47 protein-coding genes, 2 tRNA genes and 1 riboswitch (2 of these 50 cut by a window edge) are annotated in these 57,671 nt (G+C 37.9%); of the genes, 36 read left to right on the forward strand and 13 right to left on the reverse strand.

Features of this window, described 5'->3' with window-relative positions; translation table 11 throughout:
* A protein-coding gene (locus BUC12_RS06495) for an outer membrane beta-barrel protein (protein WP_062177542.1) crosses the window boundary here: on the forward strand, positions 1-1,578 show its 3' portion. It extends 756 nt beyond the left edge of the window; the window shows 1,578 of its 2,334 coding nt (coding positions 757-2,334); its start codon lies off the left edge, out of view; it ends in the stop codon at positions 1,576-1,578.
* Between the two features lie 270 nt (positions 1,579-1,848).
* On the opposite strand, the gene BUC12_RS06500 is transcribed toward BUC12_RS06495, so the two are convergent.
* A tRNA-Pro gene (locus BUC12_RS06500) sits at positions 1,849-1,923 on the reverse strand.
* Between the two features lie 154 nt (positions 1,924-2,077).
* Between BUC12_RS06500 and aspS the strand changes: the two genes are divergently transcribed.
* The 5 genes from aspS (at position 2,078) to BUC12_RS06525 (ending at position 10,213) form a co-directional block, all read left to right on the forward strand.
* Positions 2,078-3,832 (forward strand): aspartate--tRNA ligase, encoded by a 1,755-nt coding sequence (gene aspS / locus BUC12_RS06505; RefSeq protein WP_062177546.1) that lies wholly within the window; start codon positions 2,078-2,080, stop codon positions 3,830-3,832.
* Positions 3,833-3,997: 165 nt separating this feature from the next.
* Complete coding sequence (locus BUC12_RS06510) at positions 3,998-4,465, forward strand: MarR family winged helix-turn-helix transcriptional regulator (protein WP_062177548.1); 468 nt, start codon at positions 3,998-4,000, stop codon at positions 4,463-4,465.
* A gap of 12 nt (positions 4,466-4,477) precedes the next feature.
* Entirely contained in the window at positions 4,478-5,590 is a 1,113-nt protein-coding gene (locus tag BUC12_RS06515; RefSeq protein ID WP_062177551.1) for an efflux RND transporter periplasmic adaptor subunit, read from the forward strand.
* A gap of 22 nt (positions 5,591-5,612) precedes the next feature.
* Positions 5,613-8,783 (forward strand): efflux RND transporter permease subunit, encoded by a 3,171-nt coding sequence (locus BUC12_RS06520; RefSeq protein ID WP_062177554.1) that lies wholly within the window; start codon positions 5,613-5,615, stop codon positions 8,781-8,783.
* A 5-nt stretch (positions 8,784-8,788) separates the two neighbouring features.
* Positions 8,789-10,213, forward strand: a complete 1,425-nt coding sequence (locus BUC12_RS06525; protein ID WP_062177848.1) for an efflux transporter outer membrane subunit — start codon at positions 8,789-8,791, stop codon at positions 10,211-10,213.
* Positions 10,214-10,288: 75 nt separating this feature from the next.
* Here the strand turns inward: BUC12_RS06525 and BUC12_RS06530 are convergent, their stop codons facing one another.
* The gene (locus BUC12_RS06530; protein ID WP_062177557.1) at positions 10,289-10,897 is read right to left on the reverse strand and encodes a hypothetical protein; all 609 of its coding nucleotides are present in this window, start codon (positions 10,895-10,897) and stop codon (positions 10,289-10,291) included.
* 93 nt (positions 10,898-10,990) lie between these two features.
* On the opposite strand from BUC12_RS06530, the gene recN reads away from it, so the two are divergent.
* From recN to BUC12_RS06575, 9 genes are all read left to right on the forward strand, one after another.
* Entirely contained in the window at positions 10,991-12,652 is a 1,662-nt protein-coding gene (recN, locus tag BUC12_RS06535) for a DNA repair protein RecN (protein WP_062177560.1), read from the forward strand.
* A complete protein-coding gene (locus BUC12_RS06540; RefSeq protein ID WP_062177563.1) occupies positions 12,649-13,359 on the forward strand; it encodes an SMI1/KNR4 family protein in 711 nt (236 codons plus the stop codon). Before recN ends, BUC12_RS06540 begins: the two co-directional genes overlap by 4 nt.
* Before the next feature lie 16 nt (positions 13,360-13,375).
* Complete coding sequence (rlmB, locus tag BUC12_RS06545; RefSeq protein ID WP_062177566.1) at positions 13,376-14,113, forward strand: 23S rRNA (guanosine(2251)-2'-O)-methyltransferase RlmB; 738 nt, start codon at positions 13,376-13,378, stop codon at positions 14,111-14,113.
* A 25-nt stretch (positions 14,114-14,138) separates the two neighbouring features.
* Positions 14,139-14,516, forward strand: coding sequence for a RidA family protein (locus BUC12_RS06550; protein ID WP_062177569.1), 378 nt, complete (start codon positions 14,139-14,141; stop codon positions 14,514-14,516).
* 14 nt (positions 14,517-14,530) lie between these two features.
* Complete coding sequence (locus BUC12_RS06555) at positions 14,531-14,905, forward strand: YccF domain-containing protein (protein ID WP_062177572.1); 375 nt, start codon at positions 14,531-14,533, stop codon at positions 14,903-14,905.
* 76 nt (positions 14,906-14,981) lie between these two features.
* On the forward strand, positions 14,982-15,494 hold the full coding sequence (locus BUC12_RS06560) for a hypothetical protein (RefSeq protein ID WP_062177575.1): 513 nt from the start codon (positions 14,982-14,984) through the stop codon (positions 15,492-15,494).
* Between the two features lie 65 nt (positions 15,495-15,559).
* Positions 15,560-16,639, forward strand: a complete 1,080-nt coding sequence (gene mnmA, locus BUC12_RS06565; RefSeq protein WP_062177579.1) for a tRNA 2-thiouridine(34) synthase MnmA — start codon at positions 15,560-15,562, stop codon at positions 16,637-16,639.
* 32 nt (positions 16,640-16,671) lie between these two features.
* Complete coding sequence (locus BUC12_RS06570) at positions 16,672-17,310, forward strand: trimeric intracellular cation channel family protein (protein WP_062177582.1); 639 nt, start codon at positions 16,672-16,674, stop codon at positions 17,308-17,310.
* A 144-nt stretch (positions 17,311-17,454) separates the two neighbouring features.
* Positions 17,455-18,090 (forward strand): peroxiredoxin, encoded by a 636-nt coding sequence (locus BUC12_RS06575; protein ID WP_062177585.1) that lies wholly within the window; start codon positions 17,455-17,457, stop codon positions 18,088-18,090.
* Positions 18,091-18,184: 94 nt separating this feature from the next.
* On the opposite strand, the gene gap is transcribed toward BUC12_RS06575, so the two are convergent.
* On the reverse strand, positions 18,185-19,195 hold the full coding sequence (gene gap / locus BUC12_RS06580; protein ID WP_062177589.1) for a type I glyceraldehyde-3-phosphate dehydrogenase: 1,011 nt from the start codon (positions 19,193-19,195) through the stop codon (positions 18,185-18,187).
* A gap of 160 nt (positions 19,196-19,355) precedes the next feature.
* Here gap and BUC12_RS06585 point away from each other — a divergent pair, with 160 nt between their 5' ends.
* The 14 genes from BUC12_RS06585 to BUC12_RS06650 all read left to right on the forward strand — a co-directional run bounded on the left by BUC12_RS06585 (position 19,356) and on the right by BUC12_RS06650 (position 37,506).
* Positions 19,356-20,354 (forward strand): GlxA family transcriptional regulator, encoded by a 999-nt coding sequence (locus BUC12_RS06585; RefSeq protein ID WP_062177592.1) that lies wholly within the window; start codon positions 19,356-19,358, stop codon positions 20,352-20,354.
* 115 nt (positions 20,355-20,469) lie between these two features.
* Complete coding sequence (locus tag BUC12_RS06590; protein ID WP_062177595.1) at positions 20,470-22,413, forward strand: NAD(+) synthase; 1,944 nt, start codon at positions 20,470-20,472, stop codon at positions 22,411-22,413.
* A 112-nt stretch (positions 22,414-22,525) separates the two neighbouring features.
* The gene (locus tag BUC12_RS06595) at positions 22,526-23,923 is read left to right on the forward strand and encodes an OmpP1/FadL family transporter (protein WP_062177598.1); all 1,398 of its coding nucleotides are present in this window, start codon (positions 22,526-22,528) and stop codon (positions 23,921-23,923) included.
* A 164-nt stretch (positions 23,924-24,087) separates the two neighbouring features.
* On the forward strand, positions 24,088-25,455 hold the full coding sequence (locus BUC12_RS06600; RefSeq protein WP_062177600.1) for a GDSL-type esterase/lipase family protein: 1,368 nt from the start codon (positions 24,088-24,090) through the stop codon (positions 25,453-25,455).
* 26 nt (positions 25,456-25,481) lie between these two features.
* Positions 25,482-26,945 (forward strand): GDSL-type esterase/lipase family protein, encoded by a 1,464-nt coding sequence (locus tag BUC12_RS06605; RefSeq protein ID WP_062177603.1) that lies wholly within the window; start codon positions 25,482-25,484, stop codon positions 26,943-26,945.
* A 3-nt stretch (positions 26,946-26,948) separates the two neighbouring features.
* On the forward strand, positions 26,949-28,454 hold the full coding sequence (locus BUC12_RS06610) for an MBOAT family O-acyltransferase (protein ID WP_062177606.1): 1,506 nt from the start codon (positions 26,949-26,951) through the stop codon (positions 28,452-28,454).
* Between the two features lie 34 nt (positions 28,455-28,488).
* Positions 28,489-28,652: riboswitch (cobalamin riboswitch) on the forward strand.
* 143 nt (positions 28,653-28,795) lie between these two features.
* Entirely contained in the window at positions 28,796-30,787 is a 1,992-nt protein-coding gene (locus BUC12_RS06615; RefSeq protein WP_062177609.1) for a TonB-dependent receptor plug domain-containing protein, read from the forward strand.
* A 58-nt stretch (positions 30,788-30,845) separates the two neighbouring features.
* The gene (locus BUC12_RS06620) at positions 30,846-31,946 is read left to right on the forward strand and encodes a YncE family protein (protein ID WP_139262014.1); all 1,101 of its coding nucleotides are present in this window, start codon (positions 30,846-30,848) and stop codon (positions 31,944-31,946) included.
* Between the two features lie 242 nt (positions 31,947-32,188).
* The gene (locus BUC12_RS06625) at positions 32,189-33,283 is read left to right on the forward strand and encodes a YncE family protein (protein ID WP_062177614.1); all 1,095 of its coding nucleotides are present in this window, start codon (positions 32,189-32,191) and stop codon (positions 33,281-33,283) included.
* 67 nt (positions 33,284-33,350) lie between these two features.
* Complete coding sequence (locus tag BUC12_RS06630; protein WP_062177617.1) at positions 33,351-34,508, forward strand: ABC transporter substrate-binding protein; 1,158 nt, start codon at positions 33,351-33,353, stop codon at positions 34,506-34,508.
* Between the two features lie 65 nt (positions 34,509-34,573).
* Complete coding sequence (locus BUC12_RS06635; RefSeq protein ID WP_236689372.1) at positions 34,574-35,617, forward strand: iron ABC transporter permease; 1,044 nt, start codon at positions 34,574-34,576, stop codon at positions 35,615-35,617.
* Positions 35,617-36,624: an ABC transporter ATP-binding protein gene (locus BUC12_RS06640; RefSeq protein WP_062177619.1), complete on the forward strand. Its 1,008-nt coding sequence runs from the start codon at positions 35,617-35,619 to the stop codon at positions 36,622-36,624. Before BUC12_RS06635 ends, BUC12_RS06640 begins: the two co-directional genes overlap by 1 nt.
* A 16-nt stretch (positions 36,625-36,640) precedes the next feature.
* Positions 36,641-37,093, forward strand: a complete 453-nt coding sequence (locus BUC12_RS06645; protein WP_062177622.1) for an energy transducer TonB family protein — start codon at positions 36,641-36,643, stop codon at positions 37,091-37,093.
* Between the two features lie 26 nt (positions 37,094-37,119).
* Complete coding sequence (locus BUC12_RS06650; protein ID WP_157257505.1) at positions 37,120-37,506, forward strand: energy transducer TonB; 387 nt, start codon at positions 37,120-37,122, stop codon at positions 37,504-37,506.
* A 66-nt stretch (positions 37,507-37,572) separates the two neighbouring features.
* Here BUC12_RS06650 and BUC12_RS06655 read toward each other — a convergent pair whose 3' ends face one another.
* On the reverse strand, positions 37,573-37,824 hold the full coding sequence (locus tag BUC12_RS06655; RefSeq protein ID WP_062177628.1) for a type B 50S ribosomal protein L31: 252 nt from the start codon (positions 37,822-37,824) through the stop codon (positions 37,573-37,575).
* A 183-nt stretch (positions 37,825-38,007) separates the two neighbouring features.
* Between BUC12_RS06655 and BUC12_RS06660 the strand changes: the two genes are divergently transcribed.
* From BUC12_RS06660 to BUC12_RS06680, 5 genes are all read left to right on the forward strand, one after another.
* Entirely contained in the window at positions 38,008-39,165 is a 1,158-nt protein-coding gene (locus BUC12_RS06660) for a lactonase family protein (RefSeq protein ID WP_062177632.1), read from the forward strand.
* A 285-nt stretch (positions 39,166-39,450) separates the two neighbouring features.
* Entirely contained in the window at positions 39,451-40,752 is a 1,302-nt protein-coding gene (locus BUC12_RS06665) for a DUF3078 domain-containing protein (RefSeq protein ID WP_062177635.1), read from the forward strand.
* Between the two features lie 115 nt (positions 40,753-40,867).
* Positions 40,868-40,940 (forward strand) — tRNA-Met (locus BUC12_RS06670).
* A gap of 1,073 nt (positions 40,941-42,013) precedes the next feature.
* A complete protein-coding gene (locus BUC12_RS06675; protein WP_062177638.1) occupies positions 42,014-43,798 on the forward strand; it encodes a zinc metalloprotease in 1,785 nt (594 codons plus the stop codon).
* Between the two features lie 45 nt (positions 43,799-43,843).
* A complete protein-coding gene (locus BUC12_RS06680) occupies positions 43,844-45,673 on the forward strand; it encodes a zinc metalloprotease (RefSeq protein ID WP_139262015.1) in 1,830 nt (609 codons plus the stop codon).
* A 491-nt stretch (positions 45,674-46,164) separates the two neighbouring features.
* On the opposite strand, the gene BUC12_RS06685 is transcribed toward BUC12_RS06680, so the two are convergent.
* The gene (locus BUC12_RS06685) at positions 46,165-46,551 is read right to left on the reverse strand and encodes a hypothetical protein (RefSeq protein ID WP_062177643.1); all 387 of its coding nucleotides are present in this window, start codon (positions 46,549-46,551) and stop codon (positions 46,165-46,167) included.
* 242 nt (positions 46,552-46,793) lie between these two features.
* Here BUC12_RS06685 and BUC12_RS06695 point away from each other — a divergent pair, with 242 nt between their 5' ends.
* Complete coding sequence (locus tag BUC12_RS06695; RefSeq protein WP_062177649.1) at positions 46,794-47,375, forward strand: DUF4923 family protein; 582 nt, start codon at positions 46,794-46,796, stop codon at positions 47,373-47,375.
* 93 nt (positions 47,376-47,468) lie between these two features.
* On the opposite strand, the gene BUC12_RS06700 is transcribed toward BUC12_RS06695, so the two are convergent.
* The 8 genes from BUC12_RS06700 to BUC12_RS06735 form a co-directional block, all read right to left on the reverse strand.
* Positions 47,469-48,569 (reverse strand): acyltransferase family protein, encoded by a 1,101-nt coding sequence (locus BUC12_RS06700; RefSeq protein WP_062177652.1) that lies wholly within the window; start codon positions 48,567-48,569, stop codon positions 47,469-47,471.
* Between the two features lie 59 nt (positions 48,570-48,628).
* Positions 48,629-49,456, reverse strand: a complete 828-nt coding sequence (locus tag BUC12_RS06705) for a formamidopyrimidine-DNA glycosylase (protein ID WP_062177655.1) — start codon at positions 49,454-49,456, stop codon at positions 48,629-48,631.
* A gap of 157 nt (positions 49,457-49,613) precedes the next feature.
* A complete protein-coding gene (locus tag BUC12_RS06710; RefSeq protein WP_062177658.1) occupies positions 49,614-50,267 on the reverse strand; it encodes an alpha/beta fold hydrolase in 654 nt (217 codons plus the stop codon).
* 12 nt (positions 50,268-50,279) lie between these two features.
* Positions 50,280-50,975 carry a YjjG family noncanonical pyrimidine nucleotidase gene (locus BUC12_RS06715; protein WP_062177662.1) on the reverse strand — a complete coding sequence of 232 codons (696 nt, stop codon included), beginning with the start codon at positions 50,973-50,975 and terminating at the stop codon, positions 50,280-50,282.
* Between the two features lie 121 nt (positions 50,976-51,096).
* Entirely contained in the window at positions 51,097-51,969 is an 873-nt protein-coding gene (locus BUC12_RS06720; RefSeq protein WP_062177665.1) for a Cbp1 family collagen-binding glycoprotein adhesin, read from the reverse strand.
* Between the two features lie 112 nt (positions 51,970-52,081).
* A complete protein-coding gene (gene rsmI / locus BUC12_RS06725) occupies positions 52,082-52,762 on the reverse strand; it encodes a 16S rRNA (cytidine(1402)-2'-O)-methyltransferase (RefSeq protein WP_062177668.1) in 681 nt (226 codons plus the stop codon).
* Between the two features lie 12 nt (positions 52,763-52,774).
* On the reverse strand, positions 52,775-54,049 hold the full coding sequence (locus BUC12_RS06730; RefSeq protein ID WP_062177671.1) for a nucleoside permease: 1,275 nt from the start codon (positions 54,047-54,049) through the stop codon (positions 52,775-52,777).
* A 54-nt stretch (positions 54,050-54,103) separates the two neighbouring features.
* Positions 54,104-55,132, reverse strand: coding sequence for an endonuclease/exonuclease/phosphatase family protein (locus BUC12_RS06735; RefSeq protein ID WP_062177674.1), 1,029 nt, complete (start codon positions 55,130-55,132; stop codon positions 54,104-54,106).
* A gap of 729 nt (positions 55,133-55,861) precedes the next feature.
* On the opposite strand from BUC12_RS06735, the gene BUC12_RS06740 reads away from it, so the two are divergent.
* Positions 55,862-57,671, forward strand: the 5' portion of a protein-coding gene (locus tag BUC12_RS06740; protein WP_062177853.1) for a SusC/RagA family TonB-linked outer membrane protein. 1,280 nt of this gene lie beyond the right edge of the window; only the first 1,810 of its 3,090 coding nucleotides appear in the window; it begins with the start codon at positions 55,862-55,864; the stop codon falls past the right edge of the window.

Here is a 57,671-nt window from a genome sequence, read left to right on the forward strand (position 1 = left end):
GAAAATTTAGATATTTTCGGTAGTTTTGGATATGCAGATATGTCTTTTCCTAAAGACAGAATAATTACTAATAGCATATTAACAAATAGCTCTGTTACTAATATTGGAACACAATCCAAAGAAAAGGATTCTTTCAGACATATTATTCCACAAATAGGATTTAACTATATGATAGATAAGAATCATTCATTTGGTGGTAAGTATGAATACTATAACCAACTGAATCTTTCCGGAAAACATAATCAATATATTGAGGTCTTAAAGAATAATCTAAAGGAAAATGAACTTCATTCAGACAAGTGTTATGATGGTAGTAGTAAAAGCCATTATGTAAATGTTTATTATACTGGCATATTGAGTAAATGGCTGAGTATGAAAGTGGATATTGATTATAAAACAGCAAGTAATGAGAATGGTACTGATATTAACAACTTGTTAGAAAATGGAACTATTGAAAAGGTTGCAACATCAAATACTGCATCATCGGACCTTTATGCAGCAAAAATCGTTTTGACTACCCCTATATGGGATGGAAATCTGGTATATGGTGCGGAAATTTCACATACTAAGAACAGGCAAGACTCATATGTTATCGAAAATGAAGGTGCTCCGGGAATTATTCCAAGCAGTAATGATGTTAATCAAAACTTAATTGCAGGTTTTTTATCTTTTGAAAAATCTTTTGGACAGCTTTCGGGAGACATAGGCTTGCGCTTTGAAAACATTTCTTCTGAGTATATACAAAATGGTAATAAGATACAAGAACAAAGTAAAGATTATCAAAACTTATTTCCCAGCATACGTTTATCATATAAGCATGACAAATTTCAAACTGAACTTTCATATAGATACACTATTCGAAGACCTAGTTATTCCGATTTGCGAAGTGGTATTGTTTATTTAGCTCCATATTCTTATTTTAGTGGCAATCCTTTGCTTCAGCCAACCTATCAGCAGAGCCTGACATTTACATTGATGTGGCAAAAATTCACATTTATGACTGTTTATAGTCATTATAAAGATCGTTTTTTTGAAATGATTCCACAACTATATCTGGAAAACTCAATCTTATTAAAACCTGTAAATTTTGACAAAAGTCAGCAATTGTCAATAAGTTTGAATTACTCCTCAACTGTTGGTATTTGGAACCCAAATATAGAAATTGGGATGGAAAAAGGGTTCATTAAGTTTGGAACTCCGAGTTTGACATATAATGAACCAATCTTTAAGGCATCTTTACGTAATAATTTGAAAATAAAAGAATGGCAAGTAGGCTGTGATATTCATGGAAGAACAAGGGGCAATAGAGGTCTTGAATATCTTGAAAAAAGTTCATGGAATACTAATATATATATAAGCAAGTCTTTTTTGAAAGGGAACTTATCTGTCAATGTTACTGCCAATGATATTTTTAACACTATTGACGACAAGATGAGTATTGCAAATAATAATGTAAATGTTTATTATGACAATTCAATGTATAGAAGAAATGTACAACTGACAGTAACCTATCGCTTCAATACTTCAAAAAATCGATATAAAGGAAATAGAGCAAGTAATGAGTTAGATAGGTTGTAACTGTTTAGTGAATAGGAAGTCTGTTCAGTAGTTTTTATCATGTGAATATGATGAGATAAATTAGATTAAAATTCAAGATAAATAATATTTTCTTGTCAGGAAAGACTATAGCAGGGATTATTGGCTCTATCGGAAAAATATACATTCCTATTGAATAGGACATCGAACCCTATTATAATAATTTGTTGATTAAATTTTGCATGCAAATTGCATGTACGGATAAAAAGAAAAAGAGTTAGACAATAACTCTAACTCTTTAATTCTTAATTGTCGGGATACCAGGATTCGAACCTGGGACCCCCTGCTCCCAAAGCAGGTGCGCTAACCGGACTGCGCTACATCCCGTATTTGATTTCTCAAATGCGATGCAAAGGTACAATATATTTTTAAAAAGCAAAATTTAGAGCGTATTTTTTTGAAAATATTCTCTGATCAGTAATAAAAACAGTATTTTTGCATCATTAGAAAATCAGATTTAATTTATAGAAATATTCTTGCTATGTACAGAAGTCATACATGTGGTGAACTGAGGCTTGCCGACCAAAACAAAGAAGTTATCCTAGCCGGATGGGTACAAAAAGTTCGTAAATTAGGAGGTGGTATTACTTTTGTCGATCTACGAGACCGCTATGGAATTACTCAGTTGGCATTTTATAAAGATGCAAATGCAGATCTTTATGAAGAAGCAAATAAATTTGGCCGCGAATGGGTTCTGCAAGTTACAGGTAAAGTTCAGGAAAGATCCAGTAAGAATAAGAATATACCTACAGGAGAGGTAGAATTGGTTCCGACCAAGGTGACAATACTTAATACATCGGAAGTCCCTCCTTTTACAATCGAAGATGAAACAGATGGAGGAGACGATATTCGTATGAAATACCGTTATCTGGATTTGAGAAGAAATCCGGTCAGGAATAATCTCGAATTGCGTCATAGAATAGCTTTCGAAACAAGAAATTATTTAGATAAGCAAAACTTTTTAGAAGTAGAAACTCCTGTATTAATAGGTTCCACACCTGAAGGTGCCCGAGACTTTGTGGTTCCATCGAGAATGAACCCGGGCGAATTTTATGCATTACCGCAATCGCCACAATTATTTAAGCAATTGTTGATGGTATCGGGATTCGACCGCTATTTCCAGATTGTGAAATGTTTCAGGGATGAGGATCTGCGCGCAGACCGCCAGCCCGAATTTACCCAGATAGATTGCGAAATGTCTTATGTCGGTCAGGAAGATGTCCTTCAGACATTCGAAGGATTAGCAAAATATTTATTCAAGACTGTTAAAGGAATTGATATAGCCAATTTCCCTCGTATGCCATATGCCGAAGCTATGAAGTATTATGGCTCTGATAAGCCTGATACCCGTTTCGAAATGAAGTTTGTGGAAATCAAAGATTTAACTAAAAATAAAGATTTCGTCGTTTTTGACAGCAGTGAGTATGTCGGTGCAATATGTGCAAAAGGTTGTGCGGAGTATACCCGTAAGCAACTGGATGAACTGACTAACTTCGTGAAAAAACCTCAGATAGGAGCAAAGGGACTTGTTTATGTTAAATGTGAAGCCGATGGTAGTTTTAAGTCATCAGTAGACAAATTTTATAATCAGGATGATTTGTCAAAATGGGCAGAACGTTGTGGTGCAGAAAAGGGAGACCTTATACTTATTATATGCGGAGAAACCGAAAAAGCACAGAAGCAATTATGCGAACTTCGTCTCGAAGTAGGAGAACGCTTAGGTTTACGTGATAAGAATGTATTCAGTTGCCTTTGGGTTGTCGATTTCCCTCTTTTGGAAAAAGATGAAGAACTGAACCGTTACTTTGCAAAACACCATCCGTTTACAAGTCCTAAAGAAGAAGACTTACATTTATTGGATTCTGATCCCGGAGCCGTAAGGGCAAGTGCCTATGATATGGTGATAAACGGAGTCGAAGTAGGAGGTGGATCGGTACGTATCCATGATAGTGCTTTACAAAAGAGAATGTTTTCGGTTCTGGGTTTCACTGAAGAAAAAGCGCAAGAGCAATTCGGATTCCTGATGAATGCTTTTAAATATGGAGCACCTCCACATGCCGGATTGGCATTTGGTCTGGATCGTTTGGTATCTCTGTTTGCCGGACTCGATTCTATAAGGGATTGTATTGCATTTCCTAAGAATAATTCGGGTCGGGACGTTATGATCAACGCTCCGGCAAAACTGGAACCGGAACAATTAGACGAGCTGAATATAAAAGTGGAGATCAAAGAATAAATACATCTTCGAATAAGAAAAAATAAGGCCGGTTAATCAATCGGTCTTGTTTTTTATAGTGAAAAATATGTTAAAAAACATAAAACATTACAATATTATTGATACATAAGCATACATATAGTAAGTGTGCTTATTATATTTGCAGCCAATTACAAATATGTAGAAATGAATGATTGTTCTAAATTTGATAATCCTGAAGAAGATCTGGGATATTTAATCTGGAGGATTACTAAATATTGGCAGCGAGGGAAGCATCGAATGCTGGATGAATTTGGACTTACCGGTTCGCAAATGGAGGTTTTAGGGGCTATATTCCATTTGTCGAAAGATGAGAAAGAAGTAACCCAAATATTTTTATCTCAGGAAACAGGGATTGATCCGATGACGGTTTCGACAATATTACGGAATCTTCAGAAAAAGGGATTGATTACCCGTAAAGAAAGTAAAATCGACACAAGAGCGAGGGTTGTCGAACTTACTGAAGAAGGGAGAAGTTTGTTTGCAATGGCACTAACGAAGGTAAAAGAATTGCAAGAGGTCCTTTTCGAAAGCATTGATGTGGATGCTTTGCGAAAACAATTAAAAATATTATTAAACGAGTTAAATAGATTAAGTATTCATTCAATAAATTAATAAGTGTAAGGTATGGATTTGAAAAAAATGAGTGTCGGTCTTTTCTCGGTACTACTGTTGGTGTCTTGTGGAGGTAAACAAGATGCAAAACAAGAAGCACCGGCCAGTGTATATCCTACACTGGTGTTGAGCGCACAGAACGCTCAATTAGAAACTGTATATCCGGTTACCATTAAGGGACAGGAAGATATAGAAATAAGACCAAGGATTGATGGGTTTATCGAAGCGATTTACGTAGACGAGGGGTCTGTCGTAAGAAAGGGGCAAACTTTATTTAAAATTAATTCGCCATCGTCGGAGCAGGCATTATCTTCAGCTAAAGCAGCTGTAAATAGTGCACAGGCTTCTGTAAATACAGCGAAACTGAATGTGGATAGAATACGTCCGCTGGCAGAAAAAGGGATTGTGAGTAAGGTTCAATTAGAAACAAACGAGAATGTGTATCAGTCGTCTTTAGCAACATTGGCTCAATCGCAGGCAACGTTAGCACAGGCACAGGCTACAATGAGTTGGACGAATGTAACCAGCCCAGTAGACGGAATTGTGGGGGAAATACCTTACCGTCAAGGAAGTTTGGTTGATAAAGCTAACGCACTTACTACTGTAGCTAATACAAGTAATGTATATGCATACTTCTCTTTGAATGAAAAAGATTTACTAGGTTTCTTAAGCAATGCAGAAGGAAAAACACAGGCTGAGAAAATTAAAAATATGCCTGAAGTTACTCTGATTCTGGCTGATGGTAGTGTATATCCTGAGAAGGGTAAAATCGAAACAATATCCGGAGTAGTAAATGTATCTACAGGATCTGCCGGATTCAGGGCTGAATTCCCTAATCCTCATGGTTTGTTGAGAAGTGGTGCAAGCGGTAAAGTAAGCATCCCGAGACATCTTGACAATGTATACGTTATACCACAGAAGGCGACATTCAGCCAGCAAGATAAAGTCTTGGTTTATAAAGTCGAAGGAGACTCGGTTATGCAGTCATTAATAACAGTTTCTGTTATGCCTGACGGAAAGAGCTATGCAGTAACAAGTGGTCTGAAAGATGGTGACCGTATCGTTACCGATGGTGTAGCAACTTTATCAAATGGTAAAAAAATCAAGATAGAGAACCAGCAATAAAAAATTAAAACAGTAAAATACAATGTTAAAGACATTTATAGAAAGACCGGTGCTATCGACCGTGATCTCTATTATCATCGTGGTATTAGGGATTATCGGACTAGTAACCCTTCCTATTGAACAATATCCGAACATTGCTCCTCCTACAGTTGTAGTTAGTACTACATATAGTGGGGCCAATGCAGATGTGGTGATGAATAGTGTGATTGTACCTATCGAAGAACAAGTGAACGGGGTAGAAGGTATGACATACATGACATCATCTGCCACAAATAACGGACAGGCTACAGTTACAGTATACTTTAAGCAGGGAGTAGACCCTGATATTGCTGCTGTAAACGTGCAAAACATGGTTGCGCGCGCTACACCCTTATTGCCATCGGAAGTTGTTTCTGTGGGGGTAACCGTAAGAAAACAACAAAGTAGTACGATTCTTTTCTTGGCATTGTCAAGTGATAATCCCGATTACGATGGGGAGTTTATACAGAACTATGCCAATATCAATATCTTACCACAGATCAAGCGTGTATATGGGGTAGGGGATGCCAATGTATACGGAGCGAAAGACTATTCGATGCGTGTATGGTTGAAACCCGACCTTATGACTACCTATAAGATTGCGCCGGAAGAAATAATTGCAGCATTGAATGATCAGAATATAGAAGCCGCTCCGGGTGAGTTGGGTCAAAATAGCGATCAGTCGTTTCAGTATACCCTTAAGTATACAGGGCGGTTAAAGACAGCAGAACAATTCGGTAACGTTATAGTTAGAGCAAATGATGGCCATATACTAAGGGTTAAGGATGTAGCCGATGTAGAATTAGGCTCACTTAACTATACAGTGCATTCGGCTACAAACGGTTCTGAATCAGTCGTTATTGCAATCAGTCAAACTGCGGGTTCTAATGCACAGGAAGTAATTGAAAACATTCAGAAGGTTCTCGAAACAGAGTCTAAGACATTCCCTAAAGGGATGAAAGTGACTTACTTGATGAATGCCAATGATTTCTTGGATGCATCAATCGAAAAGGTTATTCACACATTGATAGAAGCATTCTTACTGGTGTTCCTTGTTGTGTTTGTATTCCTTCAGGACTTCAGATCGACATTGATACCTGCAATAGCCGTACCGGTGGCGATTATCGGAACATTCTTCTTCTTGCAGATGTTCGGGTTCTCTATCAACCTTCTTACATTGTTTGCACTTGTACTGGCAATCGGTATTGTGGTGGATGATGCTATTGTCGTCGTCGAGGCAGTCCACGCTCAGCTTGATGCAGGAGAAAAAGATCCGAAAGTAGCGACAATGGCAGCGATGAAAGAAATTGCTCCGGCGATCGTTTCTATCACATTGGTTATGTCGGCAGTATTTATTCCTGTCAGCTTTATCGGAGGTACCAGTGGTATTTTCTACAAGCAGTTCGGTTTAACTCTGGCTATCTCCATTGTAATTTCTGCGATCAATGCATTGACATTAAGTCCGGCTCTTTGTGCCTTATTCTTAAAAGGACACGATGAAGAGCACGGGCAGAAGAAGAGTTTACTGAAACGTTTCTACTATAGCTTTAATATCGCATTTAATTCGGCTACTCAGAAATATAAGTCAAGCTTACAATTCTTAGGAAGACGTGGTCATAGATGGATTACTGTTGCTATTATAGCTGTAAGTTCTTTCCTTTTAGTTTTCTTGATGAAACAAATACCAACAGGATTTGTGCCACAGGAAGACGGTGGAGGTGTAATGGGGATGATAACTTTACCTCCGGGAGCATCTCTGGAACGGACAGATTCATTAGTGGCAGAAGTTACTGCTATTGCAAAAAGTATCGAAGGTGTAAATGATGTTACCAGTATTGCCGGTGTTAGTTTTATGAGTGGTCTGGGTAGCTCGTATGCTTCTGTCATCATAAAAATGGTGCCTTGGAATGATCGTAAAATTAATACAAATGAGGTGGCAGCGATGCTAACGGAAAAAACCTCGCATATACAGAATGCAACATTTATGTTCTTTGGTATGCCTACTCTGCAAGGGTTCGGTTTGAGTACAGGGGTCGAAATGCAGCTTCAGGACAAAACTGGTGGAGATATAAATAAATTTTATGATATAACCACAAACTTCTTGAACGAAGTGAGGAAGAGTGAGTCTGTGATGATGGCTATGACAACCTTTAATCCTAACTTCCCTCAAAAGGAGATCGAAGCTGATATTCCTAAAATTAAGCAATCGGGCTTGACATTGACTCAGGTTATGACAGCCATGCAGGCTTATATCGGTAGTATGTATATCTCGAATTTCAACCTATACGGAAAGCAATTCAGGGTTATGGTACAGGCCTCTCCCGAATACCGTGCTAGTATGTCTGACTTGGATAAGTTATATGTACAGACCGGCTCAGGAGAAATGGCTCCTATCACCGAATTCCTGAAAATTACAGATGTATCAGGACCTCAAGCCTTGACCCGTTTCAATATGTTCTCGTCAATGAGTGTTACCATTATCCCTAACTTCTATAAAGGATATAGTACCGGTGACGTTATACAATTGGTAGATCAGGTGGGTAAAGATGTTTTACCGGAAGGTTATGGTTATGAATATTCAGGTATGACCCGTGAAGAGGTTAATACAGGTAGTCAGACAATACTTATCTTCGGACTTTGTTTGATATTCGTATATCTGCTGCTTGCAGCCCTTTATGAAAGTTATATACTTCCGCTGGCGGTAATATTCTCATTACCTGTCGGTCTTGCCGGAGTATTTATATTCATCTTTGTCGCGATGTTAGGAGGTAGCGGTATCGTTAATAACATCTATGTTCAGATATCGCTCGTCATGTTGATAGGGCTGTTGGCTAAGAATGCTATTCTTATTGTAGAGTACGCGATCCAGCGTCGTCAGCAAGGTATGAGTATCGTTGAGTCTGCCGTGAATGGTGCTGTTGCACGTCTCCGTCCTATCTTGATGACATCGTTTGCGTTTATCTTTGGTCTTATGCCTTTGATGTTCGCATCGGGTGCAGGTGCTATTGGTAACCGTTCTATCGGTATCAGTGCTATCGGTGGTATGTTTATCGGTACGATGATCGGGGTGTTGGTTATTCCATCACTGTATATCATCTTCCAAACTATACAGGATAAATTCAGTAAGTCAGGCATGATTAATTCTAATGACGAGGTAGTGAATAGAAAACAATGACAAATATGAACAAAAGATATGTTAAAGGAGTAATTCTATTGGGGCTGACCGCCTCAATAGGGTTCACATCCTGTCAGATAACCAATAAATATAAAGCTCCGGAGTATGATTCCGAGAACTTATATCGTGACGGTAATTCTGCTGATACTACATCAATCGCCGCTATTCCTTGGAGGCAATATTTTACTGACCCTATTTTACAAGGTCTGATAGAAGAAGGATTAGAGAAGAATTTCGACTTGCAGATTGCTTTTACACGTATCAAGCAGGCCGAAGCTAACTTAGGAATGGCCAAAGCGGCTTATTTTCCTTCAGTAGCATTGGTTGGGCAAGTAGAGCAAACCCGTTTGAGTGCAGCCGATCCATTGACCGGAGCAGCAAGGGAAAGAAAAAGTTTGGCTTATCATAAGGAAACTTATACATTAGGAATTTCTGCCAGTTGGGAATTAGATGTATGGGGTAAACTGAATAGGCAGTCTCGTGCTACGTATGCTCAGTTTCTGAATAGCCATGCTTATAAGAATCTTATACAGACTTCGTTGATCTCTAATCTGGCAACTTCATATTATTCTTTATTAGCTCTTGACGAACAATTGAGGGTGACTAAAGAAAATATCGAAATACTGAAAGAGAGTGCAGCTACTATGGAAGCTATGAGGGATGCAGGTATGCTTACCAGTGCTTCTGTAGAGCAAAGCCGTGCCTTGCTATATTCGACTCAGGTCACTGTACCTGATTTGGAAAACCAGATCCGTCAGATGGAAAACAGTATTTGCTTATTGATAGGCCGTAAGCCTGAAAGCATTTTGAGAACATCTATTGCAGAGCAAAATGTCCCCTCAGAAATGAAATTCGGGGTACCTGCTCAAATGTTGGCTCTGCGTCCTGATGTTCAACAGGCAGAACTATCGTTCCGTCAGTCATTCGAATTGGTTAATGTTGCAAAAGCTAGTTTTTATCCAACGATCAGTTTGAGTTCGGGTATGATTGGTTATTCAACCGTGAATGGACTTTCTCAATTCTTCAAACCCGAAAACTTGTTTGCAAGTATAGTAGGAGGGCTTACTCAGCCTCTGTTTGCCAGAAAACAACTGATTACTCAATTGAAGGTTGCTAAAGCACAACAGGAAGAATCTTATCTGACATTCGAAAAGACAGTGCTTGCAGCAGGAAAAGAAGTATCTGATATATTGTATACTTACGAATCTTCTCTATCGAAGAACGAACTTCGTAGTAAGCAAGTTGCATCTTTGAATAATGCAGTATATTTCACGCAGGAATTGTTGAAAGCCGGTGAAGCTAATTACACCGAGGTACTGACAGCAGAGCAAAGTCTGCTTCAGGCACAACTAGGTCAGGTTAGTGATAAACTGGAACAACTTCAGGCTTCTGTAGACTTATACAGAGCACTGGGTGGAGGAATACAGTAAATATAATTATCTTTCAAATATGAAAAAGCATATCTTCAGGTTGAGGATGTGCTTTTTCTCTTTTATTAGGATTACTTATTTAGTATTTCGTCTGTGGCGTATTATTTCCTCCTTTAATATAGCGAGGCTTACAGTAACGGAGTGAAATAATTTACGAAATTCGTCATTGTCGTCTAATTTTACATTGCGGCGGATAAATTCATCGATGCTCAGGTCGTCGCTGTATTTATCGAATATAGTATCTTTTATTTTGCGGGCACGCTGAATGGCTATGCCAAAGTGTTTAGTCTCAGGAATTAAAAGTAATGTTTGAATAACTTCTTGTATCTCATTATAATCGAGAGCTGATGCAAAATCTTTTTCTTCAACAAAGGCAATCCATGAACGCACTTTGCTCAAACGATCGGCTGTGACTTCCGCAATCGACTTATAGTTTTTATCATAGATGTCTTCCCTGATCATCGAAATAGTACGGTTGATATCAAACTTTTCTCTCTCATAATATTTCTGGGCAGTCTTTTTATTACATCCGGCTTCTTTACTGATATAGTCAATTGTTTTCTTTTTGAATATTTCAACACAACTTTGTATATCACCATCATTATCCTTTAATAATTGTATAGCTTCGGACATAGGAATGGGAAGCAAGTTCCGGAGTTCTTTTATTTTAGATTTATAATCCATCCTTTAATCGATTTATTTTAATATTTGCAAATATACAAAGGTGTCTCAACATGATGAAATTTCACTACCTTTGCTTACCTATAATGTTACTATATGCTTAAGTCGTTATATATAAAAAATTATGCGCTGATAGATAGTCTGGAGATGGACTTCGAATCGGGCTTTTCTGTTATTACAGGAGAAACCGGAGCCGGAAAGTCTATAATTCTCGGAGCTTTATCATTGATTTTAGGACAAAGAGCCGATACAAAAGCACTGAAACAAGGCGAGGCAAAATGTGTGATAGAAGGGACATTTGATGTCTCGGCATATGATCTGAAAAGCTTTTGCGAAGAAGCCGGCATCGAATACGATCCCGAAACATATATTCTGCGAAGGGAGATACTATCTTCGGGTAAATCACGCGCATTCATAAACGATTCGCCTGTGTCGTTAAACGAATTGAAAGACCTTGGCGGATTTCTGATAGATATACATTCGCAACACCAAAACCTGATGCTGGGCGATACACACTTTCAGATGCAGGTAGTAGACTCGCTGGCCGGAACCGGGCTGTTGCTGAAAGATTACAAAGAAGCTTTTAAGATATACCGGCTGGCAGATAAGGCTTTAACTGAATTAAAAGAACTGGCTGCACAAAATAAAGCCGACGAAGATTATTTCCGTTTTCAATACGAAGCACTATCCGAAGCAAAGCTTTCTGAGGATGAGCAGCAGGAACTGGAACAAGAACAAGAATTGCTAAACCATGCCGAGGATATAAAGTCGGCTCTATATAAAATACATACACTATTGTCGGATGACGATAAGGGTATAGTTACATCTCTGAAAGACAGTATACATACTGCTAATAACCTGAATGGTGTATACCCCAATGCTGAATCTATTATACAACGGCTCGATTCTGCGTATATAGATCTTAAGGACTTAAGTGGAGAGATTGAGCGTTCGGCGGGGGATGTGGAGTTCGACCCTGAGCGATTGTCTTTTATCGAAGAGCGTCTTGACCAGTTATACACTTTGCAACAAAAGCACAGGGTATCTTCTGTAGCCGAGCTGTTAGTTATTTATAACGATCTGAAAACGAAATTGGCAAATATAGATTCGTTTGACCAACAAATAGAAGATCAAGAGAAAGACCTTAGGATAAAACAGGAAAAAATGCTGGTGCTTGCCGAAAAGTTGAGTAAACAGCGTAAGACATCCGCACCGAAAATTGAAAAACAACTGATTGATAAAATCACTTATCTAGGAATGCCAAATGTACGCTTTGAGTGCAGGATCGAAGCAAAGTCGCATCCGGATACTTCCGGAATAGATGATTTGCAGTTTATGTTTTCGGCAAATAAGAATATGCCCTTGCAGCCTGTAGCTGACGTAGCTTCGGGTGGTGAAATTTCGCGTGTGATGCTTTGTCTGAAATCGATGATTGCAGGAGCAACAGCGTTACCTACTATTATTTTTGACGAAATAGATACCGGGGTTTCGGGTGAGGTTGCGGATAAGATGGGCCAGATAATGAAAGATTTTGGCCAGCAAATGCAAGTAATAGCAATTACTCACTTGCCGCAAATAGCCGCAAAAGGTAAAGCCCATTATTTTGTGTATAAGGCGGATGACCAGAAAGGTACAACTACTAACCTGAAGCGGTTGACAGACGGACAACGCATACAGGAAATAGCCCAGATGCTGAGTGGTGCAAAAATAACAGATGCAGCAATAGAAAACGCAAAAGAAATGTTAGAATTGAAATGAATAAGATAACGGATACAGTAATCAAGATATTAGGACGGCAGCCTGATCCATCGGAAGGATTGAGCCCGGATGCAATAAACAGTGCCGAAAGTAAGTTGGGGGTGAAGTTACCACCGGCTTTGCGGGAGTTTTATCAATCTGTGGGAAAAATGCCCATATTTACAGATGCATTTGAATTTTTCGCACAGCCGAAGCAAATATATATCAAGAGTAATAAGCTTATATTTCTGGAAGAAAATCAGGCAATGTTATCCTGGGGTATAGACTTGAATGAAATAAATAGTGACGAAGTAAAAGTATATCATTCTCCGAATATTGGAGAGGCTGAGAAAAATGTAGTCTGGCATACTGAAACTCTTTTGTTACCCGACTTTTTGGAGATGATTATGTATTATCAGGTAGCGAGCGCCGACACCGAGCTTCAGCAAAAAACAAAAGGTGCATACCCTTATGACTTTATGACTTATAAAAGCGAGCTAAAGGGCAATAACTTATGGGATAGCTTCGAAAAAGAGATGTCTGCACACTGGAATAAAGTGGTCGATAACAATGGATTGATGATCTATCACACTCAGGATGCCCTTCTCTTGTATTATACAGTTCAGGATTTGGACACCGATGTCGACGATCTGATATATGTAAATACAAAGAAAGAAAATACGCAGACCGCATTCCTTAATAAATACGGATTTGAAGAATTAAACTAAGGCTTATAAAGAATAAATGAAAGAAAAAGAAATGATTTTCGGCATACGTGCCGTTATAGAAGCGGTAGAAGCCGGAAAAGAGATAGATAAAGTTTTAGTAAAACGCGAACTGTCGGGAGACTTGTTCAAGGAATTGTCTACAGTACTGACTACACATAATATACCTATGCAGAAGGTACCGATAGAACGGATAGATAAATTTACACGTAAAAACCATCAGGGGGTGATCGCCTTTCTTTCGGCAATTACCTACGAACGCATCGAAGATATTATTCCGTTTTTGTATGAACAAGGTAAAAGCCCTTTCATCGTAGTGCTTGATGGATTGACCGATGTGCGGAATTTCGGAGCTATTGCACGTACCTGCGAGGTCGCAGGAGTGGACGCAATCGTTATTCCGGCGAGAGGCAGTGTAACAGTAAATGCCGATGCGGTAAAAACTTCGGCGGGGGCTTTACTCAAAATTCCCGTATGTAAAGAGCAAAATCTGACAGAAGCCCTTCATTTTATACAAAATAGCGGAGTGAAACTTATTGCAGCAACCGAACGGGGAGCCGAAGTTTATACGAAAGTAGACTATACAGGGCCTGTAGCAATTGTAATGGGAGCGGAAGATACCGGGGTGTCTAACGATAACCTGAGGATTTGCGACGAGTTGGTCAAGATTCCACAGTTTGGAACTATCGGCTCATTGAACGTTTCGGTAGCTGCCGGTGTTCTTATTTATGAAGTAATACGTCAGAAAAGCATATAATAGAATAAATTTATCAGATATATCAATGAAAAAAGTAATATCAACATCCGGTGCTCCGGCAGCAATCGGACCATATAGTCAGGCAATAGAAGTAAACGGAACAATATATGCATCGGGTCAGATTCCTATCGACCCTTCTACAGGAGAATTTGTATCCGGAGGAATCAAAGAACAGACCGAGCAGGTTTTCAAGAATATTAAAGCAATCTTGGCAGAAGCAGGACTTACAACAGGTAATATTGTTAAAACAACAGTTTTGTTGTCGGATATAGCTAATTTTGTGGCAATGAACGAAGTATATGCGACTCAATTCGAAGGGGCATATCCTGCACGTTCGGCATTTGCTGTTAAGGATTTGCCTAAAGGGGCCTTGGTTGAGATAGAAGTTATAGCTGTCCGGTAAATAAGAGGAAGAAGATGAAGACTATCGGTAATTTAATCTGGCTGGTATTTGGCGGTTTCGTGATAGCCATGGAATATTTTATGTCAAGTATACTGATGATGCTCTCTATAATAGGTATTCCTTTTGGATTACAGACACTCAAAATGGGTATTCTGGCCCTTTGGCCTTTTGGAAGCAGGGTGGTAACGAGCGAAGATTCATCGGGTTGCTTAAATACGATAATGAATGTGATCTGGATTCTCTGCGGAGGGTTCTGGATTGCTGTTACCCATATAATATTAGGAGTGTTGTTGTGTATTACTATTATAGGTATTCCTTTCGGAAAACAGCATTTTAAATTTATAAAACTGGCATTTTTTCCATTTGGGAAGCAGATCGTAGATGCCTGATGATAGAGTAGGCTTTCATTTCGATACTTCCGAAGAAAAGATTATTTTTGTATACGAATAACAGAAGGGATTATAGATGAGAAAAGTAAAAAGCGTATTATTTCTGATATTGGTTTTTGTTCCGGTATTGAGTTACGGACAGTTTTTAGGTTTAGGTGGACAATATTCCGAGAAATCTGACGGGCAATTCGTTGCCAGTTTTTCATTTCCAACGATTCATCCGGCACACAATAAACTTAATTCGTTCGTATCGAGCGGAATGGAGTTTACAACTTCGGGTGGTGCCAAAATGAGCGGGCTGCACTTAAAACCAGTACAGATAAGTACATTTTTTTCTGAAGATTTCTTTAATAATACACCTTATACCATATTGTTTGGAGTAGATGGAGGATATCTGTTTGATTTTCGCCACGACCGTAAAAATGCAATTACGATTACTCCTAACTTATATTTCGACTATAAATTTGTATTTGTAAAAGCCGGATACGAATTTGACGTAAGCCACGGACGCAGCCAGTATTTTGTGCGGGCGGGCGTTTGTTTCGGTATGGGAACGTTGAAAATGTTCGGTAATACCAAGATTTGGTAATTCTAAATAATAAAAGAAGGTTTTGATACCTTGATTAAAGACGACTGGGAGATCGTCATTTGAGTATGAAAATAGCAGCTCTTGTATCAGGAGGAGTAGACAGTTCGGTAGTTGTACATCAACTGAAAGAACAAGGTTATGATCCTACCATTTTCTATATACGTATAGGGATGGAAGATAAAGACGGGTATATTGATTGCCCTGCGGAAGAAGATATTGAGATTACCTCTTATATTGCAAAAAAATACGGATGTAAATTCGAGATAGTGTCTCTGCACGAAGAGTATTGGGAAAATGTGGTCAGTTATACCATAGAAGCTGTAAAGCGTGGTTTGACACCCAATCCGGATATGATGTGCAATAAGATGATTAAATTCGGGTGCTTTGAGCAAAACTGGGGGCACGAGTTTGATAAGATCGCTACAGGGCATTATGCTACAACTACTGAGTTGAATGATAAAACGTGGTTATCGACAGCGGCGGATCATGTGAAAGACCAGACCTATTTTTTAGGCCAGATTAATTATATGCAGGTCTCCAAATTAATGTTTCCGATAGGGCATTTGCAAAAGAGCGAAGTGCGGGCAATAGCTGCACAACAGGGATTACCTTCTGCATTGAGGAAAGATAGCCAGGGAATCTGTTTTCTGGGAAAAATCAATTATAACGATTTTATAGGGCGTTACTTAGGTGAACGTCCCGGTAAGATTGTGGAACTCGAAACAGGTAAAATTCTGGGCAAACACAATGGTTACTGGTATCATACCATCGGGCAGCGCAAGGGGCTAGGACTTAGCGGCGGACCTTGGTTTGTAATTAAAAAAGATATAAAGCGTAATATTATATATGTGTCGAACGGATACGATCCCGACACTCAGTATGGAAAAGTGGTTAACCTTGCCGGATTTTCATTTATAACAGAAGATATCTGGGGCGATTTTGAAGGTACAAGAGATATAACATTCAAAGTACGACACACACCCGAATTCACCCGCGGAAAAATCGAAAAGATAGGAGATATATACCGTATCCAGTCTGAAGAAAAGATACAGGGGATTGCCGCCGGACAGTTTGGAGTTGTTTATGATGAAGAATCCCGGCTTTGTCTCGGAAGTGGAGTTATTGCAGACGAAACAGCAGAATAAATTTGAAATATAAAAAGTTATATTAGGGATATATGGAGCAGGTTCCGGATTTTTGGCAGAACATTAAGCTGGTCGATATAATCGAATTTTTAGGAACATTTGCTTTCGCAATCAGCGGTATACGTTTGGCATCGGCCAAGCAGTTCGATTGGTTCGGAGCTATAGTCGTTGGTTTGGTTACCGCTATCGGAGGAGGTACGTTACGCGATTTATTATTGGATGTAACCCCGTTTTGGCTATTATCCAGTGTATATATATGGTGTACGGTTATAGCATTACTTTTTGTAGTGACATTCCGTAAATCGCTTGTAAGGTTGAATAATACATTCTTTTGGTTCGACAGCATCGGACTTGGATTATTTGTCGTTGTAGGATCCGAAAAAGCGATGACTTTGGGATATCCCTGGTGGGTCGTTATAATTATGGGTACCATAACCGGAGTAGTCGGAGGTATTATCCGGGATATATTGATCAATGAGATCCCGATCATTTTTACACAAGAATTATATGCTGTGGCATGTATATTAGGAGCCGGCTTATTTTGTATTTTGCACTATCTGGGCGTAGATATGATAATTGTACAGGTTGCCAGTGCTGTGTTCGTTTTTGTAATCCGGATTATAGCTACGCGCTATCAGCTGAAATTACCTGTACTAAAAGGAGAGGACTAGTTTTGTAGTATTGTTTTGATTATAAAATGGGTATTGCTAGTATCTATATTTCTATAATAAATATCTATTTGATTTATTAAAAGCTAATTTGTAGTTTTGTATCAGATAACGAAACAAATATTAAATTAAAAAAATTACAAAATTATGGCAGTATTAGTAGGCAAAAAAGCACCGGTGTTTTCAACAGGTGCAGTGATAAATGGTAATGAAATCGTAGAAAACTTTTCTTTGGAACAGTACATCGGGAAGAAATATGTAGTATTTTTCTTCTATCCTGCAGACTTTACATTTGTATGTCCTACAGAGTTGATCGCATTCCAGGAGCAAATCGCAGAATTCGAATCTCGTGATGTTGTTGTTGTAGGTGCATCTGTTGACTCGGCATTCTCTCACTGGAAATGGCTTCAAACTCCACAAAATGAAGGTGGTATCCAAGGCGTTAAATATCCTATCATTGCAGATCAAACATTATTGATTTCTAAAAATTATGATGTATTGGCTGGCGATTTTGACTATAACGAAGAAGGTGAAGATATATTTGTTGGAGCACCTCAGGCTTACCGTGGTCTTTTCTTGATCGACAAACAAGGAATTGTACGTCACCAAGTTGTAAACGATATGCCATTAGGCCGTAGTGTAGAAGAAGCTATCCGTGTAATCGATGCGCTTCAATTTACAGAAGAGTATGGAGAAGTATGTCCGGCTAACTGGAAAAAAGGCAAAGGCGGTTTGAAGGCTACACAAGAAGGTATCTCTGATTATCTATCTCATTCACACTAAATAAAGGAAAGATAATCTCTTTTTGATATAATGATTAATGTAAAAAGAGTAGTTCATTTGGAACTACTCTTTTTTTTGGCTAATATTTATCTATTTATCCGTTTACTCTCTTCATGTTTACAATACCGTCCAGAACTTTGCACGAAAAAGCCCATTCATTGTCGTACCATGCAACCACCTTAACAAAAGTAGGGCTGAGCATTATTCCCGCTTTTTCGTCGAAAATGGCTGTATTCGAATTTCCTATCATATCAGATGACACCACATCATCTTTAGTGTATGCCAGATAGCCTTTTAGATACCCTTCGCTAGCTTCTTGCATCACCCGGCATATTTCTTCATAAGTAGTTTCTTTGGATAACCGCGCTGTGAGGTCTACAACAGATACATCGAGCGTAGGTACACGAAATGACATTCCTGTAACCTTACCATTCAATTCGGGGATCACTTTCCCTACAGCTTTGGCAGCCCCTGTTGTGGACGGAATGATATTACCTGCTGCGGCACGTCCTCCTCGCCAGTCTTTCATCGAAGGACCATCTACTGTTTTTTGGGTAGCTGTAGTAGAATGTATGGTACTCATCAATGCTTCTTCTATACCGAATTTATCGTTAAGTACTTTGGCTACTAATGCCAGACAGTTTGTAGTACATGAGGCATTAGATACAAACTGAGTCCCTTTTACATATTTGTCATCATTTACACCGGGTACAAACATCGGGGTGTCATCTTTAGATGGACCGGACATAATTACGTATTTAGCACCTGCGTCGATGTGTCCCTGAGCCTTATCCTTTGTCAGGAATAATCCTGTCGATTCTACAACATATTCAGCTCCGATTTCATCCCATTTCAGGTTCGACGGCTCTCTTTCGGAGGTAATACGGATAGTATTTCCGTTTACAACCAATTTATTGTTCTCAACTTTAATATTGCCATCGAATTGACCGTGGATTGTATCGTATTTCAGCATATAGGCTATATAATCAACATCGAGCAGATCGTTAATACCAACTATCTGTATGTCATCTCTCAGTTGTGCTGCACGAAATACTAAACGTCCGATACGTCCAAAACCATTTATTCCAACTTTAATTGCGTTCATAGTAACCTAAATTTTAATTATTAATACCTTGTTTAACTTCTGTATTACAAATGTACTTATTATATCTCTTGTCTGTTATGACAAAAAATATGAAAATTCTGCCATATGATGTTTACTTCCGGCTGGAATTATTAATTTTGAGTTAACTAATATAATTGGTATGGATAAGACTCAAGATATAAGACATATTGTGATCGTAACTCCACCTTATTCGACCTTATTGAATACGGCCGGGCCATTAGAAATTTTCAGTAAAGCCATTGATAAGTCGGATTTGATACTTGACAAGGTCGATTTCAGATACGAAACGCATGTTGTATCAGTTGAAAAATCGACTCATATAATTACATCATCGGGGCTGCCGATTATAGCGGAAGGGTCTTATTCGAATATTTCGTATCCTATAGATACGCTTTTAATATCGGGTTTGCCAAACGATCCTGCTTATAAATTCGATCCGGCTTTCATCAAATGGTTGAAAGATCAGTACCAAAAGGTAAGGAGGATGTGTTCGGTATGTTCGGGTGCTTTTCTATTGGCGGAAGCAGGTATATTGGATGAAAAAAAAGCCACAGCACATTGGTCCAGATGTGATAAATTGCAACAGGATTATCCTCAGGTCGATGTAGAAATATCACGTATCTTTGTCAAAGACGGAAAAGTTTATACTTCAGCGGGAATTACCTCAGGCATGGATCTGGCGATTGCTTTAATCGAAGAAGATTTCGGTCAGTCGTTTGCATTATATATTGCCCGGTGGATGGTATTGTCATTGAGACGGCAGGGTAATCAGGTTCAATATTGTACATTTCTGGATTGTCAGAGTATTGAAAACCCCGTGATGCGGAAAATCTGCCAGTGGATAATAATGCACCTCAACGAAGATCTTACGGTAGATACTATAGCCGAAAATGTAGCTATGAGTCCCCGTAATTTCGCCAGAGTGTTCGCGCGCGAATTCCGCATAACACCAGCCAAATACATCAACCGGCTCAGAGTGAATTATGCCTGCCAGTATTTGATAGATACAGAAATGTCTTTGGATGAAATAGCGACGGAATGCGGACTGAAAAATGCGGAGAACTTACGCCGCCTCTTTCTTAGCATATTGGAAGTGACTCCCAGCCAATACCGTAAAAGTTTTCAAACCTCATTATAATATTGAAGAAAGAAAGTATCTGTTCGTGGTACTTTCTTTTTTTTTATCTTTACAAGTTATACAAAGAATAAGAAAAAACTGACAGGTTTAGATACCTCTAAATATATCGAATGTTATGGGTAATTACGGGTTCATAAAGGTAGCGGCCGCCACGCCTAAATTGAAGGTTGCAGATTGTGTATTCAATACTACTGAGATATTGAAAGTAATAGCGGATGCCGAAAAGTCGGGTGTTAAAGCTATTGTATTTCCCGAAGCCAGTATAACCGGATATACAGCGAATGATCTTTTCCATCAGCGCCTGCTCATTGAAGGCGCAGTTAATTCGATTGACGGGATAAAAAGGGCTTTGGCCGAGTCTGATATTATGGCAATAGTAGGTACCCCATTGGAAATAACTAACCGGTTGTATAATGTAGCTGTAGTTATACATAGAGGTCAGATACTGGGAGTGGTTCCTAAAACATTCTTACCGAATTACAACGAATTCTACGATAAACGGTGGTTTTCGTCAGCCAGAGAACTAAGTCAGCCAGAAACAGAATTATGCGGACAGACTGTACCTGTAGGGACAGATTTGATTTTCGAGACAAAAGATTTTCGCTTTGCTATCGAAATATGCGAGGATTTATGGACTCCGGTTCCGCCTTCCGCTATTCATTCGCTTTATGGGGCGGAGGTAATATTTAATTTGTCGGCAAGTAATGAAACAATCGGAAAGAATGAATACCGCCGTTCGTTAGTTAACCAACAGTCGGCACGCTGTATTGCCGGATATGTATATGCTGCCGCAGGGAATGGAGAATCTACGACCGATTTGGTATTTTCGGGCAGTAGTATGATTGCCGAGAATGGAAATATATTGGCAAGCAGCGAACGGTTCAGTTTCGACTCTCAATTTTGTGTGGCTGATATCGATATTGACCGCTTGCGCAATGACCGTTTGAAAAACAAATCCTTTACTCCATCTGAATATAACCATTTTAGCAGTATAAAATACCGTACTATAACGATTGATACAATCGGTGATGATAAGAAGGCTGATTATAAACTAGATCGTTATGTAAATCCTATGCCTTTTGTACCTTCCAAAGAAAATATGGATGCCCGTTGTTCAGAGATATTTGCCATACAGGTAGGAGGACTGGCTAAACGCCTTTTGCATATTAATGCACAGACGGCAGTAGTAGGTGTTTCCGGAGGACTGGATTCTACTTTGGCTCTGTTGGTTATGGTAAAGGCTTTTGATAAACTGAATATTCCCCGTGCCAATATTTATGGGATCACTATGCCTGGCTTCGGGACTACTGACCGTACGTATAATAATGCATTGAAGCTGATGCAGTCTTTGGGGGTGACAATACGTGAAATACCTATACAAGATGCCGTAATGCAGCACTTTAAGGATATTGGCCACGATAAGGATGTACATGATATAACTTACGAAAACTCTCAGGCCCGCGAACGTACACAGATACTTATGGATTATGCCAATAAGGTAAACGGGCTGGTGATAGGTACAGGCGATTTGTCGGAACTGGCATTAGGCTGGTGTACATATAATGGAGACCATATGTCTATGTATGCCGTGAATACCAGCATTCCTAAAACACTGGTTAAAACCTTGGTAGGATGGATCGCCGGCAGTCAGTTAGATAAATCTTCGCAAGAGATACTTATAGATATATTGGATACACCGGTCAGCCCCGAGTTGCTTCCTGCCGGAGAAAACGGAGAAATATTACAGGTAACGGAAGAAACCGTAGGACCCTATATTTTGCATGATTTCTTCCTGTACAATATGCTGCGCTTTGGGTATGAGCCGCGTAAAATATATTTTCTGGCGAAGATCGCTTTCGAAGGGAAATATGATGATGCCATAATTTTGAAATGGCTGAGAACTTTCTATTGGAGATTCTTTTCTCAACAATTCAAGCGTAATTGCATTCCCGACGGGCCTAAAGTCGGATCTATAAATCTTTCACCTCGTGGAGATTGGCGTATGGTTAGCGATGCATCTGTAGCTTTATGGATGCAACAACTGGACGCCATGCAATAGTTGTTTGTGCAATAAATGATTGAAAATAAATGTATTAAATAAATGTAGTTTCTTTTGAAACTAAAATAATATTAATACATTTGCTGCCCAAATTCAATTATTTCTAGAATTCATGAATAAGACTAAACTTGTAGCAATTGCTATATCATGTAATGTATCAGCGGCAGTATTTGCCGGAGGCCTGTTAACTAATACTAACCAGAGTGCACACTTCGCAAGGAACTTGGCAAGAGATGCTTCGACCGAAATAGATGCGGTTTATACCAATCCTGCAGGGTTGATTAAATTGAGCGACGGTTTCCATTTTTCATTTACTAACCAAAGCGCGTTTCAGACCAGAACAATAACATCTACTTCTCCTATATTCTTGATGAATGGAGGTAAAGATACCCGCGAATTTGAGGGAAAGGCTTCTGTGCCTATTATTCCAAGTTTTCAGGGAGCCTATAAAAAAGGTAACTGGGTACTTTCGGGATCGATAGCTGTTTCGGGAGGTGGAGGAAAAGCCACATTCGATAACGGACTACCTTCATTCGAAGTATTAGCCGGAAGTGCGACACAGATAATACAGAACGCAGGATATAAAGCCAATCAGTATACAGTAGATCAGTACATGAAAGGATCTAACATGATAATTGGAGGTCAGTTGGGTGGAACATACAAGATCAATGAAATGTTTTCTGCTTATGCCGGATTCAGATTGAATGTTGTCTATAATAGCTATGAAGGCTATCTGAGAGGATTGAAAATGAACGTTACTCCGGTGGCTTCTGAAGAATATTCAACTCAGATGGTATACGGACAGCAAATATTGGATGCAATATTAGCCAGTCCTGCTTTGACTCCTGAGCAAAAAGCTCAAATTGGAATTATGTCAAAAGCTTCATCTGATGAAGGAGCTATGCTCAAAAGTTCTCAAAGAGGATGGGGAGTTGCTCCTATTCTGGGTTTCAACTTTAATTACGATAAATGGAATGTCGGTGTAAAATATGAGTTTAAAACTGCTCTTGATGTAGAAAATAATACTAAACGTGATGATACGGGGATGTTTTCGGATGGAGTGAATACAGCTCACGATATACCATCGTTATTGACAGTCGGTGTGTCTTATAAAATTTTACCAAGTTTGACAGCCAGTGCCGGATACCACCATTACTTCGATTCGAAAGCAAAGATGGATGGAGGAAAACAAAAAGATGCAGGTTCTACGAACGAATATTTACTGGGATTAGAATATCAGATCGACAGGATGTTTCTGGTAAGTGCCGGAGGACAGATTACAAAATATGGAGTAGGGGATACTTATCAGAGAGATTTAAGTTTTGCCTGCGACTCTTATTCGATCGGTTTTGGTGGAGCAGTGAATATATCACCTACAGTAAAATTGAATATAGGTTATTTCTGGACAACCTATTCTGACTATACAAAAGAACCCGGTGGCGGAACAACGAAAGATGTATTCTCGAGAACAAATAAGGTATTTGCTGCTGGTGTAGACTTTTCTTTTTAACCTGACTTATTATATGTTCATCTTAAAAAAACTGCCACCGGCAGTTTTTTTTATTACCACCCTATTAAAATGTAAAGAAAGTAATTAGCTTTGCACCGAATTTGAACAATCGATGCTGAAGATAATATGCGATTCGAAAGCATTGTGCTGATATTCTTTATTTTATGAGTAAAAAGACAAAAAACTATTTTGTAAAATCATTTTTAGCTATAGTGATAGCAATAGGAGTTTTCTTTGGTTTGAAGCAGGTGATGCCTAAGAATATATTTTCGGACACTAAATCGGGTAGCGACGGCATTGTTGTAGACAGTTTAGCTTTGGCAGCAATGAACGATAGCACTGGCGCTCAGGAGGAGAATTTACCTGACTCGCTTATGGAAGATTCATTACAGAACAGGATAAAATTACATGTATCTGATAATAGTGAAGGCTTAGGATATCTATCCTCCTTCTACGAAAAGTTATATAAACTCGAAAGTACAGGTAAGGGTAAAGTCCGTATTGCTTATTTTGGAGACTCGATGACCGACGGCGACTTTATAGTTCAGGATATACGGAATTCGTACCAGAGTGCATACGGAGGTAAAGGTGTGGGGTTCGTAGGAATCACTTCCCTGTCAGCGTCAGCCCGTGGCACAGTTAGCCACCAATATTCGAAAGATTGGCTAACACAATCGTGCCTGACGGTGAAAAATCCGAAAAGATCTTTCGGGATAGATGGACAGGTATTCTTTGCTGCACGGGGTGGTTCATCGTGGGTAAAATTTACAGCCGGTAATCAGGAGAATATATCGATGTTGTATAATCCCACATTGTTTTACGGGAGTTCGGGTAACGATAAGGCATCAATAACAGTATCGTCGGGTAAGAAGGATTCAGCTTCGGTATATATGCTGCCTGCCGGCGAATTATTGAATACCGTATCGTTGGGTAATACCGCCAAGTCTTTGAAAATATCAGTGCAAAATGGCGATTCGATACCTTTTTACGGAGTTAATTTTGATGATGGGGTTGGAGTTCATGTCGATAATTTTTCAATACGTGGAAACTCGGGGTTACCTTTGTCACTGTATAATAAAAATCTGATGAACGCATTGGATAATGTATTACAATACGATCTGATCGTATTACAGTATGGTACAAATGTACTCGGTTATAATACTCTTGATTATACTTGGTACGAAAATAAGATGATAGCTGTAGTCAACCACTTGAGGGAATGTTTTCCGAAAGCCGATATACTGATCGTTTCGGTTGGTGACCGGGCTAAAAAGGTAGAAACGGAAATGCAGACAGATAAAGCTGTGGCTCCACTGATAAAAGCTCAGCGTAAATATGCAGCCGAAGCATATGCCGGATTCATCAATCTACAGGCGCTGATGGGTGGTGATGGTGCTATCGTAAACTGGGTGAATGACGGGTTTGCAAACAAGGATTATACCCATGTGAATGCAAAAGGAGCCCGTAAACTAAGTTCTCTGATCTATGACGAATTAGACAAGGGCTATACAGAATATAAGAAAACAAAATAGTATCCGGATACCGGACTTATGTATAGATGATTTATAGAAATACAATAGTATTATTATTAATAATATGGTCGCTTTTAGACTGCCGTTTGGTTTCGGCAAGTAACGATAAAGGAGACGATGGATATTTCTATAATTTGTCTCAACTGGAAACGGTATTTGAAAAGCTTCTCCAATTGGAGCAAAATAAGTCGGGGAAACTTAATATCGTACATATCGGCGATTCTCATATTCAGGCTGATATGTTAACAGATGCCATTAGACAGATACTACAATCAAGGTTTGGAAACGGAGGATATGGTTTTACATTTCCGTATTCATTAGCCAAGACCAATGGAGCCGGTTATGTTAAGTACAAATCGGATGCTGTATGGAATAGCCGCAGGAATATTTATCCGGTTACCGATGTATCGATAGGTTTGAGCGGTATCGGGCTCTATACAAATAATCCGAATCTACGCATAAGGGTGGAAGCTGATCCCCTTTATGCTTTTAACAGCGTCAAAGTTTTATCTACTACTACCGAGCCGGGATTTGAAGTTTCATTTTCGGAAGAAAAATTTATACCAAAGGAAAACAATAGCAGGGAAGAGGTTGTTCTCTCCACGAAAGTCGAGAGAGATAACCCAATGGTAAAAGCCCACATTGTTCAACGAGGAGAGACTTTATACCGGATTGCGCTCAATAATAATACTTCGGTAGACAGGCTAAAAGAACTGAACGGGTTACAGTCGAATGTAATAAAAACAGGTATGACTATTATTCTTCCTGATGACAATAAAGCAGAGGCTGTTTTGGAAGAGCCGCATCCTGAGGAAATAAAAGTGATAGAACCGCCTGCTCCAAAGAAACAAAAAGAAGCAGGTGTGTTATCCGGAATGTATTTTACTGAAACAAAAGATACCATTCTGACGAATATTGCTTTTATAGATTCAAAAGATAAACGGCCTGAATATAATCTTAGTGGTATAGTTCTGGAGAACGATAAACCGGGTGTTGTTTATCATAGTATTGGTGTAAATGGGGCGAAAGTATCCGACTATAACAAGTATCCTTTGTTTTTCAAACAACTGCCGGTTTTGAATCCTGATCTCGTTATCATATCTTTGGGAACTAATGAATCTTTTGGGAAGTGGTCTGCACCGTATTACATGGATCAGTTACACCAATTGGTTCAGAATATAAAAAATACAAATCCTAATGCGGTGATTTTGGTCACTACACCACCGCCTTCGTTATTCAGAAGAAAAAATCCGAATGAGTTTATTGAAGGGTACAGAGAGGCGATGGTACAATCGAAAGAATATGTCGTTTGGGATTTATTATCGAGACTGGGAGGAATTAATGCTCCCAAAGGAAAAACCTTGTCGGATATGATGGCCAGAGACAAGGTACATTATACCAAAGACGGGTACGAAGAACAGGGACGGTTATTTGCCACTGATTTCCTGACAGCTTACGATCGTTATGTAAAAAACAGAAGAGTCCATTAAAAAATGCTGCTTACCGCACTCGAATCATTATTAACTCAGATTCCGAACCGGGACGAAATAGTGTCTTGGTTTGTTTACGATCCCAAATATCCGTTGTTATTCAGTAGCGGTTTGTTTTTGGGTTTCTTTCTGGTTTTCTACCTGATTTATATATTTACCCGTAACCACAGGGCTTTCCGGACGGTATATGTTATTCTGTTCTCCCTTTTTTATTATTATAAGGCAGGAGGGGAATTTGTTTTGTTATTGGTGTTTTCGGCTGTGATAAATTATATCCTGTCGGAAACGATGGATTTATCCCGAAAGCAGTTTAAAAGAAAACTGATACTTACATTTACTGTTCTGTTGAATCTTTCGGTTCTAGCCTATTATAAGTATACTAATTTCTTTATCGATAATATAAATACGTGGTTTGGCGAGAGTATTCCGTTACAGAATATTATTTTACCGATCGGTATTTCGTTTTATACATTTCAGGCAATCAGTTATTCTGTCGACCTCTACAGGAAACAGTTGAGACCTGCGCGTAATGTTTTTGACTTTGCATTTTATCTGTGTTTTTTTCCGCAGCTGGTAGCAGGGCCTATTGTCAGGGCAAAAAGCTTTCTGCCTCAGGCACTCCGTAAGATCAATCTGACGAAACAAGAGGCTGGGTTTGCTTTATTCTTGATTATTAGTGGATTGATAAAAAAAACGGTTATATCGGACTATATATCTATTAATTTTGTTGACAGGGTGTTTAGTAATCCACTTGTCTACACTCCATTTGAGTCGTTGATGGCTGCTTATGGATATACATTGCAGATATTCTGCGACTTTTCGGGATATTCCGATATGGCTATAGGTATAGCATTGTTGATGGGATTCAAACTACCCGAAAACTTTCGCACTCCTTATAAATCTACCTCGGTTACCGAGTTCTGGAAACGTTGGCATATTTCGCTGTCATCGTGGTTGAGGGATTATCTGTATATCCCTTTGGGCGGAAACCGCAAAGGTAAGTTCCGTACATATCTCAATTTATTTCTGACTATGCTTATCGGAGGCCTGTGGCATGGTGCAGCATGGAAATACATCATCTGGGGAGCGTTACATGGTGGCGCTTTGGTTGTAGAACGGTTCTTTAAGCAATGGATAAGGTTGCCCGAAAAAAATATTCTGGTGAATTTTATCTGCGCACTCCTTACTTTCCATTTTGTAGTATTTTGCTGGATATTCTTTAAAGCAGATAGCTATGAAACAGCTGTGAGTATGATAAACCATATCTCTACTATTGATTATGCCCCTGATGAATGGCTTGTGATTCTCGAAGCATACCGGAATGTATTTATTGTGATCCTGATAGGATATGCTATGCATTTTACACCCAATAAGGTGGTAAATACTATACAATCAGGATTCGAAAAACTTCCTTTTTGGGGAAAAGCAATTATTGTCGGCTTCGTATTCTGGTTGGTATATGTAACTGCATCAAGTGAGCCGCAACCATTTATTTATTTTCAATTTTAACATATTATTTAAACAGGGTACTGTTTTATAACATATCTTTGTATCGTTGTTTTGTTTCTATTAATATAGATTTAATCTATTAGGATGGAATGCAAAAGGGTAATCAGGTGAAAGACCTGGACAGACCCGCTACTGTAAGCAATTGTTTCGATAAGAAGCATTGTAAGTCAGAAAACCTGCAAAACAATATAAATACTTCCGACAGCTTTCGAGGCATAAAGCTTAAGATAGAAAACTTCACAAGTTCTCTCCTTTCAGGCAGTAACCGCTGCAACTTTATCTCTACAGAATGCTGATACGGTTTTTATAAAAACAGGAATTCGCAGTATTAGTTGTCTGTAATGAAATTACTTTACACATCACTGGTTTTATTTATCCAATCTATTTTTGTAGGAGCTATTGCCCAGACAAACGATTCTATTGATATGCAATATATCAAAGAAGTGCAGGTGTCGACCAAAGCAGCTCCCCCTACCGTTTTATCGACTGTTCCGGTTCAGGTATTAACAAGCGAGTCTATGGACAAAATAGGAGTAGTCTCTGTAGCCGATGCAGTACGCCGTTTCTCGGGTGTTGTTGTAAAAGACTTCGGTGGAATAGGGGGGATGAAAACAATTGCCATACGCGGAGTAGGCTCAGAGCATACTGCTGTTCTCTATGATGGTATAGCGGTCAGTAATGCACAGTCGGGTCAGATTGATATAGGTAAGTTTTCGTTAGACAATGTGGAAATGTTGAGCCTGACCATCGGGCAATCCGACGATATATTCCGTACAGCCAGAGCTTCGGCCTCGGTAGGGGTATTGAATATACAGACTGCTACACCACACTTTAAGAATAAGGATTATCTGGCAAGGCTGCAATTAAGAGCAGGTTCGTGGGGACAGTTCAATCCTTATTTGTATTATGCCCATAAACTAGGTGAGAAGTTTTCTTTTTCAGTAGACGGAAGTTGGCAAAGGGCTGATGGTAGATATAAGTTCGAAAGAAAAAATGCTACAGAAGTCATTAAAGGTAAAAGACGGAATACGGATGTAGATATTAAACGTACGGAGCTAAACCTGTTCGGAAATTTGAGTGAAACACAAAAACTATCGTTCAAAGTATATTATTTCGATTCGGAGCGGGGATTGCCCGGTTCAATAGTGCTTTACTACGATGGTAATAAAGAGCGTCTGTGGGATAAGAATTTTTTCACACAGGCAAAATATGTGAATTACCTGAACGATAAATTCAATTTTCAGGTACAGGCAAAATATACTCACACCGAGACCAGATACGAAGATACGGACGGCAAATATGTAAATGGCTGGCTTATGAATAAATACATTCAGAATGAACTGTATCTGACAAGTACAGCTTTGTATAATCTGAATAAGGATATTTCGTTCTCACTGGCCGAAGATATTAGCTATGCAACATTGAATGCCAACCTCGCACAATTTGCTTTTCCCGAAAGATATAGCTCATTAACGGCATTATCAGCCAAATACGATAACAATCGATTGTCGATTGTCGGAAAATTGCTGGGTACCTATGTCTCAGAAAATGTAGATTACGGAACAGCCGCTAAAGATAAAAAGCGATTATCGCCTTCGCTCAGCATGTCGTACCGGCTGCTGGACGTTACAAACCTGAGGGTAAGGGCTTCGTACAAGGATATTTTCAGAGTACCTACTTTCAATGACCTGTATTATACAGGTACAGGAAATTCGTCGTTGAGCCCTGAGAAGACACAGCAATATAATCTGGGTCTTACATGGACAAATTCGTTCTCCGATCTTTTCAATTATTTTTCTGTGACAACCGACATTTACCACAATAATGTTCGGGATAAGATCATTATTTATCCATCTTCCTTCTACCCCAAATCGGTAAATCTGGGTAAGGTCGAGATCAATGGCTTCGATATAAATATGAATGCCCGTTTTGATATGAGCAGTAAAGTGAACTTACAACTGTCGGGTAATTACACTTATCAGGATGCAATTGATAAAACAGATCCCGAAGATAAGAATTACAAAGACCAGATACCTTATACTCCGAAACATTCGGGAGCAGGTTCGGTTACCCTCGAAAATCCTTATGTAAATATCTCTTATTCTATCGTAGCGAGTGGTATTACATACGCCTTACCACAGAATACAGATATGAATAAAGTAAAAGCTTATACAGACCAGACTATATCGGTGAATAAATCATTCGAGTGGCAAGCTATAAAATTCAGGGCGCAGGCCGATATATCTAACTTGTCTAACAAAACTTATTATGTAGTGAAAGATTATCCGATGCCGGGACGCGCATACCGTTTTACGTTACGAATGGATTTTTAAGGTAATGCTTACTGTCTCTTAAATACTAACTAATATATAATTTTAATTATACTTCGAAATGAATAAAATGTTTTTCCGCAGTGCTTTGCTACTGTTCTCTTCTATGGTATTATTTGCTTGTAGCGATGATGATAATAACGATAAAGGTAATCCTACCCAGCCCGAATTTACTCCCAATGGTGCATATGTTCTGAGCAGTGGCGGTAAAGGTAATAATGCAGCTACCATTGCTTATTACAGTATGGATACGAAAGAAGCTACGCAGCATGTTTTTACCTCAGCTAACGGGATTAATCTGGGAGATACCGGAGAAAGTATGATAGCTTACGGATCGAAAATATATGTAGCCGTTTATAATTCTGGTATTATCTATGTTCTGGATAATAATTGTAAAATATTGAATACCATTGTTGCAGCAGAAGGAGAGGATAAACTTCAACCACGTGAAATGGATGCGGCAAACGGAAAAGTATATGTAACATTATATGACGGTTATCTGGCGAGGATAGATACTACTTCGATGACTATTGACAAGCGTATAGCCGTAGGTCCTAATCCCGAAGGTGTACAAGTGGTAAATAATAAGGTCTATGTTGCCGATTCGGGCGGACAGAATTCTGCTAACGGATATAATAATACAGTCTCGATTACAGACCTGAACCTGACAACGGTTAAAACCATTACTGTAGGAATGAATCCTCAGGAGTTCGCTGCAGATAAATATAATAATCTGTATCTGGTTTCGAGAGGTAATTATAAAACAGATGACACTAAAGTCCCCAATAAGTTGCAACAAATCAATACTGCGACAGATGAAGTTACCATTCTTGATGAAGACCGTACCTTCACTATGTATCCAAACGGCGATAAAATATACCTGATCAATAAAGTATATGTAAACAGTTTGCCGACAACAACTATAGCCTGTTACAATATCCTGACAAAAACCGTTACCGACGAAAGCTTTATAACTGACGGTACTACTATTTCTGATATAAGCTTTGTTGAAACAGAACCTGTTTCGGGCGATATATATGTGGCGGCTGCTAATAAAAAGAACAATGGCGATGTGTACATCTTTTCGTCAGAGGGTAAATTCCAACGTAAATTTGATACCGGAAGCTCTTATCCGATGGGAATAGCTTTTATTCAAAAATAATAACCGGAACTGTTTTATCTATAAGGAAAACAGATAAATGCAGATACGGAAAATAAAAAATAGCGAAATATGTGTCACTTTTGTCACCTTTGTCACTTTTAACAGGATAGAGTGTTGATCTTTAATAGTATATAAAGGTGACAGGTGCACACAAAAGTAACAAGGCTGTATAACTTTTTGTACACGAATGTTTACTTTTTGTAACCTGATAGTTGAACACAGATTAAAATGATTATAAGAAAATGAAATTACAAAAGAATGTTTTATGGGCTTTGTCGCTGGCTGCGGCTACCCTGATAGGTTTCGCTTCGTGTAGCGACGATGATGATAATAAAGGAACTGATCCTGTAGTAGAAGAATCGGTAGGTGCTTATATCCTGAATAGCGGTTCATACACCAATAACAATCCCGCTTTTGTGTATTATGATATGACAACAAAAAGTGTGACTAATGCCTTCCGGTCTGCCAATGGTATTGATCTTGGAGATACAGCGCAGGATGCTGTTATATATGGTAGCAAGAAATACATAGGTATGTACGGATCGGGATTGATTTATGTATTGGATACTAATAACAAAATAATATCAACTATCAAAGCTGCCGATGGCGAAGATAAACTTCAGCCACGTGCATTCGAAACATATAACGGTAAAGTATATGTTACCCTGTATGACGGATACTTAGCCCGGATAGATACTACTTCATTGACAATAGACAAGCGTATAGCTGTAGGGCCTAATCCCGAAAGCGTGAAGTTTGTGAATAATAAGTTCTATGTAGCCAATTCGGGTGGTTTTGTTCCGGGGTATAACAATACACTCTCTATTGTGGATGTTGATTTAAACAGTCAACGCGAAATAGAAGTGGGATTGAATCCTTGCGAATTAAAAGTAGATAAAAACAAAGATTTGTATGTAATTGCCAGAGGTAACTACGGATACGGAGACCCCGATGTTCCGGGAGTTGTTCAACATGTAGATTTGTCAACAGATAAGGCTACCACTATCTTTAGCGGACGTGCTTATTCTGTCTATCCAATTGACAATAAGTTGTATATTTTGGATAAACCATATGTCGATAATAAACCTGTTTCGACAGTTACATATTATGATCTGAGTACAAAGAAACTGGTTGATCAAAGCTTTATTACAGATGGCACTGCTATTGCAGATATAAGCTACATAACAAAAGAAGAAGCGAGTGGAGATTTCTATGTGTTGGCAGCTAATGGTACTAACAGTGGAGACTGTTACATCTTCTCATCGGAAGGTAAACTGAAATCAAAATTCGATACTGGAGCTCCATATCCGGTTTCTATTTCGTTCGTAAGTAAATAATTTTCAGATAAAGGAAAGAAGGCTGGGGTAATCCGGCCTTCTTCTCTCCTTTTTAATAGAGTATTATATGTTAGCATTAAGATTGAATAAGTTTACAACACTGATATTGTTATTGTCAGTCTTGATTTTAGGTTCTTGTTCCGGTAATAAGACCAAGGATCAGAGTACACCGGAAAGTGTTGCTGATACAGCATACACAACCCACTATGCTAAAGGTTTTAAGGTGAAGTTCTATACCGATTATAAAGAAGTGACAGTTGTAGACCCTTGGGATTCGACCAAGATTCTCCAACGGTACATCTTGGTTGATAAGAAGAAAGACTTGCCAAAGAATCTTCCGCAAGGAACGCTGATCCGTACACCTTTGACTAATGTCGTAGCTTATTCGACCATTCATTGTGCTACTCTGAATGAGTTGGGCATGATTACTACTGTAAAAGGAGTCTGTGAACCTCGTTATATCGATATCGACTATATAAAGGATGGAGTTGAAAACGGATCTATTGCCGATTTAGGGCAGGCTGCAAATCCTGTAATAGAAAAGATTGTAGATGTAGATCCTGAGGCAATACTGGCAACACCAATACAAGGCCGTACTTACGGTAGCATCGATAAGACGGGGATACCTATTATCGAAACACCGGATTACATGGAACCATTGCCTTTGGGACGTGCCGAATGGATACGTTTTTATTCGTTATTCTTCGATAGTGAAGAAAAGGCCGACTCTCTGTTTAATATAACAGAAAGTAACTATAATTCGATCAAAGAGAAGGTTGCTCACGTTGCTCATCGTCCTACAGTCTTCCTCGACAGAACGTACAGCGGTGTGTGGTATATCTCGGGAGGCGAAAGTTTTATATCGCGTATGTTGGGTGATGCCGGTGCTACCTATGCATGGTATGATAACGGAAAAGTAGAATCCGTTCCTTTACCTTTTGAGCAGATACTGGAACATGCAGGAGATGCCGAATACTGGCTTATAAAGTATAACAATCCGCAGGGAGACCTCACTTATTCGGCTTTGGCTGACGAGTATAAACCGTATAGTTATTTCGGCGCATACAAGAACCGGAATATATACGAGTGCAATGCTGCGAAGAAAACATATTATGAAGACTTACCTATACATCCCGATTATATTCTACAGGATTTTGCATATATATTTCATCCCGATCTGTTTCCCGGTTATGTGCCGCGATATTATGAAAAGATGAAAGAGTAAGCCGGTTAATTCAATATTCTGATGTACTTTTACTGACTGGAACTTAATAGAAGAACGAGCTAAGATTGAAAACTAATCCTAAAATAACCACAACATATATATTTCTGATCATTGCAGGGATTATATTGTTGTTCTTTGCTAATCTTTTCATCGGTTCGGTAAAAATCCCTTTCGATGCTATCATTGATATTCTGCTGGGTAACGGTGCTACCAAAAAATCATGGGAACATATTGTTCTGGAAGTTCGTTTTCCTCAGGCAGTAACAGCACTGTTTACAGGAGCAGGAATTGCCGTTTCGGGATTGTTGCTGCAAACAGCTTTCCGGAATCCATTAGCTGATTCAAGTATACTCGGTATCAGTGCAGGTGCCAGCCTCGGGGTGGCTGTTGTTATTATGTTGTTCGGTGGCGTTATCGGTAATTCTGTTGGGTTTAGTTTTTCTGCATCTATGACTGTTGTAGTCGGTGCATTTATCGGTGCAGGGTTGATCTTACTTATTATAATGGGTTTTGCATCTATTGTCCGGAACAATATAATGCTGCTGATCATAGGTATTATGGTCGGTTATCTGACATCTTCCGTTATATCATTGCTTAAATACTGGAGTACGAGCGAACAAGTGTTTTCGTATGTTATGTGGGGAATGGGAGATTTCTCGGGAGTATCTATGCAGCAACTTCCTTTCTTTTGTGCAATAGTTACACTGGGGCTTATAATGTCTATATTACTTATAAAACCACTTAATGCTCTGTTGTTGGGCGAAAGGTATGCTGCTAATTTAGGCGTGAATATCAAGCAGGTCAGATTCCTTCTTTTATTCTGTGCTGGAATACTTACGGCTGTAACTACAGCGTATTGCGGACCTATATCGTTTATAGGACTGGCAGTACCTCATATTGCCCGTCTGGTGTTGGGTACGACAAATCATAAGTCACTTCTACCGATGACTATTCTTGTGGGGACATTTATGGCGCTACTTTGCAACCTTATCAGTGTTATTCCCGGATCGGCAGGACTGATTCCTCTCAATGCTATTACTCCGATATTCGGAGCTCCCGTTATTATCTATGTGATTGTTAACCAAAAGAAGATTCAATATTTCAATTAATGAAGCGGCAATCAATCATATCGGCACGAGGTCTCAGTATCGGATATCCCAAGACAAAGGGACGTTCGACCTCTGTTTTATATGAAGACATGTCGTTCGATTTATATTCAGGAGAGTTGACTTGTCTTTTAGGTTCGAATGGAGCAGGGAAGTCCACTTTGCTACGTACTCTTACAGCTTTACAATCTCCATTAAAAGGCTCGGTGATACTGAATGGTAAACCTATAATCCAGTACAGTGAGCAGGAGGTATCGATGCTTATTGGCTTGGTTCTTACCGATAAGACTGCTTCGGGCGGCTTAACTGTATCAGAGTTGGTTGCTTTGGGACGTTATCCTTATACAGGATTTTTTGGACGGTTGTCTAAGCATGACGATGCTATTATAAATAAGGCTATGTCTGATGTCTGCATCATTCATAAACGGGACGAGTATATTGCCGAACTTTCGGATGGAGAGCGTCAGAAAGTAATGATTGCTAAAGCTCTTGCTCAGGAGTGCCCGATTATTATATTGGATGAACCAACTGCCTTTTTGGACATTGTAAACCGGATCGAGATTACCAACCTTTTGCACAATTTGGCGGTATCTCAGAATAAGACAATCCTTTTGTCGACACATGATATAGAATTAGCTTTGACTTTATCAGACCAATTGTGGCTCTTATCCAGAAACAAAGGGCTAACCTGTGGCGTTACTGAAGATATTATATTCTCTGATTCTATTGATCAGTTCTTGGGTAATAGCCAGATTAGTTTCGATAAGCATTCCGGGTCGTTTGTAACTAAGCATCAAGCCAAGCGCGATATTAATCTGATTGCCGAAGGGGAATTATATTATTGGGCTAAGAACTTCTTGCAACGTAATGGCTTTAGTATATCTGAAAATACAGATGCTACCTTATCACTAAAGGTTATATCTGCTTCTGAGATAGAAGTCGTAAAAGATGGATCTACTTACTCGACTTCTTCGTTCGGAGAATTAAAGATACTGTTATCGCAGCTATAAAAACTTCTGTTATTTTATGGAATTAGATTTTCTGTTTTATCTATATGATAGAAACAGTAGATTTAATGTGTTTATGAAAATACTAATTTGTATTCTTTTATTCGCTTACGGATGTAACTTTTGTATAGTTAGCCAGGATTCAGGTGTTGATATTTTTCCGGATCATTGTGATATGCCGCAATATGTAGGAGGCGATGAAGCTCTTAGTAATTTTATTTCTAAAACGCTTGTTTATCCAGTTATAGCGAATGATTCAGCCTTAGTTGAGGGTAGAGTCATTGCCCGTTTTTATATAAATGAGGAAGGGAAGGCTTCAGATATTCATATTGTAAAATCTCAGGGCTATGCTTTCGATGAGGAAGTTTTTAGAGTACTAAACTTAATGCCTAAATGGATACCTCCGAAAAGGTTTAATAAGGAAAAGCCTTTTTATTTGACGATACCTATTGTTTTCAATTTGAAGAAATGATTAGCTTTACATCAAAACGTATTTGTATGCGATATATCATAATAATTTGCTGTTTGTTGTCTTTGACCGCTTTTAGTTGTTCTGGTCAAACAGATAAAGTATATGTATCTGTAGAGCAAATGCCTCAATATCCGGGAGGTGATGCTGAAATGATGAAGTATCTGGGATCTAATATAAAATATCCGGAGGTAAGCGAGGAAGAAATATTAAATAGCCGTATTATTGTTCGGTTTGTAATTACTAGCAAAGGAAAAATACGAAATGTGGAGGTAAAGCGTTCTTTGTCAAAAGTATTCGATACTCATTTTATTGAGGTAGTCGAATCTATGCCTGATTGGATTCCGGGTAAACAAAATGGTAAGACAGTAGACTGCTATTATACATTACCAATGACAATTTGTTTCCAGAAATGATTAAAATAAAAAAGCACCCCGAAGAATCGGAATGCCCTAAGTTTCATATCTTAATCGTTGATCAAATTATTTCTTACGATTAGCATAACGGCTCATGAACTTGTCAACACGTCCTGCAGTATCTACAAGTTTTTGTTTTCCTGTGTAGAAAGGGTGAGACGCACTAGTGATTTCTAGTTTTACTAGAGGATAGGTAACACCATCGATTTCTATTGTATCTTTAGCGTTGATAGTAGAACGAGAAATAAATATTTCGTCATTTGACATATCTTTGAAAACAACAGGACGATAGTTTTCTGGATGTATTCCCTTTTTCATTTCTTATATTGTTATTTGATTATATGCTGGTATATCATTATTTCGGATGGCAAAGATAGCCTTTTTTTTGATTATAAAAAATATTGTCTTTGAATTTTTCTGTTTAAATATCGCTCGATGAGCTCTTTTATTATTTATATTTGTTTTATACAAAACGAATATTAAAATTAAGATACAAATTATATGTTGAAACAAATTATCACGATGTCAGTATCCGCTTTATTATTAGCAAGTTGTTCAAATAAAAGTTCAACAACAGAAAGTCAGCAATCAACTGATTCAATATCCGGTAACGAAATGTATATGTTAGTGGGTACATATACTTCCGGTGAGAGTAAAGGAATATATGTTTATAAATTAGATACAGCAGAAGGTAAGTCTACTTATGTAAGCGAGGTAAATGTAGACAATCCATCATATCTGAATTTAGACCCGACTGAGAAATTTGTATATGCAGTTACCGAAGAAGATGTAGAGACAGGTGCTGTTAATGCATTCTCTTTTGATAAAGCTTCCGGTAAACTCACCTTTATAAATAAGGAGTTGACAAAAGGAGGAGCACCTTGTTATGTGAGTGTCGATCCATCCGGAAAACATTTGGTTGTAGCTAATTATTCGGGAGCAAGTGTGTCTGTATTCTCAACAAATGAGCAGGGTGGGGTAAACCCATTATCTCAATTGATTTCGTTTACAGGAAAAGGATTAGATCCTGACAGACAAAAGCAGCCACATTTACATTGTGTGAGATTTTCTCCGGACTATAAATATCTGTATGCCGATGATTTGGGTACAGATAAGATACATAAATTTAATGTGAACCCCGAAGGCAAAGATTTCCTGACCCAAGGTACTCCTGATGCATTTGCATTAAAACCGGGTTCAGGACCTAGACATCTGACTTTCCATCCCAACGGAAAATATGCTTACTTAATAACCGAACTATCAGGTGATGTTGTCGTATTTGATTATAAGGATGGTAATTTAGCCGAGAAGCAAACAGTAAAAGCCGATACCTTAAATGCACAAGGCAGTGCCGATATACACCTTACACCTTACGGACGTTTCTTATATGCATCCAATCGTCTGAAAGGAGATGGCTTAGCTATTTTCTCGGTTAATCAAGAAGATGGCACATTGGCTAAAGTCGGATATCAGGAAACGGGTATTCATCCACGTAATTTTGCTATAACGCCTAATGGGCGATTACTGTTAGTCGCTAATCGCGATAGTGATAAGATACAGGTATTTAAAATTAATCCGACAACCGGATTCTTGGAAAATACCGGATTCGATATTCAGTTGGATATGCCTGTTTGCATAAAATTTGCATCTCTCCAATAAAATAGAAACGAAAGGGCGCTTTTTTATAAGTAAAAGCGTCCTTAGTATGATAAAACATTAGAACACTGTTTTTTTTATTATTATATTTGTAGCATTAGCTAGCCGGTAGTATCAGGTTATACTCAAATCAGAGTATCATAGATTTTATCCTTACTTATGAAAAAGTTTGTTTACAGTCTCTTTTTTCTAATAACTTTTGTCTCCAGTTTTTCATTATCAGCTAAGTCGGATTTTGTAAAAGCCGATTTAGAGTTACAATATTTTTCTCCAAGGAGAAAGTTATTAATGAAGGATTCATTAACGATAATAGACAAAAATCGTCCTGATACAGCTTTTATATATACGAGAGGCGCCAACGGATTGATAGAGATGCCTCAAAATAACTGGACTCCGTTTCCTTATAACGTAAGTTTCAGGGATACTGTAATATATAATCCTGCTTATCTCCCAGTTGTATTCGATGGAAAGATACTTCCACCCGATCTCGATTTTATGTCAAAGTCGACAGGGTTCCCTTCTGCACCATTGCAACTCATACCCGAAGACAGTACATTTGTCCCGACTCTGAAAAGACTAGAGCAGGTTCAGTTATTGCGCCGGGATTTTTATACCAATATGAATAATATAGAGAATGTACGGTATAATGCTTTTACACTGAAAAAACTGCCACAGATTAATCAGGATGAAGTAACAAAGCGGAATATCCTGCATGATTTAATCACGGCCGAAGATCCTATAACAGTAGCTCCTGTTGAACTGCCTAAAATTGCGCCTAAATTTATCTACTGGACTTATAATGGCGAGCACCAATTACAGGCGACACACAATTTTATTTCGGATAATTGGTATAAAGGCGGAAATAGAAGTTTCTATATTGTAAATAGTCATAAACTTTATTTGAATTATAAGAAAGATAAGTTATCATTTCAGAATACTTTTGAATGGAGATTAAATATAGCGCAGGTTCAAGCTGACAAGGTTAATAAATATAGTGTGAATGAAGATTTAGTCCGTTTAATAAACACCTTAGGTTATAAGGCCTTCAATAATTGGGAATATACAGTTAAGTTAGAAAGTCAGACACAGTTATTAACGAATCATCCAATAAACTCAAAAGATAAAACAACTTCATTTCTTTCTCCTTTAACAGAAAACTTTGCTGTCGGTATGAAGTATTCTAAGGAAAAGGCATTTGCAAGCGATAAGTATAAGAAATTGGCATTCTCTATAAACTTATCACCTACCTCTTTGAACTATATTTATATAAGAGACAATGAGATAACCAACAGGCAGGGAATTGCAGCCGATAAGCACTCAAAATTAGAGTTTGGTTCTACTATAAACGCTGATCTCAAGTTTACATTCAACCGTTTTACGACATGGACATCTCGATTTAAATATTTTACCAATTACGAGAAAGCACAGATGGAATTTGAGAACAGCTTTAATATGCAGTTAAACCGATTCTTTTCCGTCAATACTAATGTATACCTACGATTCGACGATACAGGAAAAAAAGGGGAAGGCGATTGGGGTTATTTCCAGATGAATGAGATCTTGAGTTTTGGTTTATCCTATAACTGGTAATAGTTCAATAACCCGAATATGAGGTGTATAGCCAGATTGTGATAATTATTCTGGAAAATAGTATCCAAATAATTTGCATCGTAAACAAAAAGCCGTACCTTTGCAATCGAAATATCGCGGGATGGAGCAGTTGGTAGCTCGTTGGGCTCATAACCCAAAGGTCATCGGTTCGAGTCCGGTTCCCGCAACTAGAAAGAAAAGCAATCGAAAAATCGGTTGCTTTTTTGTTTTGAATTAATTGATTGAGAAGTTTAATAAAATTATTAATTACCGATATAACACTTAAAGAAAGGTCTTTCTTTGTAAATAATTATTTTGTCATAGTCATCAGAATTTAAAAAGGGTACTTATTATATGTGTATATTTGTCCTGATTCATCAATATAACTATGGCTAACTGTTTCAAGAATATCTTCTGCCGAATAACCATCGGGCATGTCTAAGAACTCTGTGTGAAAAGTAGTACCAAAAACCTATATTTACATCATCTTTCATTTTACCAACAAAACAAGTCCAATTCATGGTTAATGTCTTCTTGTATTTGCCTTAAAGTTGAAATAGGGAAAGCATATTGGCTTTTTTCTATCTTAGCAATATCATATCCGTTTAAGTGGCTCCCTTTAGCCACAAAAGATTTTTCAATATCATAATAACCCATCCCTGAGCTTTTACTAAAAATCCCATCTCCTGTTCTTTATTTTTTTAGTCTCTTTATTGCTAAATTGACTATCTTAGATGGACTTCTAAAAATAGCATAAGGCAAATAAGCGCCACAGATGTCTATATTCAAGCCCATAGAAAAGATCAACAGAAAGGAGGAGAAAAATTGGGATAGACTAGATTCCAGTCTTTATGTTTTTTAGTTTAAAATAATATTGAATCAGGACTTCTATTTTATCTTTTCTCATTTACAGCGTAGAGTTGAATAATACACTCAGAGAATACGAATAACTTTTTTATAAAAAGTTTATTATGAAGTTGTTTTATGAGAAAAACAGAAAAAAAACTTGGAATTTATTTATTATTTATTAATATTGTAAGACGATTTACAAAACTATAATTACTTAATCAGACAAAGATTTCGACAACACAAAATAGTGGTATTATCTTTATTCATTTAATTATTTTTTATGGCAGCTTTTACATAACAGTGTGCTAATGTAGAAAATTATATTAAAAGAATAGAGATCAATAATCGATCTATATTTACAAAATTTCAAAGTGCATTTATTGCATAAAACACAAATTTAAACTTTACTAAAATGAAGAAGAATCCATTTTTTATGGTGCTGTTCACTCTGGCATTATTAATCTCCTGTGCAGATGCAGATGAAAGGTATGCTCAAGAATCTTCGGAAACGCAAGCTTCTAATAGAGCAAAATATGTTTTTGCCTACATAACGGATTTGGAAAACAATTTACTTACTACAAGGGCAACATCTCTGAATGGTAAGACTTGGAACAGCGGATCTACGATTCGCATCAAGTTTTTGAATGGCAGTAGTTTCGCACAAAATAAAGTAAAAGAGGTTGCTGCAGAGTGGCTTAATTACGCAAACCTGAAATTTGAGTATGTAGATTCATCCGAAAATGCAGATGTTAAGATTGCGTTTCATTGGAATAATGAGCAGGTATCATGGTCTTCGATAGGAATCGATTGTAAAAGTATTGCACAGAATGTACCTTCTATGAATATTATGTTATTTGATGAGAATGATTCAAACGAAATTAATTCAGAAGATTTTGCTGCTATTATTTTAAGAGAATTCGGACATGTATTAGGGCTTGTATTTGAACACCAAGGCCCTGATTCGAAATTCAACTGGAATGTCGCACGTGTCAGGAATTACTTTTTGGCACAAGCATGGACTAGTGCTCAGATAGATAACCTTCTAACAATTTACAATACTTCGCAAACCAATTATTCCCAGTTTGACGATGAATCTATTATGTTATTATATTTTCCTGATTTTTTGACAACAGATGGAAAAGGGTCGAAATGGAATTCCAAGTTATCGGAAATGGATAAAGAATTTATTAGTACACTTTATTCCGGAAAACCAATTGAGATTCCTCACACAGTAAATCTTAAATATACACAGGATAATGGTACTACCAACTATCAATATACAGGAGTTCGTGTTGGTGAATATTATTGGGTAAACAACAATTTTTACCATCAGGTTCCCGGAGCTTGGGAAAATAGTTATCCCATAACACAGGCGCGTTTGGATAAATACCTGCCATGTGCACGTCTGGATATATCGCAGTATCAGATAAATATCGCAGATTTTGAGAGATACTACGGTATTTATTATTGTAGGGCAAGCGTAGATTATATGTCACAAAACGGTAAAATGTTTGAAAATCAAAATACTATCGCATCAAATTGGGAATTACCCTCTGCTGTAGATTTTCAACAACTATTTGCTATGTGTCCTTTTTCTGTCAGTACAGACGAAGTTCTGAGAGAAGCTGATGTCCGTTTTGCCTTAAGTCCAAAATTAAATGACAATCCTCTTGCATTTAATATTTCAGATCCTACAGGTGGTCCATATAGAACTTATTGGTTTATGACTGGTGACAATATTGATATTTATGATTTTAATATGATGCCTGGCGGAGCAAAGCTTAATGGTACTACAAATTGGAACAATGGAGTAGATGATCCGCATCCCGGAGTTATCGGCGATATATATCATTTGTTCTATACAGTTGGTTATTATACAAAAGAATCGAATGTATACATACATGATTATCTGGATACTAAAAATCCATATAGCTATCATTGGTTCAACGTTCGCTGGTGCCGTAAACTAACAGATGCAGAACTTGGCTATAAACTATATATTAATGGAGCTCAAACGGATATAAAGAAACTTGCACTAACAGAAGCTGTACCATCTGGATATTCAGAATTGGCAAAAGGTTATATTCGAGGATTTTATGTGCAATATATTTTAGATAATCCTTCACCTGTATATACAGTTTCGGACATAGTAAGGCTGGCTGGAAACGTATCAGATCTCACTAAAAACAACTGGTAAAAACAGGCAACAAACTTACTTAAACACAATTAAAATTAAAGAAAAATGAAAAAACAACTCTTTTTCGTAGTGCTTTCTATGTTGGCACTATTGTTAGGCACATCTTGTTCGCAGGATTTGGAAACTATCGGAAGTACCGATGTAGGTGGCATAGCAGCTGATTTAAAAAATAATTATGTATTTGCATTAAAACCAACTACTCAATCGGGTATTGAAACAAGAGCGTCTGTTAATAAAAATTATCGGTGGGATAATTATTCAATAATAAACATTGCCTTCCTTAATGGGAGTACGATTGCTCAGAATAAAGTGAAAGAGATTGCACAGGAATGGCAGAAACTTATTAATCTAAAATTTGTCTATACGACAGATATATTAGATGCAGATGTTAAGATAGGCTTCAAATACAATGGAGATCGTGTAAACTGGTCATCTTTAGGTACTGAATGTTGGGACTATTGGGGTACAGACGAGCCTACAATGAATATACTCTTAAATGATGAGAACAGTGCTGCCGAATTAAATACGGAAGACTTTTCAGGAGTTGTTCTAAGGCTATTCGGTCATATGCTTGGTCTATTATATGAACATCAGGGACCGAATGCAGCTCTAAAATTAGATGAAACTAAAACATATGCGTATTTCAAACCTTTTGGATGGACTGAAGATGCTATTGACTCCTATATATTAAAGCTATACAATACAAAACAAGCTAATCCAAGTACACCTGTGTACGACGAAAACTCAATAATGAATCTATTTATACCTTCGCATTTAGCTGCTAGTTCAGATAATACAACGGGAACTAATAGATATATAACTGTGCTTTCGGACATGGATAAAGAGTTTATCGCTTCTATATATCCAAGACCAGAGTATGTACCTGGTGCCGAAGGAAGTGTATATCTTGTTATTCCTACCGGAGAAAATGGTGGATATGGCCTTTTAGGTTGGAATTTCGATACTGAAACACAGCAGGCATGGGGTAATATTGAAAAAACATATAAGACAATAGAAGTCGGGGAATATGTTTGGACAGCAGAGAATCTGAAACTCAAATATTGGAATCTTTGGTCTACCCTATATGAATTTATGAATCATACCCAAGCGAAAATAAATACAGTAACTGGAACAAATAATGTCTATACAGTAAAGCAATTCGAGGATGTTTTCGGAACGTGGACTAATTGTTATCAAGAAGCTAAGTTTTATAAAGATAAATTCAAGTTCTATACAATCAAAGGAGGAACTGAGATTCAAGGATTTAATTTGCCTGATAAAAATGATGTTCTTCAACTGATAGGACAAATGCCGATTAAGACAGGCAATATGTACAAAGATTTTATAGACTTTACTTTTGCGAACACAGATGCAGTAAAAAAACTAAGTAGCAATTCGATCGCTGATCAAAATCTGACTTTTGGTTCTCCGTATATCTCCAACTCTAGTAATACATCTCAATTGAATCTGACTCCTCTGGGTTTCAAAGGTAACGAACCCGATGATAGTGGTCAACATTATTCATTCGGATATGGACTTGGATTGCAGATGAGAGAAGACGGCAGGATGCTTTATGCTGGAGATATAAGTGGGCTTGTTGTTAATCAGTATTTGTATCATTTCTGCCAGGCTAGGTATTGTAGACAGATGACAGCTACTGAACGTGGTTATGAGTTATACATTGATGAAGCAAATGATCAGGTAGTTGCAAAAAAGCCAGCACAAAGTGCAACAGGCCTTACTATTCTGCCAATAGGTTTGGAGAGGGGAATTGCCTTGCGTAGCTTTATTAAGGATGATATGATTGTGATCGACTCATGGAGTTCGATTAAGGCAGAAGCAGCACGAATAAGAGCTTCTATTAGCATCCAATAAAAATATAGGATCAATTTTAAGCCCTCCAATAGTTCATGTTAAGAGCTTTGGTGGGCTTTTCTTTTGTTAAAGGTTAGGGTTTAGAAAGTTTTCCGAACACATAGTCATATTTAGCTATAACTTTTTCATAAAATTTAAATTCAATTACTATACGTTCCGGTACCTTTATACTTTGGTTTTGTCCTGTCGGATGATGGCAGTAAAATAATTAAACTCTCCCCATAGCAAATGCGATCTGTGTCGAATAATATATCTGGACTTCGAGATCTTGTTTTTCACTGCTCTTATCCAGTAATATTTTCCCTTCGTACTTCTTTTAAGGTGAATGATTGACGGAGCTGACCAGTTGCTCACATTCTTTCCGATCAATAAGGATATCATACATGGATCGGGTTCCAGCAACTGAAAAAGAAAAAATCATTGAAAAGAGGTTCTTTCTATAAACTTTAATATCAATTATAATTAATCAAGCAAATAGATAACAGATCAGTCTATCTTACGGATTCTCGTTTTATTAGTATAGAAATACTTAACGATATTATTCCCAATATAAAGGTTATCCAGGCAAAAGGATTATCACTCATATAGAAAACAGACAGTATTCCGTTTAAACAAAGAAATGATCCGATAAATAATATAGGAGTACTTACCCAAGTAAACCTATCGGCTTTATTCAAAAGAGTGAATAGTAGTCCACCACTCAAGATTAGCGATGTACCGCAGATCAGGCTCATATAAACCATTGCATCCAGATCTGGTTTTGACAGGCACTCTAGACCCTCCTGTATCAAGGGCGTAAAAGTTGCTATATCATGGATAATTCCTAGAAGTAAGAGACTAATAGCTGTAATTTTACCCGAAATAATAATCTTGCTCATCTTAATCTTGGTTTGGATGTTGTATTTTTTCTCTATGCTAAGTTAGAGGTTTTATACAATAAAATAGGGGAATTTGAGACGAAACGTGGTATTTCTGAGACGAAACACGGCTTAGTACGGATACTTATGCAGAAAATAGAGAATATTTTAAAAGTTAAATATTGTAAATGTGTTATCCGAAATAAATCTATTGCAATAGTTAACTGTTATATACTTCAAAGTAGTAAAGAAAATAAAAGAACATGAAAAAGAATCGTTTTTATTTATTGATGGCATGTATATTCCTATTCACGGGAGCAGTAAACACTATGCAGGCTCAATCTGTTTCAAAGATATTTAAATCGGCAGTTAATCATTTCTCGTCTCTGGATCTCGAAGGTACCTGGGTATACCAAGGAGCAGTCGTTCAGTTTGAATCAGACAATTTATTGAAAAAAGCGGGAGGAAAAGTCGCTGCTGCAAGTTTAGATAAAAAAATCAATGATCAATTGAACAATATTGGTTTTCAGGCGGGAGTAACAGTTTTTACATTTAATGCCGATAGTACATTTACAAATACTACAGGAGGCAAAAAGATGAGTGGTAAATATACCTATGATAGTAATACTAAATATATAACATTGAAATATCTGAACCACGTTCCTTTAAAAGCAAAATTGTCGGGATCGGGTGATAGTGTTTCATTATTGTTCGAAGCAAATGGATTCCTGTCTATGATAACATTCATAGGAGGTCATACCGGCATATCTGCCGTCAGTAGCCTGAATTCGATATTAAAATCGTATGATGGTATGATGGTGGGAATGGAGCTTAAGAAGCAATAAACAAAAGTAAAATTCTTATTATTGAGAAAGAATCATTGAAAGGTGGTTCTTTCTTTTTTTTACGAAACTCAATAAAACGAAGATACTCGCAATTTAAACGGTGCTTTCTATTCTTCGTATTATTTTTCGCCCTAATTCAAGAAAGGGCTTTTCGATACACCTATATGAAATAGATGACAATAGCACAGACATAAATAATAATATGACAAACCTGATTCCAAAGTTTAGATTACTGGTGAGAAATGATCCCGAAGATTCAACAAAGTTCAATAAATTCCATTTTGCCATCCAATGTAACACGACAAAATGCATCAGGTACATACTAAAACTTATTTTTCCTAAATATCTGGTTATAGGGTTTACAAAGAGTTTTATTTCTTTGAGAGAAAGCGCATATCCCAGAAAAACAAAGGCTATTCCGTATATAACGTGATTTGAGTATAGTTCCCTTCCCGTTGTTATTTGTAATAAAGCTCCTAATGCGAACAGGACAATCACATAAGGAGAGATACTCCATTCTTTTTTAGGTACAGTGATGAGGAAAAACATGAATATACCACAAGCAAATACCGGTAACTGATTGGGCAGATAATAATATAGAAAATGTTGGTTTAAAGTTGGGTCATCAGTAAAAGGATATACTTTTAACAGATTGGTAATTACATGTTGCAGGAGTATAGTAATCAAAATAAATATAGAAGCCTGATTCATATTCTTTATTTTCATGAATAGGAATGGAACCAAACAATAAAAGACCATTTCGACGGAAATAGTCCAGCCTCCCGGCACTACTGTATTTATCCAATAAGGATTAAATCCGTGCACAAAGAAAAATGTAGAAATAATGGATGAGCTTGTTAATTCAGGAGGTATATCAGGTGTAAGCACTCCCCAAAAATATCGTTCTATGGTAAAATATATTATTGCCAGATAGAACATTGGGGCTATACGGAAAAAACGCCGGATAAAGAATCCCCGGTAAATATTTGTATTCTTATCATTCCTCCGGCTTAATGAAAGGAATAGAGTAAATGCACTTACAATAAAAAAGAGTTGTACACCACGCCCGCCATTCTCCGCTATATCATTTAGTATTGAAGGATAGATCTCATTTCCGTATCCCAGACAATGCACTAATAAAACACCTATTACAGCCCATCCTCTAAGGGCATCTATATATCCAAGTTTAAGCATTAGTTGTTTTTTATTCTTACTAAAGAGATCAGACTTTTAAAGGGTTATGACTTGTAATATCAGGTAAGTTTCTGACAACTTGGGCAATAATAAACGGTTCCGCCCAAATATGCTTCTTTGATTATTGTATCTCCGCAATTCGGACAAGGAGATTTATATGTATTTTTCGATAAAATACATGCGTAGCCCCCTTTATTACCATAGAAATCTTTTTCAGTATCACGACCTCCTTTATCGGTCATATTTTGTAACGTAAATTTCAGGCAGTGGAACAAGTCGCTTTTCTCTAAATCGCTGATTGTTGAGATTTTTCTCTTTGGATGTAGCCCGGCTTTGAATAGTATATCCTGTAAAACGCCATTACCCAGACCCGGAATCCGTTGTTCTGTGGCTAACAATGCTTTAATAGATAAATCTTTTGTGGTGTCCTTAAATAAGCTATTAAGGTAAATCTCGTCAAAGTGTTCATCTAGCGGAGATATTTTAGCCAGACTACCACTATAATAGGGATTATCTAAGTCTCCCTCAAATGCTAAGATACTACCGTACATCGAAACAGTGAATGCAAGAAAAGTTTTATCCTCAAATTCGATCAACAATTGATGTTTTCCCGGATGAGGCTCTATTGCAGGATAGTATTTCATATTCACACCGTCACTTATAGCGATACGGATGTTGTTGTCACAGAGCAGGCTTACGAAGGCTCCATGCCCGATAGCAGACTCTATTTGCCTTCCTACCAATAGTTTCGAATATGCTTCGGGGTTACCATGATACCATGTAAATCGATGCGGGCTAGTCGCCAATACAACTTTAGATATAATTTTATCTAATAAAATACTTTCAGCTTGATGTGCTATTGTTGTAGATTCAGGTATTTCAAGCATTTGTTAGTTGTTTTAGATTTATGACAAATATAAGAAACAATGCCAAAATAATATTCCGAAAATATGCTTTAAATGAAATAATACAAACAATAGAAAGAAATGTGGTTATCTTATTAACTTTCCATTATAAAGCCAGTAAGAAGAACACATACCTTTATTACAGAAATTCGATCAGATCATTATATAGAATATCCTGATCAATTACATATCCGGCATGATCGTATCCATTCATAATTTTCAATTGTGCATTAGGTATTATTGCTGTAATATCGTGAAATAGTTGTTCTTTGAAAAGATCGTCCTCTGCTGCGACAACTAATGTCGGGTTAGAGATGCTTTTCAATGAATCTAATTCGATATTAGGCTCTTCCAGCATCAACCGGAGTAATGGATCATTTGTATTTCTGTATTCGGTTTTTAACCATTCCAGATTCTCTTCTTTAAAATCAGAGGGTTTAAGATTTACTCCCAGTAAGACAATTTTATTGAATATCGAATTATCTTGCAGAGCTATTAGTAGACTGATGATCGCACCATCGCTAAAGCCAATGATCGATGGCTTTTGTAAACCAACATTCCGGATAAAACCGATAATATCAGTAGCCATAATCTCGTACCCGAAATCAGTTGTTCTAGAACTTAATCCATGATTACGGCTATCGATAGCATATACTGTAAAGTCATTTTTCAATTTCAGGATTAAAGCATCAAAAATATGATGATCTTCGCCATTACCATGTAAAAGGATGATGGGCAGGCCATTCCCTTCTTTTGTATAATGGAGTGTAATATCATTTACTCTTATTTCCATCTACTAGAGGTTTTAAAGAATACAACGAAGTTCGTCTAACGATTCTATAGTATAGCTGGGTGAGATACCATTACTGTCGGCTACCTTTTTAGGATTGAACCACACCTGGTCCATTCCTGAATTCTTTGCTCCGATAATATCCGTATTAATATTATCGCCAATCATAATACAGTCCGCTTTTGATACACCGGCTTGTTGCAATGCATAATCGAAAATGATAGGGTGGGGCTTATTCTTACCAACCTGATCGGATAATATCACTTTCTTAAAATAATGTCCGACTCCGGCATTATGTATCTTTTTGTCTTGTACCTCTTGAAAACCATTAGAAAGTACATACATATTATATCGCGGCTGTAAATAATCCAGTATTTCTTTAGCGCCGTTAATTATATTTTTACGGGACGAAACTCTTCCCATAAAGTCCTGATTGATATCTAAAGACTGTTCTTTGGTTATATCCGTATATCCTTCGAGGGTTTTGGAAAAACGCTCCGACATGAGATGGTCTTTTCCTATCAGATTCTGTTCGTATAAGTCCCAAAGATGAAGATTCACCGATTGGTATCTGGTATAAAAATCGTCGAATGTCGGGAAATAATTATCGTATTTATAATCGGTATAAATCTCACTTATGGCATCCTTACTGTTTTGTTGAGTATCTAAGATAGTATCGTCTAAATCGAAAAAAATGGTTGAATATTTCATTGGTGTGAGTGTATCTGGAAAGTAAATTTTATTTATTGTGTTATACCTGTACTTTAAAAATAAACACTGGTAAGGGAGTTATCCTTACCAGTGTCCGTATTATCTAAAAATCTTCATTTTTTTAGTCAACCTGAATAACTAAGAACTGTCCTAAGCTCCAGAAACGTTTATAATCGTTTATCTTTATTATAGCCTGATTATTAGCATCCTTAGCAATAGTATAACTATCCTTTGGCTGATCGGACAATACTTTTGCTTTTTTAGCATAAACAGGAATTTCTTTTACATCACGGATATCGACTTTAATAAATATTGATTTATCAATCGATTCTTTCAAAACTTTAGTCGAAGAGAGGAATCCTCCGCTAACAACTTTTGCTTCTTTCAATTCTTTAGATGTTCCGAATATGTAGTAACCTGTATTCAGGGCTTTTTCTTGTTCCTTCAATTTATTAGCTTGCTCCACATTTTGAGCGGAAAGATCCTGAACATTGGTATTTAGCTGTTCTACAGCTCCTGTTAAGGATGCAATCTGAGCATCTCTCGTAGCTAAAGCATCACGAAGTTCGATAATTGAAGCACTGCGTTGCTCTAATTCAGCAGTTAACCGGTCTACGGTTTGTTTCAGTTGAGTAGCTTGTCCGCCTGCACCTTTCAGTTTTTTATTCAGTGCTTCGATATCAGCTTTGTTCTTTTTCAGAATATCATTGATCATCTGAAAATTCTCAGTAACCCGGGTTTTGGTATCAGAAGACATTTCTCCTTTAGCTTTGGACTGAACTGTCAGGTATTTTTCAGCTTCTTTTATTTGGTTAAAGTTGTTCTCAACTTCATTTATAATCGACATCAACTCAGAAATATCCGTCTGATCTTTGTTTGATACCTGTAATAAAGAATCTCTTTCGGCTTGCAGAGCTTTATATTCATCCGAGTTTCTCACATTACATGATGCTAAAACTCCAATACAAAGACATCCTAAAATTACTTTTTTCATAACTATATACTTTTTTTGACTTTCTCTAATTAACATTCAATACTAGAAATAAGTTTTAAAGAACCTCAGCAAAATTAATTTTTTTTATTTAAAGCTCTTTCTTTTTTCTAATTTATTGATCTTTTCCTGCAATTATTAGGACAAATTCACCTCTCGGCTCCTTTTCGGTGAAGTGATTCACCAGTTCACGCAAAGTTCCGCGAACAGTCTCTTCATGCATTTTCGATATTTCGCGGCAAGCTGCGGCTTGCCTGTCTCCGCCCAAATATTCGGCAAGTTGTGTAAATGTCTTTACAACCCTGTAAGGCGATTCGTATAACACAATGGTAGTTGTGACTTCAGCTAAAGCCTGTAAACGAGTCATACGTCCCTTCTTTTGTGGAAGGAAACCTTCGAAGTAAAATTTGTCACAAGGTATCCCCGAGGTTACCAGTGCCGGAACGAAAGCTGTAGCTCCCGGTAAACATTCAACCTCTATCCCTGCTTTGATACACTCACGGCTGATAAGAAAACCCGGATCCGAAATACCGGGAGTTCCGGCGTCTGATACGAGCCCGATGTTTTCTCCGGCATTCAACCTGTCTACAATATGGGCTATTGCTTTGTGTTCATTAAATTTATGATACGATTGCATTTTATTTACAATCTCGAAATGTTTTAACAGAAAGCTGGTTGTACGTGTATCTTCAGCCAATATCAGGTCTACTTCCTTTAACAGACGTATTGCCCTGAAAGTCATATCTTCCAGATTTCCTACGGGAGTCGGTATTATGTATAGCTTGCCTGTTGCCATCCTCGATGTTTATTACGCTTCTTGTGTATTGGTCTGCTTGTCGCCTGATTTTCCTTTAAACGAAAATATAAACAAGACAGCTATAACCAGAGCATATCCGGCAAAACAATACCAGATGGTTGGCCAATCGCGGCTCAGAACCTGCCCGTTTGAAGCATATTCTGAAAAATGATCCACAACAGCACCACTGGCATAGCCTCCGATAATGGCTCCAAGTCCATTAGTCATCATAAAGAACAGACCTTGCGCACTTGCCCTTATCTTATGATCGGCTTCTTTTTCGACAAATAGCGATCCCGATATATTGAAAAAGTCGAACGCCATACCATAGACAATCATTGACAAGATAAATAATATCAGCCCGTCACCCGGGTTACCGAGTCCGAAGAGTCCGAAGCGCAATACCCAAGCCACCATACTCATTAGCATTATTGTTTTGATTCCGAACCTACGGAGTACAAATGGTATAGCGAGTATAAATAATGTTTCGGATATCTGCGATATCGATAAAAGTATTACAGAGTGTTTCACTCCGAATGAATCGGCATATTCCGGGATGTCTCTAAAACTACCTAAGAATAAATCTCCGTAGGTATTGGTTATTTGTAATGCAGCCCCCAATAACATTGAGAAGAAAAAGAATATAGCCATTCTCTTCTTTTTGAAAAGGATTAAAGCATCCAACCCGAATGACGATAAAACGGTTTTATTTTCTGTTTTAGCAGGAGGGCATTTAGGCAATGTAAATGCATACAACCCTAAAATCAGAGCAGCACAGGCAGCAACATATAGTTGAGCGTTAGAATGCTTAAATCCGGTAAGGTCTACAGTCCACATAGCCAGAATAAAACCAACCGTACCCCAAACACGGATAGGAGGGAAGTCTTTTACTACATCCATATTTACTTTTTCCAAAGCATTATAAGATACAGTATTAGTTAACGACAGGGTGGGCATATACACCATCAGATTCAGTAACATTGCCAGGTGCATTTCCTGATAAGTGGTTGCTGTAGAAGCATACAATAAGAACACAGCACCTAATAAGTGACAAATACCATATAAACGTTCGGCATTGACCCATTTATCGGCAATGATTCCTGTGAGTCCGGGCATAATTAAAGAGGCTATACCCATAGCCGCAAATATGGCTCCGATTTGTCCGCCTTCGAAATGAAGTTCTGCACCAAGGTAACCACCAAGTGAGATAAGCCACGAACCCCATACAAAGAACTGTAAGAAGTTCATTATAATAAGGCGATACTTAAGGTTAACAGTATTATTCATAAGCAATGGTATATTTATTATGTAATATTTTTTGAACTATGATTGAGGTGGTTCTTATTTTTTTCCTTTTTTGAGGTAAATAAGGGTAGGAAGGTGGTCGCTGTAACCATTCAGAAAGTTAGTTCCCGAAAAAGTACGCAACGGATAGCCTTGGTATTTACCCGATTTTTGAAACAAATAGTCACGGCTGAAAATTTCCGATTTTATATAAGAAAGATTACTTTTACCTGTTTTCAAAAGGCTTTCGGATATAATAATCTGATCGAACAGATTCCATTCTCCTCTGTAGCATAATGTACCTTTTCCGCTTTCATGTATTTTCCATAATGTATTAAATAAACCTCCGGCTTTGACCTGGTTCATCTCTTTTTTAGCTCCCAGAGCTATGCTGGTACTTTTGTCTTTAGGGTCATCATTCATGTCACCCATGATCACAATCGCCACAGCCGGATTCGCTTTGTATATAGAATCACTGATGTGTTTACAGATACTAGCAGCCCTTTCCCTTAAAGGAGAAGAATCTTCGCCACGACGTGAAGGCCAATGGTTTACCAGTACACTGAAAGGTTCTCCTGCCAATAATCCGCTGACAACAAGGATATCGCGTGTACGGGTTTGGCTGCTTCCGGGAATGGTGAAAGGATAAACTTTATAAGATATTACTTTAAAATATTTCGGATTGTATATAAGGCCTACATCTATACCTCTGGCATCAGGTGAGTCCTGATGTACTATCTGATAGTTAGTTTGCGAAAGTTTTGTTTTAGAGATCAGGTCTTGCATTACTTTACGGTTTTCGACCTCGGCTACTCCTAGAATGGCAAAACCGTCTTTATTCTGTTCACGCCCCAATTGACTGATTACTTCCGCCAGATTATTCAATTTCTGCTTATATCTGTCTTCAGTCCATTTGTATTTTCCTTCAGAGGTGAAGTCTTCATCCTGTATGGTATAATCGCGTTGGGTATCGAAAAGATTCTCTACATTGTAGAATGCGACCGGATAGATCTCATTTCCTGAAGTCTGTGCGGAAACGTGTATCGCTACACAGGCAAAAAATATCAGAAGAAGTTTTTTTATCATTAATTTATCATATTAAATACACCGGACTGCAATTCTGCAATATGGATTGTACAAATTTAATAAATAAAAAACGACTATTTATGATATCTATTCATAAATAGTACAGTTGAGAAATCACGAAGTTACTAAAAAAGTCGTATAAACATCCTCAAAGAATAGAAACTCTTTAATACCCACCTTCTTTCTTGGAACGAACCCCTTGCTGAAATCACACCCCAATATAATCAACTCGTATTTATTTATAAATAGTTATAGGAATAATATAAATAAATGAAAGTTATGGCAAAATATGGATTTGCAAATCTCGTGTCTAAACAAATCGTATATACTACAATACTCGACTGCACCTTAGCTGTCTATTCTTTCTTCAGGATTATAACATTTTTTTAGATATGTGTTTAAAAACACACTTTTCTTTTTTAGAATAAATTGATTTTATTGTAGATTTGCAGAGTTCAGCACAGTATAGACCAGTATAGATATTCGTGCTGAATAAAAAAATTAACCTATTAAATAAAATCAGTGTACAGCATATCGATGAAACACCCCTTTTTTGTCGATTTTTTACCCTGAAAATTTTGGTCTCTAGCTTTCACTTATTACGAGTGGAATCAATAAACATTGGTTTTGCTCTATTAAAAACTTATCCCGTAATAGGGTTCTTGCATATTTATGAAAAAATCGAAGCCTGAAAATCTATTCATTAACCTTTTTAATTATTATTTTTTTATGGAAAGTGCTAATCTACAACCAATCAAACGTAAGCCTGCCACGAAAGGCTTATACAGGAAAATGGGATTCATTCTTCTATGCTGCTTTGCTTTTGCCTTGCAGGCACAAGCGCAGAAACAAATTAATGTATCGGGTACGGTAGTCGATCCGATAGGCGAGCCCATTATCGGGGCTACGGTTGCGGTCGAAAAATCGACTCAGGGAACAACAACCGATCTGGACGGAAAATTCGTCTTGTCGGTTTCTTCTAATGCAGTGCTGAAAGTGTCTTATCTGGGGTATCTGCCACAGACAATAGCTGTAAACAATCGCACTTCTATTTCGGTCACTTTACAGGAAGATTCGGAAAATCTCGATGAGGTTATCGTAATCGGCTACGGTACTGTGAAGAAAAAAGACCTGACAGGTGCAGTATCATCGGTGAGGAACGAAGATATTGTGATAGCTCCCACAAGCGACGTTATGGAGGCTTTGCAAGGTAAAATATCAGGAATGGATATTAATAAATCGACCGGACAGATCGGTCAGAAAGTTGATATTCGCTTGCGTGGTAACCGATCTATTTACGGAAGTAACGAACCTTTATTCGTTATTGACGGTATTATTTCGGGTTCGGACGGATATAGTCAAATTAACCCATCGGATATAGAAAGTGTAGATGTTTTGAAAGACGCATCATCGACTGCGATATATGGTTCGGCAGGAGCCAATGGGGTTGTTATTATTACTACTAAGCGAGGAAAAGAAGGTAAAGCTATTGTCAATTTCGATGCCTATTACGGATTCAGCGGAACACCCGAATTTTATCATGGTATGACAGGAGATGAATGGACAAATTACAGACGCGAAGCTTATAAATATAAAAACGGACAATATCCGGCCGATATGGGCGCGATTTTGACCGATGCCGATAAGTTGGCTGCATATAATGCCGGAAAATGGATAGACTGGGTGGATCAGCTTTCGGGCAATACAGCTACCATGCAAAAGTATAATCTATCAGTAAGTGGTGGGAATGCCAAAACAAAAGTGTTCGGTTCGGCATCTTACGAGCAGCAGAAAGGGTTGCTCGAAAACGAAGACCTGAATCGGTATGCCATGCGCCTGAACGTAGATCAGGAGATATTTCCATGGGCAAAAGCCGGTTTTATCTCTAACCTGACACATAGCCTGACCAATGCAGGTGTAAAAAATACTTTTACAAAAGCACTGGCTGCATTTCCATTAGGAGACATGTACGATGCTGAAGGTAACCTTAACTACGAGTATGCAACCGACAGTTATACTCCATTGGGTGACTTTATACCTAACCAATTTGTAGACAATACCCGATATACATATATTAATCCGAGTGCTTATCTTGAGCTGACTCCAATTAAAGGATTGATGTTGAAATCGGTAGCAAGTGCCAGACTTACCAATTCGCGACGTGGGCAGTATTGGGGAGCTAAGGCCAATGCCAACCGTCCATCTTATGCCGGAACACCTCATGCCGGAGTGACCAATACATATACTTATAATTATATGTGGGATAATATTGTAACGTATAATCATACTTTCAATAAAGACCATGACCTGACTGCTACATTTGTAACATCGTGGGAAAAAACGACGAATGAAGACAATAAAGCAGAAGCCAGTGGACAAAACCTCGACTCATGGAGTTTTTACCGTTTATTAGCCGGAACATCGGCTCGAGTGGAATCAAACTACATACAGTCTCAAAAGATGTCATACGTCGGCCGTCTTAATTATTCGTATAAGAGTAAATACTTATTATCAGTATCGAGTCGTTGGGACGGGGTAT

The organism is Indolivaga macrotermitis (assembly GCF_900128985.1).
Classification (GTDB): domain Bacteria; phylum Bacteroidota; class Bacteroidia; order Bacteroidales; family Dysgonomonadaceae; genus Dysgonomonas_A; species Dysgonomonas_A macrotermitis.

Excerpts from the sequence above, each read along its gene's own strand:
- aspS (WP_062177546.1), top strand. The coding sequence starts at position 2,078 with ATGTACAGAAGTCATACATGTGGTGAACTGAGGCTTGCCGACCAAAAC.
- BUC12_RS06510 (WP_062177548.1), top strand. The coding sequence starts at position 3,998 with ATGAATGATTGTTCTAAATTTGATAATCCTGAAGAAGATCTGGGATAT.
- BUC12_RS06515 (WP_062177551.1), top strand. The coding sequence starts at position 4,478 with ATGGATTTGAAAAAAATGAGTGTCGGTCTTTTCTCGGTACTACTGTTG.
- BUC12_RS06520 (WP_062177554.1), top strand. The coding sequence starts at position 5,613 with ATGTTAAAGACATTTATAGAAAGACCGGTGCTATCGACCGTGATCTCT.
- BUC12_RS06525 (WP_062177848.1), top strand. The coding sequence starts at position 8,789 with ATGAACAAAAGATATGTTAAAGGAGTAATTCTATTGGGGCTGACCGCC.
- BUC12_RS06530 (WP_062177557.1), bottom strand. The coding sequence starts at position 10,897 with ATGGATTATAAATCTAAAATAAAAGAACTCCGGAACTTGCTTCCCATT.
- recN (WP_062177560.1), top strand. The coding sequence starts at position 10,991 with ATGCTTAAGTCGTTATATATAAAAAATTATGCGCTGATAGATAGTCTG.
- BUC12_RS06540 (WP_062177563.1), top strand. The coding sequence starts at position 12,649 with ATGAATAAGATAACGGATACAGTAATCAAGATATTAGGACGGCAGCCT.
- rlmB (WP_062177566.1), top strand. The coding sequence starts at position 13,376 with ATGAAAGAAAAAGAAATGATTTTCGGCATACGTGCCGTTATAGAAGCG.
- BUC12_RS06550 (WP_062177569.1), top strand. The coding sequence starts at position 14,139 with ATGAAAAAAGTAATATCAACATCCGGTGCTCCGGCAGCAATCGGACCA.
- BUC12_RS06555 (WP_062177572.1), top strand. The coding sequence starts at position 14,531 with ATGAAGACTATCGGTAATTTAATCTGGCTGGTATTTGGCGGTTTCGTG.
- BUC12_RS06560 (WP_062177575.1), top strand. The coding sequence starts at position 14,982 with ATGAGAAAAGTAAAAAGCGTATTATTTCTGATATTGGTTTTTGTTCCG.
- mnmA (WP_062177579.1), top strand. The coding sequence starts at position 15,560 with ATGAAAATAGCAGCTCTTGTATCAGGAGGAGTAGACAGTTCGGTAGTT.
- BUC12_RS06570 (WP_062177582.1), top strand. The coding sequence starts at position 16,672 with ATGGAGCAGGTTCCGGATTTTTGGCAGAACATTAAGCTGGTCGATATA.
- BUC12_RS06575 (WP_062177585.1), top strand. The coding sequence starts at position 17,455 with ATGGCAGTATTAGTAGGCAAAAAAGCACCGGTGTTTTCAACAGGTGCA.
- gap (WP_062177589.1), bottom strand. The coding sequence starts at position 19,195 with ATGAACGCAATTAAAGTTGGAATAAATGGTTTTGGACGTATCGGACGT.
- BUC12_RS06585 (WP_062177592.1), top strand. The coding sequence starts at position 19,356 with ATGGATAAGACTCAAGATATAAGACATATTGTGATCGTAACTCCACCT.
- BUC12_RS06590 (WP_062177595.1), top strand. The coding sequence starts at position 20,470 with ATGGGTAATTACGGGTTCATAAAGGTAGCGGCCGCCACGCCTAAATTG.
- BUC12_RS06595 (WP_062177598.1), top strand. The coding sequence starts at position 22,526 with ATGAATAAGACTAAACTTGTAGCAATTGCTATATCATGTAATGTATCA.
- BUC12_RS06600 (WP_062177600.1), top strand. The coding sequence starts at position 24,088 with ATGAGTAAAAAGACAAAAAACTATTTTGTAAAATCATTTTTAGCTATA.
- BUC12_RS06605 (WP_062177603.1), top strand. The coding sequence starts at position 25,482 with ATGATTTATAGAAATACAATAGTATTATTATTAATAATATGGTCGCTT.
- BUC12_RS06610 (WP_062177606.1), top strand. The coding sequence starts at position 26,949 with ATGCTGCTTACCGCACTCGAATCATTATTAACTCAGATTCCGAACCGG.
- BUC12_RS06615 (WP_062177609.1), top strand. The coding sequence starts at position 28,796 with ATGAAATTACTTTACACATCACTGGTTTTATTTATCCAATCTATTTTT.
- BUC12_RS06620 (WP_139262014.1), top strand. The coding sequence starts at position 30,846 with ATGAATAAAATGTTTTTCCGCAGTGCTTTGCTACTGTTCTCTTCTATG.
- BUC12_RS06625 (WP_062177614.1), top strand. The coding sequence starts at position 32,189 with ATGAAATTACAAAAGAATGTTTTATGGGCTTTGTCGCTGGCTGCGGCT.
- BUC12_RS06630 (WP_062177617.1), top strand. The coding sequence starts at position 33,351 with ATGTTAGCATTAAGATTGAATAAGTTTACAACACTGATATTGTTATTG.
- BUC12_RS06640 (WP_062177619.1), top strand. The coding sequence starts at position 35,617 with ATGAAGCGGCAATCAATCATATCGGCACGAGGTCTCAGTATCGGATAT.
- BUC12_RS06645 (WP_062177622.1), top strand. The coding sequence starts at position 36,641 with ATGGAATTAGATTTTCTGTTTTATCTATATGATAGAAACAGTAGATTT.
- BUC12_RS06650 (WP_157257505.1), top strand. The coding sequence starts at position 37,120 with ATGCGATATATCATAATAATTTGCTGTTTGTTGTCTTTGACCGCTTTT.
- BUC12_RS06655 (WP_062177628.1), bottom strand. The coding sequence starts at position 37,824 with ATGAAAAAGGGAATACATCCAGAAAACTATCGTCCTGTTGTTTTCAAA.
- BUC12_RS06660 (WP_062177632.1), top strand. The coding sequence starts at position 38,008 with ATGTTGAAACAAATTATCACGATGTCAGTATCCGCTTTATTATTAGCA.
- BUC12_RS06665 (WP_062177635.1), top strand. The coding sequence starts at position 39,451 with ATGAAGGATTCATTAACGATAATAGACAAAAATCGTCCTGATACAGCT.
- BUC12_RS06675 (WP_062177638.1), top strand. The coding sequence starts at position 42,014 with ATGAAGAAGAATCCATTTTTTATGGTGCTGTTCACTCTGGCATTATTA.
- BUC12_RS06680 (WP_139262015.1), top strand. The coding sequence starts at position 43,844 with ATGAAAAAACAACTCTTTTTCGTAGTGCTTTCTATGTTGGCACTATTG.
- BUC12_RS06685 (WP_062177643.1), bottom strand. The coding sequence starts at position 46,551 with ATGAGCAAGATTATTATTTCGGGTAAAATTACAGCTATTAGTCTCTTA.
- BUC12_RS06695 (WP_062177649.1), top strand. The coding sequence starts at position 46,794 with ATGAAAAAGAATCGTTTTTATTTATTGATGGCATGTATATTCCTATTC.
- BUC12_RS06700 (WP_062177652.1), bottom strand. The coding sequence starts at position 48,569 with ATGCTTAAACTTGGATATATAGATGCCCTTAGAGGATGGGCTGTAATA.
- BUC12_RS06705 (WP_062177655.1), bottom strand. The coding sequence starts at position 49,456 with ATGCTTGAAATACCTGAATCTACAACAATAGCACATCAAGCTGAAAGT.
- BUC12_RS06710 (WP_062177658.1), bottom strand. The coding sequence starts at position 50,267 with ATGGAAATAAGAGTAAATGATATTACACTCCATTATACAAAAGAAGGG.
- BUC12_RS06715 (WP_062177662.1), bottom strand. The coding sequence starts at position 50,975 with ATGAAATATTCAACCATTTTTTTCGATTTAGACGATACTATCTTAGAT.
- BUC12_RS06720 (WP_062177665.1), bottom strand. The coding sequence starts at position 51,969 with ATGAAAAAAGTAATTTTAGGATGTCTTTGTATTGGAGTTTTAGCATCA.
- rsmI (WP_062177668.1), bottom strand. The coding sequence starts at position 52,762 with ATGGCAACAGGCAAGCTATACATAATACCGACTCCCGTAGGAAATCTG.
- BUC12_RS06730 (WP_062177671.1), bottom strand. The coding sequence starts at position 54,049 with ATGAATAATACTGTTAACCTTAAGTATCGCCTTATTATAATGAACTTC.
- BUC12_RS06735 (WP_062177674.1), bottom strand. The coding sequence starts at position 55,132 with ATGATAAAAAAACTTCTTCTGATATTTTTTGCCTGTGTAGCGATACAC.